Source organism: Apibacter mensalis (assembly GCF_001418685.1).
GTDB lineage: Bacteria > Bacteroidota > Bacteroidia > Flavobacteriales > Weeksellaceae > Apibacter > Apibacter mensalis.
Genome location: NZ_LIVM01000003.1, coordinates 1 through 57,671, shown reverse-complemented (window position 1 = coordinate 57,671; position 57,671 = coordinate 1). Strand labels below are relative to the sequence as shown.

The 57,671-nt window shown below is 31.0% G+C and carries 55 protein-coding genes and 1 pseudogene (1 of these 56 running past the window's edge); 15 read left to right on the top strand and 41 right to left on the bottom strand.

Going from position 1 to position 57,671, the window contains the following annotated elements:
* Nucleotides 1-117, top strand: partial view of a rhomboid family intramembrane serine protease gene (locus ASC36_RS02800; RefSeq protein ID WP_055424973.1) — the final stretch only. Its footprint begins 684 nt before the window's first position; the window shows 117 of its 801 coding nt (coding positions 685-801); its start codon lies beyond the left edge, outside the window; it ends in the stop codon at nucleotides 115-117.
* Here ASC36_RS02800 and ASC36_RS02795 read toward each other — a convergent pair.
* The 4 genes from ASC36_RS02795 to rsmG all read right to left on the bottom strand — a co-directional run bounded on the left by ASC36_RS02795 (nucleotide 112) and on the right by rsmG (nucleotide 5,770).
* Nucleotides 112-333: a hypothetical protein gene (locus tag ASC36_RS02795; RefSeq protein WP_055424972.1), complete on the bottom strand. Its 222-nt coding sequence runs from the start codon at nucleotides 331-333 to the stop codon at nucleotides 112-114. The two genes, ASC36_RS02800 and ASC36_RS02795, sit on opposite strands and share 6 nt — an antisense overlap.
* Before the next feature lie 66 nt (nucleotides 334-399).
* Nucleotides 400-2,148 (bottom strand): TonB-dependent receptor, encoded by a 1,749-nt coding sequence (locus tag ASC36_RS02790; RefSeq protein WP_055424971.1) that lies wholly within the window; start codon nucleotides 2,146-2,148, stop codon nucleotides 400-402.
* Between the two features lie 21 nt (nucleotides 2,149-2,169).
* On the bottom strand, nucleotides 2,170-5,139 hold the full coding sequence (locus ASC36_RS02785) for a tetratricopeptide repeat protein (RefSeq protein ID WP_055424970.1): 2,970 nt from the start codon (nucleotides 5,137-5,139) through the stop codon (nucleotides 2,170-2,172).
* 4 nt (nucleotides 5,140-5,143) lie between these two features.
* Nucleotides 5,144-5,770: a 16S rRNA (guanine(527)-N(7))-methyltransferase RsmG gene (gene rsmG / locus ASC36_RS02780; RefSeq protein ID WP_055424969.1), complete on the bottom strand. Its 627-nt coding sequence runs from the start codon at nucleotides 5,768-5,770 to the stop codon at nucleotides 5,144-5,146.
* 252 nt (nucleotides 5,771-6,022) lie between these two features.
* Between rsmG and ASC36_RS02775 the strand changes: the two genes are divergently transcribed.
* Nucleotides 6,023-8,152, top strand: a complete 2,130-nt coding sequence (locus tag ASC36_RS02775; protein ID WP_055424968.1) for a Tex family protein — start codon at nucleotides 6,023-6,025, stop codon at nucleotides 8,150-8,152.
* A gap of 219 nt (nucleotides 8,153-8,371) precedes the next feature.
* Here ASC36_RS02775 and ASC36_RS02770 read toward each other — a convergent pair whose 3' ends face one another.
* Genes ASC36_RS02770 through mraZ form a run of 14 tightly spaced genes read right to left on the bottom strand, consistent with a single transcriptional unit; the run spans nucleotide 8,372 to nucleotide 24,108 of the window.
* Nucleotides 8,372-8,818: a GatB/YqeY domain-containing protein gene (locus ASC36_RS02770; protein WP_055424967.1), complete on the bottom strand. Its 447-nt coding sequence runs from the start codon at nucleotides 8,816-8,818 to the stop codon at nucleotides 8,372-8,374.
* Between the two features lie 21 nt (nucleotides 8,819-8,839).
* Complete coding sequence (ftsZ, locus tag ASC36_RS02765) at nucleotides 8,840-10,666, bottom strand: cell division protein FtsZ (RefSeq protein WP_055424966.1); 1,827 nt, start codon at nucleotides 10,664-10,666, stop codon at nucleotides 8,840-8,842.
* A gap of 14 nt (nucleotides 10,667-10,680) precedes the next feature.
* Entirely contained in the window at nucleotides 10,681-12,057 is a 1,377-nt protein-coding gene (gene ftsA / locus ASC36_RS02760) for a cell division protein FtsA (protein ID WP_055424965.1), read from the bottom strand.
* Nucleotides 12,058-12,059: 2 nt separating this feature from the next.
* Nucleotides 12,060-12,788 carry a cell division protein FtsQ/DivIB gene (locus ASC36_RS02755; RefSeq protein ID WP_055424964.1) on the bottom strand — a complete coding sequence of 243 codons (729 nt, stop codon included), beginning with the start codon at nucleotides 12,786-12,788 and terminating at the stop codon, nucleotides 12,060-12,062.
* Nucleotides 12,772-14,133: a UDP-N-acetylmuramate--L-alanine ligase gene (gene murC / locus ASC36_RS02750; protein ID WP_055424963.1), complete on the bottom strand. Its 1,362-nt coding sequence runs from the start codon at nucleotides 14,131-14,133 to the stop codon at nucleotides 12,772-12,774. Before murC ends, ASC36_RS02755 begins: the two co-directional genes overlap by 17 nt.
* 5 nt (nucleotides 14,134-14,138) lie before the next feature.
* Complete coding sequence (gene murG / locus ASC36_RS02745; RefSeq protein ID WP_055424962.1) at nucleotides 14,139-15,239, bottom strand: undecaprenyldiphospho-muramoylpentapeptide beta-N-acetylglucosaminyltransferase; 1,101 nt, start codon at nucleotides 15,237-15,239, stop codon at nucleotides 14,139-14,141.
* On the bottom strand, nucleotides 15,226-16,416 hold the full coding sequence (locus ASC36_RS02740; RefSeq protein ID WP_055424961.1) for an FtsW/RodA/SpoVE family cell cycle protein: 1,191 nt from the start codon (nucleotides 16,414-16,416) through the stop codon (nucleotides 15,226-15,228). Before ASC36_RS02740 ends, murG begins: the two co-directional genes overlap by 14 nt.
* 3 nt (nucleotides 16,417-16,419) lie before the next feature.
* Nucleotides 16,420-17,754 carry a UDP-N-acetylmuramoyl-L-alanine--D-glutamate ligase gene (gene murD, locus ASC36_RS02735; RefSeq protein ID WP_055424960.1) on the bottom strand — a complete coding sequence of 445 codons (1,335 nt, stop codon included), beginning with the start codon at nucleotides 17,752-17,754 and terminating at the stop codon, nucleotides 16,420-16,422.
* A gap of 8 nt (nucleotides 17,755-17,762) precedes the next feature.
* Nucleotides 17,763-18,986: a phospho-N-acetylmuramoyl-pentapeptide-transferase gene (mraY, locus tag ASC36_RS02730; protein WP_055424959.1), complete on the bottom strand. Its 1,224-nt coding sequence runs from the start codon at nucleotides 18,984-18,986 to the stop codon at nucleotides 17,763-17,765.
* A 5-nt stretch (nucleotides 18,987-18,991) separates the two neighbouring features.
* Entirely contained in the window at nucleotides 18,992-20,449 is a 1,458-nt protein-coding gene (locus ASC36_RS02725; RefSeq protein WP_055424958.1) for a UDP-N-acetylmuramoyl-L-alanyl-D-glutamate--2,6-diaminopimelate ligase, read from the bottom strand.
* Nucleotides 20,446-22,410 carry a penicillin-binding protein gene (locus ASC36_RS02720; RefSeq protein WP_055424957.1) on the bottom strand — a complete coding sequence of 655 codons (1,965 nt, stop codon included), beginning with the start codon at nucleotides 22,408-22,410 and terminating at the stop codon, nucleotides 20,446-20,448. Before ASC36_RS02720 ends, ASC36_RS02725 begins: the two co-directional genes overlap by 4 nt.
* On the bottom strand, nucleotides 22,403-22,753 hold the full coding sequence (locus ASC36_RS02715; RefSeq protein WP_055424956.1) for an FtsL-like putative cell division protein: 351 nt from the start codon (nucleotides 22,751-22,753) through the stop codon (nucleotides 22,403-22,405). Before ASC36_RS02715 ends, ASC36_RS02720 begins: the two co-directional genes overlap by 8 nt.
* Nucleotides 22,746-23,654, bottom strand: a complete 909-nt coding sequence (gene rsmH, locus ASC36_RS02710; protein ID WP_055424955.1) for a 16S rRNA (cytosine(1402)-N(4))-methyltransferase RsmH — start codon at nucleotides 23,652-23,654, stop codon at nucleotides 22,746-22,748. Before rsmH ends, ASC36_RS02715 begins: the two co-directional genes overlap by 8 nt.
* Nucleotides 23,641-24,108, bottom strand: coding sequence for a division/cell wall cluster transcriptional repressor MraZ (gene mraZ / locus ASC36_RS02705; protein ID WP_055424954.1), 468 nt, complete (start codon nucleotides 24,106-24,108; stop codon nucleotides 23,641-23,643). Before mraZ ends, rsmH begins: the two co-directional genes overlap by 14 nt.
* Before the next feature lie 197 nt (nucleotides 24,109-24,305).
* On the opposite strand from mraZ, the gene ASC36_RS02700 reads away from it, so the two are divergent.
* The 4 genes from ASC36_RS02700 to ASC36_RS02685 all read left to right on the top strand — a co-directional run bounded on the left by ASC36_RS02700 (nucleotide 24,306) and on the right by ASC36_RS02685 (nucleotide 26,830).
* Entirely contained in the window at nucleotides 24,306-25,070 is a 765-nt protein-coding gene (locus ASC36_RS02700; protein WP_055424953.1) for an alpha/beta fold hydrolase, read from the top strand.
* A 10-nt stretch (nucleotides 25,071-25,080) separates the two neighbouring features.
* Nucleotides 25,081-25,704 carry a ribosome biogenesis GTP-binding protein YihA/YsxC gene (gene yihA / locus ASC36_RS02695; protein WP_055424952.1) on the top strand — a complete coding sequence of 208 codons (624 nt, stop codon included), beginning with the start codon at nucleotides 25,081-25,083 and terminating at the stop codon, nucleotides 25,702-25,704.
* Nucleotides 25,705-25,766: 62 nt separating this feature from the next.
* Nucleotides 25,767-26,510: a 23S rRNA (guanosine(2251)-2'-O)-methyltransferase RlmB gene (rlmB, locus tag ASC36_RS02690; protein ID WP_055424951.1), complete on the top strand. Its 744-nt coding sequence runs from the start codon at nucleotides 25,767-25,769 to the stop codon at nucleotides 26,508-26,510.
* A 38-nt stretch (nucleotides 26,511-26,548) separates the two neighbouring features.
* Nucleotides 26,549-26,830, top strand: coding sequence for a hypothetical protein (locus tag ASC36_RS02685; protein ID WP_055424950.1), 282 nt, complete (start codon nucleotides 26,549-26,551; stop codon nucleotides 26,828-26,830).
* Here ASC36_RS02685 and ASC36_RS11190 read toward each other — a convergent pair.
* The 7 genes from ASC36_RS11190 to ASC36_RS02655 all read right to left on the bottom strand — a co-directional run bounded on the left by ASC36_RS11190 (nucleotide 26,817) and on the right by ASC36_RS02655 (nucleotide 33,733).
* Nucleotides 26,817-27,260, bottom strand: a complete 444-nt coding sequence (locus ASC36_RS11190) for an exosortase F system-associated membrane protein (protein WP_073961195.1) — start codon at nucleotides 27,258-27,260, stop codon at nucleotides 26,817-26,819. The genes ASC36_RS02685 and ASC36_RS11190 overlap by 14 nt on opposite strands.
* 2 nt (nucleotides 27,261-27,262) lie before the next feature.
* Entirely contained in the window at nucleotides 27,263-27,796 is a 534-nt protein-coding gene (xrtF, locus tag ASC36_RS02680) for an exosortase family protein XrtF (RefSeq protein WP_055424949.1), read from the bottom strand.
* Between the two features lie 264 nt (nucleotides 27,797-28,060).
* A complete protein-coding gene (pnp, locus tag ASC36_RS02675; protein ID WP_055424948.1) occupies nucleotides 28,061-30,208 on the bottom strand; it encodes a polyribonucleotide nucleotidyltransferase in 2,148 nt (715 codons plus the stop codon).
* 261 nt (nucleotides 30,209-30,469) lie between these two features.
* Complete coding sequence (gene rpsO, locus ASC36_RS02670; RefSeq protein ID WP_055424947.1) at nucleotides 30,470-30,739, bottom strand: 30S ribosomal protein S15; 270 nt, start codon at nucleotides 30,737-30,739, stop codon at nucleotides 30,470-30,472.
* A gap of 136 nt (nucleotides 30,740-30,875) precedes the next feature.
* On the bottom strand, nucleotides 30,876-31,337 hold the full coding sequence (locus tag ASC36_RS02665; protein ID WP_055424946.1) for an META domain-containing protein: 462 nt from the start codon (nucleotides 31,335-31,337) through the stop codon (nucleotides 30,876-30,878).
* Between the two features lie 87 nt (nucleotides 31,338-31,424).
* Nucleotides 31,425-31,712 carry a rhodanese-like domain-containing protein gene (locus ASC36_RS02660; protein WP_055424945.1) on the bottom strand — a complete coding sequence of 96 codons (288 nt, stop codon included), beginning with the start codon at nucleotides 31,710-31,712 and terminating at the stop codon, nucleotides 31,425-31,427.
* A gap of 2 nt (nucleotides 31,713-31,714) precedes the next feature.
* Nucleotides 31,715-33,733, bottom strand: a complete 2,019-nt coding sequence (locus tag ASC36_RS02655; protein WP_055424944.1) for a M13 family metallopeptidase — start codon at nucleotides 33,731-33,733, stop codon at nucleotides 31,715-31,717.
* A 155-nt stretch (nucleotides 33,734-33,888) separates the two neighbouring features.
* Between ASC36_RS02655 and ASC36_RS02650 the strand changes: the two genes are divergently transcribed.
* Both ASC36_RS02650 and ASC36_RS02645 read left to right on the top strand, forming a co-directional pair.
* Entirely contained in the window at nucleotides 33,889-34,581 is a 693-nt protein-coding gene (locus ASC36_RS02650) for a cell division ATP-binding protein FtsE (RefSeq protein ID WP_055424943.1), read from the top strand.
* A 35-nt stretch (nucleotides 34,582-34,616) separates the two neighbouring features.
* Nucleotides 34,617-35,510 carry a glycosyltransferase family 2 protein gene (locus ASC36_RS02645; RefSeq protein ID WP_055424942.1) on the top strand — a complete coding sequence of 298 codons (894 nt, stop codon included), beginning with the start codon at nucleotides 34,617-34,619 and terminating at the stop codon, nucleotides 35,508-35,510.
* Here ASC36_RS02645 and ASC36_RS02640 read toward each other — a convergent pair.
* Nucleotides 35,495-36,622: a glycosyltransferase gene (locus ASC36_RS02640; RefSeq protein ID WP_055424941.1), complete on the bottom strand. Its 1,128-nt coding sequence runs from the start codon at nucleotides 36,620-36,622 to the stop codon at nucleotides 35,495-35,497. The two genes, ASC36_RS02645 and ASC36_RS02640, sit on opposite strands and share 16 nt — an antisense overlap.
* A gap of 52 nt (nucleotides 36,623-36,674) precedes the next feature.
* Between ASC36_RS02640 and ASC36_RS02635 the strand changes: the two genes are divergently transcribed.
* On the top strand, nucleotides 36,675-37,811 hold the full coding sequence (locus ASC36_RS02635; protein WP_055424940.1) for a glycosyltransferase: 1,137 nt from the start codon (nucleotides 36,675-36,677) through the stop codon (nucleotides 37,809-37,811).
* Between the two features lie 10 nt (nucleotides 37,812-37,821).
* A complete protein-coding gene (locus tag ASC36_RS02630; RefSeq protein WP_055424939.1) occupies nucleotides 37,822-39,066 on the top strand; it encodes an oligosaccharide flippase family protein in 1,245 nt (414 codons plus the stop codon).
* Here ASC36_RS02630 and ASC36_RS02625 read toward each other — a convergent pair.
* The 7 genes from ASC36_RS02625 to ASC36_RS02595 all read right to left on the bottom strand — a co-directional run bounded on the left by ASC36_RS02625 (nucleotide 39,063) and on the right by ASC36_RS02595 (nucleotide 44,273).
* Nucleotides 39,063-39,752: an RluA family pseudouridine synthase gene (locus tag ASC36_RS02625; protein WP_055424938.1), complete on the bottom strand. Its 690-nt coding sequence runs from the start codon at nucleotides 39,750-39,752 to the stop codon at nucleotides 39,063-39,065. The genes ASC36_RS02630 and ASC36_RS02625 overlap by 4 nt on opposite strands.
* Nucleotides 39,753-40,082: 330 nt before the next feature.
* On the bottom strand, nucleotides 40,083-40,898 hold the full coding sequence (gene panB / locus ASC36_RS02620) for a 3-methyl-2-oxobutanoate hydroxymethyltransferase (protein ID WP_055424937.1): 816 nt from the start codon (nucleotides 40,896-40,898) through the stop codon (nucleotides 40,083-40,085).
* Nucleotides 40,899-41,291: 393 nt separating this feature from the next.
* Nucleotides 41,292-41,534: a hypothetical protein gene (locus ASC36_RS02615; protein WP_055424936.1), complete on the bottom strand. Its 243-nt coding sequence runs from the start codon at nucleotides 41,532-41,534 to the stop codon at nucleotides 41,292-41,294.
* A gap of 66 nt (nucleotides 41,535-41,600) precedes the next feature.
* Nucleotides 41,601-42,017, bottom strand: a complete 417-nt coding sequence (locus ASC36_RS02610; protein ID WP_055424935.1) for a RapZ C-terminal domain-containing protein — start codon at nucleotides 42,015-42,017, stop codon at nucleotides 41,601-41,603.
* A gap of 215 nt (nucleotides 42,018-42,232) precedes the next feature.
* Entirely contained in the window at nucleotides 42,233-43,054 is an 822-nt protein-coding gene (locus ASC36_RS02605) for an undecaprenyl-diphosphate phosphatase (protein ID WP_055424934.1), read from the bottom strand.
* On the bottom strand, nucleotides 43,051-43,344 hold the full coding sequence (locus tag ASC36_RS02600) for a DUF3098 domain-containing protein (protein WP_055424933.1): 294 nt from the start codon (nucleotides 43,342-43,344) through the stop codon (nucleotides 43,051-43,053). Before ASC36_RS02600 ends, ASC36_RS02605 begins: the two co-directional genes overlap by 4 nt.
* Before the next feature lie 29 nt (nucleotides 43,345-43,373).
* Nucleotides 43,374-44,273 carry a cell division protein FtsX gene (locus ASC36_RS02595; protein WP_055424932.1) on the bottom strand — a complete coding sequence of 300 codons (900 nt, stop codon included), beginning with the start codon at nucleotides 44,271-44,273 and terminating at the stop codon, nucleotides 43,374-43,376.
* Nucleotides 44,274-44,361: 88 nt separating this feature from the next.
* On the opposite strand from ASC36_RS02595, the gene rsmA reads away from it, so the two are divergent.
* Both rsmA and ASC36_RS02585 read left to right on the top strand, forming a co-directional pair.
* Complete coding sequence (rsmA, locus tag ASC36_RS02590) at nucleotides 44,362-45,126, top strand: 16S rRNA (adenine(1518)-N(6)/adenine(1519)-N(6))-dimethyltransferase RsmA (RefSeq protein WP_055424931.1); 765 nt, start codon at nucleotides 44,362-44,364, stop codon at nucleotides 45,124-45,126.
* Nucleotides 45,127-45,153: 27 nt separating this feature from the next.
* Nucleotides 45,154-45,420: a YHS domain-containing protein gene (locus ASC36_RS02585; RefSeq protein WP_055424930.1), complete on the top strand. Its 267-nt coding sequence runs from the start codon at nucleotides 45,154-45,156 to the stop codon at nucleotides 45,418-45,420.
* On the opposite strand, the gene ASC36_RS10435 is transcribed toward ASC36_RS02585, so the two are convergent.
* A complete protein-coding gene (locus ASC36_RS10435) occupies nucleotides 45,339-45,572 on the bottom strand; it encodes a PDDEXK family nuclease (RefSeq protein WP_245630732.1) in 234 nt (77 codons plus the stop codon). The two genes, ASC36_RS02585 and ASC36_RS10435, sit on opposite strands and share 82 nt — an antisense overlap.
* Before the next feature lie 477 nt (nucleotides 45,573-46,049).
* On the opposite strand from ASC36_RS10435, the gene ASC36_RS02580 reads away from it, so the two are divergent.
* The 3 genes from ASC36_RS02580 (at nucleotide 46,050) to ASC36_RS02570 (ending at nucleotide 51,560) form a co-directional block, all read left to right on the top strand.
* Nucleotides 46,050-47,387, top strand: a complete 1,338-nt coding sequence (locus tag ASC36_RS02580; RefSeq protein ID WP_055424929.1) for a cytochrome ubiquinol oxidase subunit I — start codon at nucleotides 46,050-46,052, stop codon at nucleotides 47,385-47,387.
* 3 nt (nucleotides 47,388-47,390) lie between these two features.
* Nucleotides 47,391-48,395 (top strand): cytochrome d ubiquinol oxidase subunit II, encoded by a 1,005-nt coding sequence (locus ASC36_RS02575; RefSeq protein ID WP_055424928.1) that lies wholly within the window; start codon nucleotides 47,391-47,393, stop codon nucleotides 48,393-48,395.
* Between the two features lie 84 nt (nucleotides 48,396-48,479).
* The gene (locus ASC36_RS02570) at nucleotides 48,480-51,560 is read left to right on the top strand and encodes a UvrD-helicase domain-containing protein (protein ID WP_055424927.1); all 3,081 of its coding nucleotides are present in this window, start codon (nucleotides 48,480-48,482) and stop codon (nucleotides 51,558-51,560) included.
* A 340-nt stretch (nucleotides 51,561-51,900) separates the two neighbouring features.
* Here ASC36_RS02570 and ASC36_RS10430 read toward each other — a convergent pair.
* The 7 genes and pseudogenes from ASC36_RS10430 to ASC36_RS10785 form a co-directional block, all read right to left on the bottom strand.
* Nucleotides 51,901-52,122: pseudogene (locus tag ASC36_RS10430) on the bottom strand (PAAR-like protein); the annotation flags it as partial.
* A gap of 225 nt (nucleotides 52,123-52,347) precedes the next feature.
* Nucleotides 52,348-52,932 carry a hypothetical protein gene (locus ASC36_RS02565; protein ID WP_055424926.1) on the bottom strand — a complete coding sequence of 195 codons (585 nt, stop codon included), beginning with the start codon at nucleotides 52,930-52,932 and terminating at the stop codon, nucleotides 52,348-52,350.
* A 21-nt stretch (nucleotides 52,933-52,953) separates the two neighbouring features.
* The gene (locus ASC36_RS02560) at nucleotides 52,954-53,535 is read right to left on the bottom strand and encodes a hypothetical protein (protein WP_141656182.1); all 582 of its coding nucleotides are present in this window, start codon (nucleotides 53,533-53,535) and stop codon (nucleotides 52,954-52,956) included.
* Nucleotides 53,536-53,689: 154 nt separating this feature from the next.
* Nucleotides 53,690-54,298 (bottom strand): hypothetical protein, encoded by a 609-nt coding sequence (locus tag ASC36_RS02555; protein WP_141656181.1) that lies wholly within the window; start codon nucleotides 54,296-54,298, stop codon nucleotides 53,690-53,692.
* A gap of 99 nt (nucleotides 54,299-54,397) precedes the next feature.
* The gene (locus tag ASC36_RS02550) at nucleotides 54,398-54,979 is read right to left on the bottom strand and encodes a hypothetical protein (protein ID WP_141656180.1); all 582 of its coding nucleotides are present in this window, start codon (nucleotides 54,977-54,979) and stop codon (nucleotides 54,398-54,400) included.
* A gap of 22 nt (nucleotides 54,980-55,001) precedes the next feature.
* The gene (locus ASC36_RS02545) at nucleotides 55,002-56,597 is read right to left on the bottom strand and encodes a polymorphic toxin-type HINT domain-containing protein (RefSeq protein ID WP_082435382.1); all 1,596 of its coding nucleotides are present in this window, start codon (nucleotides 56,595-56,597) and stop codon (nucleotides 55,002-55,004) included.
* A 15-nt stretch (nucleotides 56,598-56,612) separates the two neighbouring features.
* Nucleotides 56,613-57,671 (bottom strand): phage baseplate assembly protein V (locus ASC36_RS10785; RefSeq protein WP_221400556.1); only part of this gene is annotated, 1,059 nt, incomplete at its 5' end.

Below are 57,671 nucleotides of genomic sequence, written 5' to 3'. Positions count from 1 at the left end.
GAATATTTTCATGACAAGGATTCATCAGAATCTAATCCAACTTCTGAAACAAAAAAAGGTAACGATCTCCATAAGGTTGATGAAAACGATTCTTTAAAAAATCAGGAGCAGTTATAGGTCAAATACGGAAGGTCGTTTAGTGACAATGCTGTCTTTGATCCACAGAAAAAATGCACCGGTAAGATATAAAGCAAAAATCCCCCCTAAAGTAATAAATGACAGGTAAATAAATAAAAGCCTTAGTTTGGACGCCCGTACGCCGAATTTTTCCGAAACACGGGAAATTACTTCAAATCCGTTTGCTTCAAATAGGGTACGTAATTTTTCTATCATAAATATCTGTTTAAATTAATAAAAGAATAAAATTTTTATGTTATTTATTTTCATGTCATAAATACATTAAAATTGAACCAAAATTCCCCCCAATACTTGGGCTCCTAAGACTTTATAGCCTTGAAATCTTTCATAGTTTTTGCTGAATAAATTGGTCCCGTTTATAAAAATTGAGAAATTGGTTAACAATTTATAAGAAGCCGAAAAATTAAGGTCAATATAACTGTCTAAAGTTGTTATTCCCTCCTTAATCGATAAAGAGGTTATGTCGTAGTAGAAATAATTGCTCTTTCTTTCACCGGTAAAAAACAATTTTGCTTCTAATTTTAATTTATCCTCTAGGGCTTTATAATTTGCGTCTATACCAACCCTATAATTGGGTAAATTATAAGCGTGTTTAAGTTCATCAAGATCATAGTTATGATATTCTCCCTCCAATCCAATGCCCAGGTCTGATTTCCAAAAATATTGTAAAGCACCTTTAACGGTAATAATATTACCATCATCATAAACTGCATTAAAAGTATTTAATCTGTTATAAGGCTTTAAAATGGAAGGGAAAGTAAGATCATAAGGATTTCTCATATAAAAATAAAGATTTTCGGCTTTACTAAAGGATCCTTCTGCTTCGTATTTAATACCTTCATCTATATCACCTTTTACCCCTCCATATACTTTATAAAGAATATTGGTAGGTCTGAGCAGTTGATTGGAATATAAATAAGGATTTTCTGAAAATAAGTCGGACATATTAGTAAGTTTTAATCCACCATCGATACCTGCATATACATTGATTTCTCTAGCAGCATTGAATAAAAATTCCGCTTTAGGATGGAAGAAAATTTTAGTATTATTACCTTCCCATTCACCATTATAAGCAATATTAGCACCAACCTTCAGATAAGAACCTTGGCTGGAAATTCGTAATACGGGAGAAAATCCGGCAGTTAAGAAAGAATATTTATTTTTTGTATCTAATCCGAAATGTGTGTAGGTATAGTTAAACAAAACATCAGCTTCTACTCCAAAATTTAATCCGGGAAGCATAAGATTTGCATTTTCTGAACTCTTGGCCAGTTTTGCTTTGAGATCTATAAAAGTTTCATTGGAATCAAATTTGTCCCACATATATCCGGCTTTTAAGAAGGCTTTATCCAGATAATTATTACTATACATATTATAATCGGATTTAAAGGTAAGTTGATTGGTAGTTTGTCTTAAATTCATTCCGGGATTGGCATGTATTTCAGGAGTATTGAGACCATAATAATTAGTTCCGTTGTAGGTATAATTTCCAGCAAAATGTAATTTTCCGGTTTTTAATTTAAAAATATAAAAAGCTTCTGCATCTATAGTAGAAGAAGAGGTCTTCCAATCATATTTGTTTTTGGGACCATCAGTAGAAAGTGCAGACACTTTTATACCGGTCAAATTATTATTTACCGGATAATTAAAATATAGATCACCCAGCACCGTATTTCTAGTTCCATATCCAATCTTTGCATGATTATCATAATAAGAATTAGTAAAATCAGTATTTAAAGATTGAGGGGAGAGTTGAGAAGTCTGAAATTCAGAAACTGCAGGAACATCAATAATAGAATAATTTAATGAATCCTTTTTTATTGAGTTGTTTTCATTGGAAGGCGGATATTTATCCGGTTCAGTCTTTTTTTTCTCTATATTTTTTACATTAACATCCGGATTTTTCTTTTTTCCAATAGTTAATATTTCTTCTTTAATCTGAGAATATCCTGTTGTGGTTAAGATGGTTGCTAATATGATGAGAGTCAGTATTTTATATTGAATATTCATAAACTTCTAAGCTAGATGTAATTATTTAATTTTATTAAGTTGAGTTTGGGCTTCTTGTACAACATCTTGAAACTCTTTGTAATTCTCTATAATTTGCTCTAATATATACGTAGCCTGATAATTATCTTTAAGGTTGAGATAATTGTCGCTCATTATGAGTAGAGCTTTAGCTCCCCAATACTGCTGATCAGAGTATTTTGATGTCAAATTAAAAATAACTGAATTGCTAGCATCGTATTTTTTATTCTTATTTTTAAATAATGCATTATAATATAGAGCTTCTGCTTTTACAGCATTATTTTTAGATTGTTCTAAAGTTGCAAATACTGATTTTGCTTCATTTGTTTTTCCGGAAATGTATAAGCTTCGAGCTTTAATAAGAGTGGCTTGTTCTTTTACAGTGGAAGGATTTTTTGAATTATTCAGTACTTTTATAGCCATTTCATTCGCCTTATTATACTCTTTATGGTCAGAATAGATATACATGAGCTCCAGCTCGGCAAAAGATTTAAAATTCTGATTTGAAGTAATTTTATACAAAGATTCCAAAGAATTTTGAGCGGCTTCATTTTTTTCTTGTTTTAAATAAATTTGGGATAGTCTAATCAAAGCATCTTCTTGAAATTCATTGGAAGATTCTGAAACTTCTTTTAGTGCACCAATAGCTTGATTATAATTATTCAGCTGAAAATAACTTTCCCCTAAATAATATAAAGAAATTATTTTACGATTGGTATCTGGAAATTTAGATAGGAAAGTAGCAAATTCTTGAGAAGCCCCTAAATAATCTTTAGTTGAAAATTTATTTTGTGCAGACATAAAAGTTAATTCTTCTGCTTCCGTACTATCCATATTATAACCTTTTCTTTTAGCCCATTCAATGTACTCATTTTGTTTACCACTTTCTATAAATGCAGTTTTTGCACCGGTTATGGCTTGTAAAGCATAATCAGTTTTTGGGTAATTGTCAGCAATAGTTCCATAATTTACAATGGCTTTCTGGTATTCTTTTAAGCTGGTTAAGTTATCAGCTATATTAAGATATGACATAACTACCCAATCATTATTTTTGGAAGAATTGATAACTTTTTGAAAAGAACTGTTAGAATTATGATAATTTTCAGTTTCAGCATATGCTCTACCTAGTTCAAAGTAAGCATCGGTAATTTTTTCAGATTTAGGATATTCTTTTATGAACTTTTCAAGCTCGGTTATTTTGCTTTTATAATTTTTTTGTAGGCCATAAACGATAGCTTTTTGGTATTGAGAATATTCCCTGTCATCAATATTAGATGAATAAGCCTTATCATACATCTGAATTGCTTGATTAAGCTGGTTGCTACCTAGTAAAGCATCAGCAAGTCGTACCTCAGCATCCGCTTTAAATTCTTGTTTTGGATTTATAAGATAATCCTGGAATGCAGTTGCTGAAAGATCAAAGTTCTTTAGTTTTAAATAAGAATATCCTTTTTGATACATTACTTGAGAACTTTCCGGTATGGTTATGCCGGAATTTTGCAAAATTTGTAACTTATCAATAGCATTTTGGTAATTTCCTAATTGATATTGACAATCGCTATACCAATAAAGAGATCGAGCATAAAATTGTGAATTATTTCTTAAAAGTATTGCTTTTTCAAATTCTGTAGAGGCTGATTCAATCTTACCCTGGTTATATAATTGTACTCCATATGCATAAGCAACTTCTTGCTCTTTAAGTTTTAACTCCAAAGATTTATTAGGTATGGATGAAAGAAGCTCTGATGCTTCCGAAAAATTTTCCGAATTAATATATGATTTTACTAACAATTCATTGATTTCAAATTGATGCTTGGAATTAGGATATTTTTTCAGGTACGTATTTAAAACTTTGGATACAGATTCATACGGATTACCCACTTCATAGCTCAATTTAGCATAATTTAAATATGCATTTTCCTGGATTTTTTTGTCAAAATCCATTTCAGAAGCCGCTTTGAAAGCAGTTAATGCTTCTTTCTTTTTATACGTTTTTAAATAGGAATTACCCAACTGGTAATATGCATTCTGTGAAATAGGTGAAATATCTCCTATGGTAATTTTATTAAAATAGGTAACCGCTTCCTCATATTTCTTGGCTTGATATAATACATATCCCATTTGATAATAGTCGCTTAAAGTTAGAGAGGTGCTGTTTTTTATATAAGAAGAAAGGTAAGGTTCTGCTTCAGCATATTTTTGTTTTTTAAAATAACTTTCTCCAATAATTTTTGTAATTTCATTTTTTAGTTCCGGATGTTGATTAGATGCTAATAAAGTCTTTCCTGTAGTAATTGCAGAATCATATTCTCCATCATTAAAATAAATTTGAACCATATAAGGTTTGATCTTTTCAGAAAATTCAGGCTGGTTTAATAGGGAAGTAAATTTTTCCTTGGCTACTATATGCTCTCCGTTTGCATAAGCTATGTGTCCTAATAAATAGGTTATTTGATTTTTGTATTGATTGGTGTAAGATCCTTTTTCAAGATTTTTTTCTGCATTTTCGAAATCCTGATTCATAAATTGCGCATATCCAAGCTTAATATATTGATTGGCTCTTCTATAAGGAGGTAGTTTCTCAATTGTTACTTTAGAAAGTTCTTCTGCAGCACGGTAATAATCCTGATGTAGTAAATAGTAATTTCCCAATTGAAGGTGAGCTCTCTCAGTTAAAACACTTTGCGGATATTTAGTGGTAAATGAATCAAATTTCTTTTCAGCTTCTTCATCTTGTAAAATAAGGCTTATAAGAGCATCATAAAAATTAGCAATTTCCAATTGGTAAGATCTCAGATTAGAAAAGTTAATTAAATCATTAATGATATATTGAGTTCCTCTATAAGCTTCATTATCATATAATTCCTTAGCATTGCTTATCTGGTAATTGTTGTAATAAATTTCAGATAATTGAGCATTTACCAATAAATTTGCTCCTAATAATGGGATAAGCCATTGGATTTTTTTTCGCATAATTTTAGTGCATATTTTTAATATAAACGACTTTCTTAGTTTTGAAAAACTCCTGATCAAAATAATCTTTTAATTCAAAGATAGTAGCCTCGGGAAAATTTTTCAGCTCTTCAGTTAAATCTCCGCCTTTCAAATACAAAACGCCATTCTGTAAACTATTGATATTTTTAGATATAAATTTGCCTTTAACCCAGGACATAAACACGGGCATTTGGGTTACTGCCCTGCTTACTACAAAATCGAATTTTTCTTTAATTTTTTCAGCACGTGAGTGTATTCCGGTTACATTATTTAAATTTAAAATTTGAGCAATATCATTAACAACCTTGATTTTTTTTCCAATAGAATCTGCTAAAGTAAATTGTGAATCTGGAAAAAGTATTGCTAAAGGAATTCCGGGAAACCCGCCACCAGTACCAATATCTAATACTTTGGTGGTAGGAGTAAACTTGATTACTTTTGCAATACCCAAAGAATGGAGTACATGTTTCTCAAGTAAAGAATCTATATCTTTTCTTGATACCACGTTTATCTTTTCATTCCATTTTGTATACAAATCAGGAAGTTTTTCGAAACTACGCATTTGTTTCTCAGTTATCTCCGGAAAATACTTTTGTATCAAGTTTGTCATGGGTATTAATAGATATACAAAAATATAAGTTTTAACAATATAAGACTCTATTTTATAATAGACATTTTAAAGATAATTAACAAAATTTATAAAGTACAAGTAGTAAAAATAAATTTTATTTTGGTTATCTTTTTAAATAAATTTTATAATATACAAAATGAAATCAATTTTTGATAAAACAATTAATTTATAATACCTATTTTTATAAAATAAAAAAGTATACAAACCATTCCTAGATACAAAATAATTGCTATGAATATGATTTCATTTATTCAGAAACAGATTGATATTTCACCAAAAAGTATAGAAAATACTGTAAGATTGTTAAATGAAGATCATACGATACCTTTTATTGCTCGTTATAGAAAGGAAATGACCGGAAACCTGGACGAGATTCAATTATTCAGCATATCCAAATTAAAAGCTAATTTTGAAGAAATTCAAAAACGTAAATACTTTATCATAAAAAGCATTGAAGAGCAAGGAGCATTAACCGAAGATTTTAGAAAAAAAATTGATAGTTGCTTTGAGCTTACTGTTTTAGAAGACTATTACTTACCCTATAAAAAGAAAAGGAAAACAAAATCGTCTGTAGCAATTGAAAACGGTTTAGAGCCTTTGGCAAAAATTTTAATGACGCAGAAAGCAATTTCGGATTTAAAAACTTTAGTTTCAAAGTTTATTTCTGATCATGTAACATCGGTAGAGGAAGCCTTACAAGGCGCCAGATATATTATTGCAGACTGGATCAACGAAAATAATTCCGTACGGTCAAGTTTAAGGCGTTTTTTTCAACAAACAGCAATACTGGAATCTAAGTTGATAAAGGGGAAAGAAGAGGAACAAGAAGCACAAAAATTTTCAAATTATTTTGAATTTTCTGAAAACTTTAAACGTTCGCCTTCCCATAGGATATTAGCGATCTTACGAGGTGAAAAAGAAGGGTTTTTACGCGTAAAAGTTAAAGTTGATTCAGATGAAGCTTTACATATTATAAGTAAGCATATAATCAAAACTAATGAAAAAACAATTAAAGATCAACTTCTTTTAGCAATAAAAGATTCCTTTTCACGCTTGTTAGAACCGGCTTTAAGTAATGAAACTTTCCGGAAAGCGAAAGAGTCTGCTGATCATGTAGCCATTAAGGTTTTTTCATCCAATTTAAAGCAGCTGTTACTGCAATCTCCTTTAGGTGAAAAAAGAATTTTAGCTATTGATCCGGGATACAAATCAGGATGTAAGTTGGTTTGCTTGGATGAAAATGGGAATTTATTACATAATGATACGATATATCCTCATCCACCCCAAAAAGAAGGTAAAGAATCGATTAAAAAAATAAAATCTTTGGTGAACGCCTATAAAATTGATGCAATTTCTATAGGTAATGGAACAGCATCCAGAGAAACGGAACGATTAATACAATCCATAGCTTTTGATCGCCCTTTAAAAGTTTTTGTGGTAAATGAAGCAGGTGCTTCTGTATATTCTGCATCTAAACTAGCTCGGGAAGAATTTCCTTCTTATGATGTTACCGTAAGAGGAGCAGTTTCAATAGGCAGAAGGTTGTCAGATCCCTTAGCTGAACTGGTAAAAATAGACCCCAAAGCCATAGGGGTTGGGCAATATCAACACGATGTAGATCAAACTTTATTAAAAAATGAATTAGATGCAGTAGTTATTTCATGTGTAAACACTGTGGGTGTAAACCTTAATACAGCTAGTAAATCCTTGTTGTCCTATGTATCCGGTATCGGGGAAAAGATGGCTGAAAATATAGTTCAATATCGTTCAGAAATGGGAGCATTTTCAACTAGGCAAGACTTAAAAAAAGTACCCAGACTCGGTGAAAAGGTTTTTCAACAAGCATCCGGTTTTTTGAGAATTCCAACTTCTGATAACCCTTTAGATAATTCTTCGGTACACCCGGAAAGCTATCCTATTGTTATGAAAATGGCTAAAGATTTAGGAATTCAATTGTCTGATTTAATCCGGAATAAAGAACAAATTCAAAAAATAAATTGTAAAAATTACATCACCGAAGAAGTAGGGGTTTTTACTTTGAATGATATTTTAAAAGAGTTGGAGAAACCGGGATTAGACCCGAGAAACCAAGTGAAAATGTTTTCCTTCGATCCTTCTTTAAAAACGATAGATGATTTAAAATTAGGAATGAGGGTTCCTGGGATAATTAATAATATCACTAATTTTGGTTGTTTTGTAGATATAGGGATAAAAGAAAATGGATTAGTGCATATATCCAAAGTATGTAAAGAATTTATTGATGATATCAGCACCGTTGTGCATCTTCATCAGTATGTTGAAGTAAAAATAATAGAAATAGATTATGAACGAAAGAGGATTCAATTATCTATGATCGATTGAATGATTTACCAGATAATCTTTATATTAAAATATAAGTTCAATTATAGAACATATTTTAATTTTAAATCTTTAAAATGTTCATACAGTATTTTAATTATATAAAATAATAGGTCGGGTTATGTTAAGAAATTATAATGAAGCAGATCGATAAATAGATAATAAGATTATGTATAAATTAAAAAGCCGACTGAATCAATCGGCTTTAATATAAAAGATAAATTAGGATAACAACTTCCTAACAGTTTCTGATATTGTTTTTCCCTCTGATTTTCCCTGTAATTTTTTGGAGGCTATTCCCATAACCTTACCAAGGTCTTTGATGTCTTGGGCACCGGTTTCTGCAATAATTTTTCTTAGCTCTTTTTCTAATTCTTCTAAAGTAAGTTGAGTAGGGAGGAATTGCTCAATGACTTTTGCTTGAGCTAATTCATTTTCAGCCAATTCATTTCTATTATTTGTTAAAAATTGTTCATAAGCTTCCTTTCTCTGCTTAACTAACCTTTGTAATAAAGCTATTTCCTGGTCAGGAGAAATAGCTTCTGTCTTGCCATCAGTTTTAAGTAATAATAATTGTGATTTAATAGCTCGTAAAGATTCTAATGCTACTTTATCTTTATCTTTCATAGCGATTTTCATCGCATTCATTATTTTAGTTTCTAAGCTCATGTTATTTCTTTAGGTTATGGATTAATCAACATTATCATGAAAAAAATTGTTTGGTCGAATTTGAACTTCATTGGTTTTTTTATTGAAGTACATGTCTGAGCTTTTACTGGAATTTATATTTTCGTCTAAATTAATACCTTGTCTTTTATAAGCAGGAACTCTTTCTACTTCATCAACATTTTGTTTAGATAATCCTTGAAATTTGCTATTAAGCTTTTTCAATCTTTCTCTCCTTTCCTGAATTTTCTTTTCCATAAGCTCATTTAAAGACTCTGAAGAATAATTTTTATCTTCCGAAACTGTTTGATTTTCTGTGAAACTGATCTTTTTATCTTCAGGGAGCTGAATTTTACTAGTATTAAAGCTTCCTTCTTCTGTTTCTGTTTGTAAATTTACTTTTTGAGTAAATTCATCAGCCTCATCTAATGTGAATATAGTAGATGAGTTTACAAGAGACTCTGGAAGTTTGTCTTCTTTAATTTCCTGGAATATATTTTCTATATTAGAAAATAAAGTTGTTTCATTATTTTTAGTAGAAATTGCATCCTTTTTAATAATATTTATTTCCTCATCGATATGAAATGAAGGTATAGTGGGATCTTGTCGGTTAGATATTCCAAAACTAGTTATTTCTTCTTCATCTTCTAAAGTTATTATTTTTTGAATATTTTTTTCTTCAGTTTTTTCCTGAACATAATTTTTTTTATTTATTGAAGGAATTATTGTAGACTCAACAGTGCTATTATCTTTCTGACTATAAAAATCTGTAGCTTTTCCATTTCCCAAATTCAAAGAGTTGGAAGTGGGTAAATCATCTGTTAAGGTATGTACGATTTTTTCTTTTTCTTTACCGCTGTTTCTTTCATCATCTACCGGGAATCCAGTTGCAATTACGGTAACGCTAATATTATCTCCTAAGCTTTCATCTTCACCTATACCCATAATAATATTTGTATTATTACCGGCTTCAGATTGAATATGATCGTTAATAATTCCTATTTCATCTACAGTTATCTCATCATCACCGGAAACAATAAGCAATAATACATTCTTAGCACCTGTAATTTTATTATCATTAAGCAAAGGAGAATCTAATGCAGTCATAATTGCATCTTGAGCTTTATTAGGGCCGGAAGAAATAGCAGATCCCATAATAGCTGTTCCGCTATCTGCCAGAACGGTTTTAGCATCACGTAAATCTATATTGATGGAGTAATTTTTGGTAATTACCTCAGCGATTCCTTTTGCTGCAGTGCTAAGAACCTCATTTGACTTTGAAAATCCTGATTTATAGCCCAAATTTCCGTATAGTTCCCTAAGCTTATCGTTTTTAACGACTATTAAAGAGTCAACATTTTTCCTGATTTTTTCAAGACCTTTTTCCGCTTGTTCCAATCGGGTTTTACCTTCAAAGGAAAACGGAATAGTGACTATTCCGACAGTTAGAATACCCATCTCTTTCGCAATTCCGGAAATAATTGGAGCAGCTCCTGTGCCGGTTCCTCCTCCCATTCCGGCAGTAATGAAGACCATTTTTGTGTGCTCACCCAGAGCACTTTTAATGTCATCAATACTTTCCAGTGCAGCTTGTTCACCAATCTCAGGATTGGCTCCCGCACCTAATCCTTCCGTAATTGTATTTCCTAGTTGAATTTTATTTGGGATAGGGTTATTTATTAATGCCTGCGCATCTGTATTACAAATTATAAAATCTACCCCTGTAATCCCTTGATCATACATATATCCAACAGCATTATTACCACCACCTCCAACACCAATAACTTTGATGGCAGAAGTTTTATTTTTGGGCAGCTCAAAAAATAACTTATTGTTCTCTGTATTATCCATTGTTTTCTATCGGTTTATTCTGTATCGTTAATATATTTAATAAATTTTTCTTGAAAAGAAGCAAATATTGATTTTTTCTTATCTTTATTTTTTTTCTTTTCTTCGTTCAAATTTTTTTGATCAATATTTAAAGTATTATTTGGACTATTTTTTTCGTTAGGAGATTCTGCAATTGCTTCAGGATTCTTTATATTTTTTGGCTCCTGTTGAATTTTGTTTTTCTTTAAATCAAGGTTTTTAAGTCCGGTCATTAAAAGTCCTATTGCTGTTGCATATTCTGGACTTGCCAATTCTTCAGGCTGTCCCCCGGCCAGATGTTCGTTGCAGTATCCGATACGTATATCCATTCCTGTAGTATATTCCGTTAATTGTCGTAAATGTTTTAATTTAGAACCACCTCCGGTCATTACAATTCCTGCAATTAATTTTTTCTTTTGCTCTTCACATCCGTAATTTTTTAATTCCATGTATGCTAATGAAATTATTTCTTCCACTCTTGCATGAATAATTTGAGATAATTTTTTGACCGTAATTTCCTTTGGATCTCTTCCGTGCAATCCGGGTATACTAATGACCTCTATTTCTTTATTTTCTGAAGGCCAGGCAGATCCGTATTTGACTTTTAAGATTTCTGCTTGCCTTTCAATTATTGAACAACCTGATTTGATATCGTCTGTAATTACATTACCTCCAAAAGGAATTACTGCAGTATGACGTATGATATTATCTTTAAAAACGGCAATATCCGTTGTACCTCCACCCACGTCAATCAAAGCTACACCGGCTTCTTTTTCTTCTTGGCTCAATACAGCATCAGATGATGCAAGAGGCTCTAAAGTTATTCCAACTAAATTTAATCCGGCTTCTTTAACACATCTGGCAATATTTCTTATTAAAGAAATTTGTCCTACTACCACATGAAAATTAGCTTCCAATCTGCTTCCATGAAAACCACGCGGCTCAATAATTTCAGATTGAGAATCTACTTTGTATTCTTGCGGAAGAACATGTACGATTTCTTCACCCGGCAACATAACCAGTTTATGTACTTGTTCTTTTAATTTTTCAATATCCGTGTCGTCAATAACATCTTCAAAGTTAGGTCTGGAAATATAATCGCTATGTTGAAGGCTTCTAATATGTTGTCCTGCAATTCCTACGGTAACATCGGTGATTTTGTAATTTGCGGCTTTTTCAGCCTCATTAATAGCCTTTTTAATTGAATCAATAGTCTGAGTAATATTATTTACTACACCCCGATGAACCCCTAAACTTTTAGCTCTTCCCATTCCCAGAATAACCAATTTACCATGGTCGTTCCTTTGACCAACTATAGCAACAATCTTTGTTGTGCCTATATCCAAACCTACTGCAATATTGTTGTCGTTCATATTTATCTCTTTGTTGCCACTATTTGATTGTCATACTTTAAACTTATTTTTTTGTAAACTCCAAACCCCACGTAATCTAGATATTGTTTATAAAATTCTTTCAAATTCGTAAGTTTCTGATGGTTGTTTTTTAGATCACCATATTCTATATATCCCCCTGTTACATTTAAAAGTAAATTATAATTATTTTTTTTATCTTTATCGATGCTTATAATGTGATTTTTTAAAATATCGTCTTCTGTTATTAATCGAGTCAGCTTTACTAATTTCTTATATTCTTCAGCTTTGATTTCTCCGCATACTATTAAACAGGGTAATGAAAAGTTTTTGGACAAAGGAAATTTAGTGCCGAATTGATCTAAATAAAATTCTTCATTTGGCGTTTTAATTCTTGCAACAGGAATTTTTTGACCGACATTTATATTTATGGATCCATTTAAGTCTATATAAACATTGCTATTCGATATAAAAGGTACAGTATCCAGATTTTTTTCGGTTTTTGAAATATCAATATCTTTTATTTTAATAATTTTTTTTCCATTTTTTGATGATTGATTGATAATGTCAGTAATCATAGCATTTGTAATGAAATGTACATAGTCAGAATTTTCAATGTGAATATTGACGTTATCTATATTTTTTTCGTTATGTCTTCGTACTGCAAATTTCATCATAAATCCTAATAGTATTACTAATAAAGAAATTTTTATAAATCTATATTTTAATTTCATTAAGCCAATTTATTATGGGATCATATAAAGTATCTATGTTACCGGCTCCTATGGTTAAGAGTACATCAAAATCTTTTGTCTTAATAGTTTCTAAAACATTATCTATCGAGCTTATTTCCTTATCATCAAGTGGTATTTTATCAGCAAGCCATTCGGAGGTTATTCCTTCTATTGGTATTTCTCTGGCAGGGTAGATGTCTAATAGAATAAGCTTATCCGTTTTACCGAGACTTTTAGCAAAATCTTCAGCAAAATCTGCTGTCCTGGAATAAAGGTGAGGCTGAAATACAGTAAGCAATTTTTTTGTAGGATACAAATTTCTAATTGTATCTAGTACTGCATTAATTTCAGTCGGATGATGTGCATAATCATCTATGTAAACTTTATTATTCTCAAATACATGTTTGTTGAATCTGCGTAAAACACCTTTGAAATCAGCTAATGCTCTGCGTAATACCTCAGCTTCAATATCTAACTGTAAAGCGATTGCTAAAGCGGCTATTGCATTTTCAACATTGTGTTTTCCAGGTATGGGTAATATGAAATCTTTTATAATTTGATGAGGCGTTACTAAATCAAATTTGAAATGATCATTAACTAGTTGAATATTTTCAGCATAATAATCAGCCTTTTCATAGGCTGAGTAAGTAAGATGCTTAGCTTTTATGGGTAAGCCCTTTTTCACTATTAAAAATCCGTTATCAGGAATCAAGTCAGCAAATTGATTATAAGAATCTATAATACTTTCATGATTTTTATAGATATCTAAATGGTCTGATTCAGTGGATGTTATGGTTGCTATATTGGGATAAAGAGTCAAAAAGGACCGATCAAATTCATCTGCTTCCACAATGGAAATCTTTGAGCCATTATAAATAAAATTAGATTTATAATTGGCAGAAATCCCTCCTAAAAAGGCTGTTGCAGGAAGATTTGCATATTTACATATATGGCCTAATAAAGTCGAAGTTGTTGTCTTTCCGTGTGTTCCTGCTATAGCTATACACCTGGTACTTTTGGTGATTTCGCCTAAAATTTGAGATCGTTTTACAAGTGTAAAACCATTATCAATAAAATAATTTTTAATTTTTAAATTTTCGGGTATAGCCGGTGTATATATAACAATCGTATTTTCAACGGAAATAGTATTCGGAAGCAATGAAATATTATCATCATAAATGATAGGTATGTTTTCATTTTCAAGGTTATGAGTAAGCTTAGTAGGTATCTTATCATATCCATACACTGTTGCGTTGGAAAATTTGAAATAACGAGCTATAGCACTCATTCCGATTCCTCCAATTCCTATAAAATAATAGTTTTTATATGTATGAATATTTTTCATTTATATTAAAATTTTAATTCATTTATTATATGAGTTACAATTTGTTCAGTTGCATTAGGCTTAGCTAAGCTAAGAATATTTTTAGCCAAAAATTCTCTTTCTTTTTTATCGTTACAAAGATGTTGTATCTCATTCAATAATTTTTGAGAAATTTCTGAATCTTTTATCATTTTTGCTGCTTTTGAGTTGACCAATTGCTGTGCATTTTTAGTCTGATGATCTTCAGCTGCATAAGGAAAAGGTATAAGTATGGTGGGCTTTCCCGCTAAGGTTAATTCCGAAATGGCTATAGCACCGGCTCTAGATATAATAATATCAGCAGCAGCATAGGCAATAGACATATTTTTAATAAATTCTGAAATAAATATATTGTTATGTTTTAAACTATTATGTGTAATAATATCAGAATAATCAGATTTACCGGTTTGCCATATTATTTGAACCTCGTTATTCGCAATTATTTTGGAGTTCTCTTTCCAAAAATTATTTATAGTTCTTGAACCCAGAGATCCTCCTATAGACAAAATCACTAATTTTAATGGATTAAGTCCTAACTCTATTTTTGCTTGTTCTTGTGATATTTTATTAGCAAATAAAGACTTTCTAACCGGATTTCCCGTAATATATAATTTATCTTTAGGAAAATATTTTTCCATACCTTCATAAGCAACAAAAATTCCTCTTGCTTTAGCAGCGAGCTTTCTATTAGTTATACCGGGAAACGAATTTTGTTCCTGTATAAATGTGGGAATGTTAGCATTGGCTGCAACATATAAGGCAGGGCCTGATGCATATCCTCCTGTACCTATTGCCGCATCCGGTTTGAAAGATTTAATAATTTTTCGTGATTTTAAAATACTGGAAATAACTTTTAAAGGAAATTTAAAGTTAGACAGTACTGACGATCTTGAAATCCCTGAGATCCACAATCCTTCAATATTATAACCGACTTGAGGAACTTTCTCCATTTCCATTTTATCTTCCGATCCTATAAACAGAAATTCTGCATTGGGGATACGGTGTTTTATTTCATCTGCAATGGCAATTGCAGGAAAAATATGTCCACCGGTTCCTCCACCGCTTATTATAAATCTAGGCGATTTCATAATTTACATCTTCTTTATTATTTTCTTTACTTGTGTTTTCATTAGAAACAATATCACGACTTACACTAATTATAATTCCTAAAGCTATATAAGTTACCCACATGGATGTTCCTCCATAACTTAAAATGGGTAGTGGCTGTCCCGTAACCGGAATTAAATTAACGGCTACAGCCATGTTAGAAAATGCCTGAAATATAACCGGTAGACCGATACCTACTACTAACAAGGTGCCGAATATATTTTCTACCTTAGTGGCAATAACAATTATTCTCCAAAGTATAAGTAAATAAAGGAAAAAACATAAAAACACACCTCCATAACCGTATTCCTCTACTATTATAGCAAATATAAAGTCCGAAGAAGATTGAGGTAATGATTGTTTAAATGCACTTTTTCCTGGACCTCTTGGTATTATGCCGCCTTGAATTATTGCGGCCTTAGCTTGTTGTACTTGATAACTCTCTTCTCCATCCTTTCCTGCGAAATTTTCAATTCTATTTTTCCAAGTATGAACCCTATGGCCGGAAAACATATCCGGATATTTCAACACCACAGTTATAAAAAGAATAGCTACAATTATACCAATTCCGATAATTGAGAGTAATATTTTAATAGGATATCCACCGATAAATAATAAAGCTAAAACCATTAAAAATATTAAAATACCGGTAGATCCGTTTGCAGGAAAAATAAGTCCAACTATCATAAATATAGGTAGTAATATAGGGACAAAACTATTATTGAATGTTATTTCTTTATCTTTATTTCTATCAAGATATCGGGCAACGTATATATTTAAAACTAAGGCTGCAAATACTGAGGTTTGAAAGGCGAATGGGACGCCCGGAAGCTTTAACCATCGGGAAGCATTTGCTCCGTCAATACTTTTTCCTTGCATTAAAGTAAGTACCAATAAAAAAATAACTACCGGTAACAGTAACTTGGAAAATCCGCCAAAATATTTATAATCAATTTTTTGAAAAATAAAAACAATACCCATACCAACTATGATGAACCCGGTATGTTTGGCAAAATGCCCCAATACAGATCCTTGTCCAACTACGTATTGTAAATTAGAGCTGGCTGAATATACGGGTAGAAATGATGCTAACGAAATTAGAAAAATTGCCGCCCATAGGGTTATATCCCCCTTAAAGTATTGTTTTAATTTTCTCATTTATTAAAGTTTTCTGACTTCCTCTTTAAATTGATTTCCTCGATCTTCATAATTTTTAAATAAATCAAAGCTTGCACAAGCAGGTGAAAGAAGAACAGAATCTCCTTTAGAACCTAGGCTGTATGCTGCATTTACTGCATCTTTCATGGATTTGGTTTCAACTACATCAGAAACTATATCTTGAAAAGTATTGATAATTTTTTCATTATCAATTCCTAAACAAACTATGGCTTTAACTTTTTTTTGTACAAATGTAATTAGCTCGCTATAATCATTTCCTTTATCAGTTCCTCCCACAATCCAAATAACTGGAGTATTCATACTTTCTAAAGCATAATAAACAGAATTTACATTGGTAGCCTTACTATCATTGATAAAATTAATTCCATTAATTTTTAAAACAAATTCTAGACGGTGTTCTACCGCTTCAAAGTCCATTAAACTTTGTTTAATAAAGTCATTTTTAATTTTGGAAAGCTTTCCTGCAATTCCTGCCGCCATTGAATTGGCAATATTGTGTTTTCCTGTAAGTGCTAATTCGTTAATTTTCATTTTAAAAGTATTCGAGTTAATGTGGAAGATTATGTTTTCATTATCGCTAAAAGCACCGTTTTCTATTCTTTTATTTAATGAAAATGGAAGCCTTTCAGCTTTAGTGTTATGATTTTGAAACCAATTTTTTGTCATTGGATCATCCTCGTTATATATAAAATAATCGTTTTTATCTTGATTTTTGGTTATAGTAAATTTTGAATCTATATAATTTTGATAGTTATATTCATACCGGTCAAGATGATCGGGACTTATATTCAAAACCATAGCAATATGCGGTTTGAAGTTTTGAATGTCATCTAATTGAAAGCTGCTGATTTCAAGTATATAATAATCAAAATTTTCTTCAGCCACCTGCCAAGCGAAGCTTTTACCAATGTTCCCTGCCAATCCTACATTATATCCTGCATTTTTATAAATATGATAAGTAAGAGAAGTTGTGGTTGTTTTTCCATTTGAGCCGGTAATTGCAATTAACTTAGCCGTTGTATATTGAGCGGCAAATTCTATTTCTGATGAAATAAGAATTTTTCTTTCAATGATTTTTTGAATTAAATTTGATTTTTTGGGTATTCCCGGACTTTTTATAATCCAATCAGCATTGAGAATTATTTGCTCGGTGTGTTGTTTTTCCTCGAATGGAATTTTATTTTCCGATAAAATTATTTTATATTCCTCTTTTATAGAACCTATATCGGAAAGAAAAACGTCAAATCCTACTTTTTTTCCTAAGATAGCAGCACCCACGCCACTTTCTCCGCCTCCTAATATGACTAGCTTTTTCATGTATTTTTTTATCTTACTTTTAGGGTTATGATACAAAATATTGCCAGCATAATTCCAATAATCCAAAAACGGGTTACTATTTTACTTTCGTGATATCCTAATTTTTGAAAATGATGGTGAAGAGGAGACATTAAAAATATTCTTTTTCCTTCTCCATATTTTTTCTTAGTATATTTAAAATAACTTACCTGTATTATTACTGAAAGGTTTTCAACTATAAATATTCCACACAATACCGGAATTAAAAGTTCTTTTCTCAAAACTATAGCCAACACGGCAATGAGTCCTCCAATTGTCAAACTTCCTGTATCACCCATAAAAATTTGTGCCGGATAGGTATTATACCATAAGAAACCTATCAGAGCACCGGCAAAAGCTGCCGAAAATATTACTATTTCGCCTGAATTAGGTATGTACATCAGATTTAAATAATCAGCCATCATTATATTTCCGGAAACATAAGCAAAGAGAGCTAGTGTGACAACAATAATTACTGAGCTTCCTGCTGCTAATCCATCAATTCCATCCGTGAGATTAGCTCCATTAGAAACAGCCGTTACTATAGTGATAACTACAGGAATTAAAATAATCCATACTAAATTTTCTGATTCATTTTCATTAATTCCAATCCATTTTAATACTTTTCCGTAATCAAATTGATTGTTTTTTAAAAATGGAATAGTAGTCTTAAATGATTTTTCTTTAGGATAAAAGTCTTTTGCAAATTCAATATTATGTGAGCCCTCAATTTTTTCTTTGATAACAATATCTTTATTAGTATATAATAATATTCCCACAAAAATACCGAGGCTTATCTGACCTAAAACTTTGAATTCTCCTTTTAATCCAACTTTATTCTTTTTATGAATTTTCAGGAAGTCGTCTAAAAAGCCAATAATACCCATCCAAATAGTGGATATTACAAGTATAATAATATAGATGTTATTTAACTTACAAAATAAAAGTACCGGAATTAACGTAGCCAAGATAATAATAATTCCCCCCATAGTTGGAGTACCTTCTTTTTCTTTTTGTCCAGTAAGGCCGAGTTCTCTTACCATTTCACCCAATTGTTTTTTTCGAAGGAATTTGATAATTTTTTTACCAATAATTAAAGAGATAAATAGAGATGTTAATACCGCTGCTAAGGCTCGGAATGTAATATACTTATATAATCCGCTTCCGGGTATATAATAATGCACATTTAAAAAGTCAAATAAATGGTAAAGCATCTTTTTTATGTATTTTTTATTAATTCTTTAGCTATTTTCATATCATCAAATGGAAAATATTTTCCATTAATTTCTTGAAAATTTTCGTGTCCTTTTCCTGCAATCAGGATTATATCTTTTGGTTCTGCCATCTTAATGGCGGTTTGTATGGCTTCTTTTCTATCTGTTATGGTAAGATATTTATTGGTATTTTGAGGCTCAATTCCTACTTTAATTTCATTTATAATTTCATCGGGATTTTCATCTCTAGGATTATCTGATGTGATAATAGTTAAATCAGATAACCTAGTAGCAATATTTCCCATTTTAGGTCTTTTTTCTTTATCTCTGTGTCCACCACAACCAAAAACAGTAATTAATTTTTCATTCCTAGTGCGCGATTGATTTATAGCTTCCAAAATGTTTTGTAAAGCATCGGGAGTATGGGCATAATCTACAATAATGTATTTTTTTTCATCACTTACATAGGTTTCGAAGCGTCCTTTTACTCGTTGCAATTTACTTATTGCAGTTACTACAACTATGGGATCAAAACCTAATTCAGAGGCAATCGTATAAGCCAAAAGCTCATTATATGCATTAAATTTTCCGGCTAAAACCGTCCAAAATTCTTGATTTCTAAATTGTAACAACATTCCGTCTAATCTGCTCTCAATAATTTTACCCTTGTAAATTGAATTCGATTTTAAAGAATAGGTGACTTTTTTAGCGTTTGTGTTTTGAAGCATTATAAGACCATTCTTATCATCTATATTAGTGACAGCAATAGCAGTCTTGGGTAATTCATCAAAAAATTTCTTCTTTGCAGCTATATAATTGGAAAATGTTTGATGATAATCCAAATGATCATGAGTAATATTAGTAAAAGCTCCGATTTTGAAAGTTAGCCCTGCTAATCTATTTTGATAGATACCGTGTGAACTGACTTCCATAAATGCATATTGACAACCATTCTCTACCGCTTGTGCCAATAATTGATTTATAGTTATGGGATCAGGAGTCGTATGATTAGATTTTAAAATTGTATCAGAGATCCTGTTTTCAATAGTTGACAGTAAAGCGCAACGAAATCCTAATTGTGTGAACAAATTATAGAGTAAAGTTGTAGTTGTGGTCTTACCGTTGGTTCCTGTAATTCCTATAAGTGTCAATTTATCGGATGGATTGTTATAAAAATTAGAAGCAACTATACCTAATGCTATACTTGAATTTTTAACTTGAATGTAGGTTATATGATCTAATAACTCTTCGGGAAGTTCTTCGCATATAATAACAGAAGCTCCTTTAGATATAGCTTGAGATAAATATTTATGACCGTCTAAATCATGTCCTTTTATAGCAAAGAAAATATAATCCTGTTCAACTTTTCTTGAATCGAATGATATATTTTTGATTGAAGAACCAACATTGCCAATGAGTTTTTCAATAGATACTTTATATAATAGGTCTGAAAGCTTTTTCATGCGCTTAATTTTAAATATACAGTCATACCTTTTTTTATAGGATAGCCAATAATAGATTGTTCAATAACTTTTCCGTTTCCTGAATAAACTACTTTCAATCCCAGGTTTTCTAAAGCAGGTATCGCATCTTTACCATAATACCCAATAACGTTTGGAACCAGAGTAGTAGATGGGTTAATAGTTAGCTTTCGGTTTTTTGTTATTAATAAATTTATTTTTTGTGATTCTTTTGATTTATCTTCTTTAGGTAGATTTAATGGTTTCTTAAGATATACTTTTCCTGCTATTTCTTTGAAAACAGGAGCAGCGACTTGTGATCCATAGAATCCTTTTTTGGGTTTGTTAATAACTACAATACAAGAATATTCTGGTTGATCTGCTGGAAAAAATCCGCAGAAGGAGGCTTGATATAGTCTGCCTTTACCTTTATTCCAGTATTCAACCTGAGCGGTACCTGTTTTACCGGCCATTGACAGGTTGGGAGTATAAATACTTTTAGAAGTACCGGTTTCTACTGCATAGGTTAACATTTTTTTTAAATCGTTAATTGCTTTTTGAGAAGCCATTTTTTGATTAATTACAATAGGTGTAAATTTTTCGATGAGAATACCTTTCGCTTCAATTTTATAAAGAAGTTGAGGTTTCATTAATTTACCGTTATTAGCCACTCCATTGTAAAAAGTAAGGATTTGCAGCGGAGTGAGTTTTACCCCATATCCGAATGACATCCAAGCAAGAGTTATAGGACTCCATTTTTTACCATATTTTGGTATATAGGGTACACTTTCTCCAGGTATATCTATATATGTTTTCTTATCTATTCCCCAAGAATTTATTTTATTTAGAAAATCTTGCGGGTTTTTAGAAAAGTATTTATCTATCATTTTAGATATTCCGACATTGCTCGACTGAGAAAGGACCTGTGAAAGTGTGATAATACCGCTTCCATGATCATCTCGTATGGTGTGTTTGTAATATTTCCAATAACCCGGACCGATGTCAACAGTAGTATTGGGTCCTACATATCCGTCATCAAGAAGAGCCAACATAGATATAGATTTAAATGTTGATCCCGGCTCTGCAGCTTCCCATACAGCAAAATTTCGCAAATCATCATATCCCCCTTCTTTAGTTCGTTGAAGATTGGTAAGTGCAACGATTTTTCCGGTAGAAACTTCCATTACTATGGCGCAACCGTGATCAGCTTCTGATTTTTCGAGCTGGTCTTGTAAAGCTGAGTAAGCAATATCTTGAATCCTCATGTCAATAGTTGTATACACATCATTTCCATCTTGAGGTTCCAATTCAATATTAATGGGTTTCCATTGTTTTTGATTAATTCGTTGTTGAATTTCTCTACCGTTTTTACCTTTCAAATAACAGGAAAAAGCACCTTCTAATCCGGATTTTCCCCTTTCATCATCAAATCCTAACGTTCTAATTCCAAATCCTGAAATGGTTTTTATTCTTTCTCTTCTTCTTTCAACTATAAAGCCACCTTTGTTTTTTCCCTTATTTAGGATCGGAAAGTTTTTAATTCTTGCAAATTGTTCGTAATCAAGACCTTTGGCTAATTTTAAATATTGATTCTCTTTTTTCTTTCCTTCGTTTAATTTCGAATAAAAATAATAGCTTGGTTTATTAAACATTTTTTGCAGAGAATCACACAATGCGCCAATATTATTTTGATATAATTCAGCACGAATAGTCTTCATATCGATATATATATCATATTTAGTGATCGTGGTAGCAAGTAAAATTCCATCGGAAGCATATAAATTTCCTCTTGCAGCAACTACCTCAACATTTCTGAAATTGGTTGTTTGAGCGAGATTTTTATATTTTTCAGTGTCATGAGTTTGAATGTAAATAAGCCGTGCAAACACGGACACCGAAAATAATAAAATAAGTGCTGCAACCAAGTAAGCACGTGCTAATATTTTTTTCCGCTCATTATTCATCTTTAACTTTGGGTACCAAAATTTTATAGGGTTGTTTGTCTAATGCATAGAGGGAATCAGAGATAACCATGTCTTCCAACTCTGATTCTACTTTTAATTTCATTAGTTTATTATGTATTAATGCATATCTAGCTTTATATTCTTCTGATTTTTCTTTTAATTCTGAAATTTCAACAACCTTTTCGTCAACTATATGAGAAGAAGAAATTGAAATTAAAGATAATATCACCATAAATAAAATAAATTTCCAAACGGAAAAAGCGTCTCCCTCTACTAAAAATTTTCCTTTTAGTATGTCTATAATAGTTCTTGCTTTTTTATTTTTAGTTCTTTTTTTAACCATTTTCCCGTTTAATTGCTATTCTCATCTTTGCACTTCGTGCTCTTGCATTTTCCAAAATTTCCTCATGGTTTGGAATTATAGCCTTTGAGGAAGGTATGTCAAAAGGTTTATTCCAATTTCCAAAAACATCTCTTTCCGGTTCTCCATTAAATAAACCTGTTTTTAAGAATTTTTTCACTAATCGGTCTTCCAGAGAATGGTAAGAGATAAACACCAATATTCCCCCCGGTTTAAGTATTTCATAGCTTTGAATTAATAATTCTTTCAAAGCATTTAATTCATCATTAACTTCAATTCTAAGCGCTTGAAAAAGTTGAGCAAAGAATTTATTTTGCTTATAAGCCGGAATACTTTTTTCCAATATCTCTTTAAGCGCAGAGGTTGTTTCTATGGGTTTTTCCTTTCTTGATTCTACAATCTCTCTTGAAATTTTTTTAGATTGTTTTAATTCTCCATATAAATAAAAAATTTCTGCTAGTTGATCTTCTGTGTAGTTGTTAATAATATCTTTTGCACTTAGGGATTGTTTCCTGTTCATCCTCATATCTAAAGGACCATCGAATCGAGTTGAAAAACCTCTTAACGGAATATCAAATTGGTGGGACGAAACTCCTAGATCGGCAAGTATACCATCCACTGCATCGACCTTATAGAATCGTAAAGAATTTTTTAAATAACGAAAATTCTGTTGAATAAAAGTAAAGCGGGTATCGTGGATGATATTGGCCGTAGCATCGTAATCCTGATCAAAAGCAAACAATTTCCCTTCAGGAGATAATTTTTCCAAAATTAAATGAGAATGCCCTCCACCACCAAAAGTACAATCTACATAAATACCTTTTGGATTAGATATTAATGCATCTATACTTTGATATAACAATACAGGCTTATGATAATTCATCTTCAGATATTTTACCCATTACTTCCTCTGCTAAATTGGCAAAGTCTAAATCGTTTACATTAACAGAATTTTCATAAAGGTTTTTGTCCCATATTTCAATAACATTAATAGCAGCTGCAACTACAATATTCTTTTCAAGCTTGGCAAATTGTATCAAATCCTTGCTAATCTGCAATCGTCCGCTGGTATCAATTTCCACATTTTTTAAACCGGCTGTAAATTGACGGATAAAATCATTGTTTTTTTTTACAAAACGGTTTAATTTATTTATTTTATTCATTACCTGATTCCATTCAGACATAGGATGAAGCTCTAAACATGGCTGAAATACGGATCTTTTAAGTACAAAACCTTCCTGCAAAAGGGTGTCCAATTGCTTCTTCAAAGCTGAAGGGAGCAAGATTCTTCCTTTTGAATCAAGGGTGCATTCATATGTTCCGATAAGATTTACCATATTAGTCTTCAAAAGTAGAAATTATTTTCCACTTTATTCCACTTTCACCCACTTTTGTTAATAACTTTTGTGAGGTAAATAATAAGATAAAAAAGCATTTTTTATACATAAAGAAGAAGGAAAGTTATTAGTAAATAATGTTTTTATTTAGTAATAAATGATGTATTTTTGCATTTGCACAGCAATAAGATGGACTAATGATTTTTAATCTTCGTAAAGAAAAAAAATTTGCATATACGGTAAGGGGAGAAGGTAAACCAATAGTTTTATTGCATGGTTTAATGGGAAGTTTAAGCAATTTTTCGGATCAAGTTGATTTTTTTTCTAAAAATGGCTACAAGGTGTATTCTATTGAACTTCCCTTATATTCTCTTCCAACTTTAAGGACTAATGTAATGGGATTAACTAATTATGTGATTAGCTTTCTACAAAAAATTGTTGATGAGCCGTCTATTATTTTAGGAAATTCTTTAGGAGGACATTTAGGACTAATGATATCTTTAAAAAAGCCTCATTTTGTTGATTCTTTGGTACTAACCGGTAGCTCAGGATTATATGAAAGAAGCTTTGGAGAGTCTTATCCTAAAAGAGGCAGCTACGATTATGTGAAAAAGAAATCAGAAGAAGTTTTTTATGATCCTAAGATAGCTACCCAAGAATTAGTAGAAGAAGTATACGAAACATTGTCTGATAGGAGTAAAGTTTTAAAAACAATACATATTGCAAGAAGTGCAATGAAGCATAATTTATCTAAAGAGTTGAAAAAGATTTATCAACCTACTTGTCTTATTTGGGGAAAACAGGACAATGTAACTCCACCGGAAGTCGCAGAAGAATTTCATGAAGGTATTCCTAATTCTCAATTATTTTGGGTCGATCAATGTGGTCATTCACCTATGATGGAAAAACCGAATGAATTTAACAATATTCTTTATAATTGGCTGAAAGAGATGAAATTGTAGAAAATCAACTATGAATATATATTCAGCAGAGTTTATAAAAAGCAGTAAATTAATAGAAGATTGTCCTGAAGGCGATAAGCCGGAATATGCTTTTATAGGTAGATCTAATGTGGGCAAATCATCTTTAATTAATATGCTTTCCAATAAGAAAGGATTAGCTAAAACTTCATCCACTCCTGGGAAGACCCAATTGATTAATCATTTTTTAATAAATGATAGTTGGTATTTAACGGATTTACCGGGATATGGTTATGCTAAAGCTTCTAAATCAAGCAGGATTGCATTTTCTAAAATGATTGAAAAATATGTGTTATTTAGGAAAAATTTGGTTAATCTTTTTGTATTGATAGACTCCCGTCATCTACCTATGCAAATTGATTTAGATTTTATAAATTGGCTGGGAGAAGAAGGAATTCCTTTTTCATTAATTTTCACTAAGTTGGATAAAGTTACACAAAAGGAGTTTTCTTTTAATTTTAAAAAGTATTCTCAAGAATTACGTAAAACTTGGGATGATCTTCCAGAAATGTTTAAATCTTCTTCTGAAAAGAAAATTGGAAAAGAAGAAATACTCTCTTTTATTGAAGATACCAATAAATATCTGGCTAGGAATAATATTTATTTTGGTGATTAATTAATAAACAAAATAATTATCATAAGATTGAATAGATATTTATAATTTATCCTTATTACTTTATGGAAAAAGATTTTATATTCGGAATACGACCGGTTATGGAGGCCTTAGAAGCAGGAAAGACTTTTGATAAGGTTTTCATTCAAAATGGCTTATTGGGAGATAATATTAAGGTCTTGAAAATGAAATTTTCACAGGCAAGTATTCGTGTAAAATATGTTCCTGTAGAAAAATTAAATAGATTAACACGTAAGAATCATCAAGGAGTGTGTGCTTTTCTTTCTCCAGTACAATTTTTTAATATTGAGGATGTGATACCCCAATTGTTTGATGATGGGAAAATGCCACTAGTGCTTATTTTAGATCATTTAACCGACGTTAGAAATTTTGGAGCCATATGTAGGACTGCAGAGATTGTCGGGGTTGATGTTATAGTTATTCCTGATGAAGGTTCAGCTCCAATTAATTCGGATTCTATTAAAACATCTGCAGGTGCTATCTATAATTTGAAAATTTGCAAAGAGAAGAATTTATTAAAAGTACTGGAGTTTCTAAAGCTTAGTGGTATAAAAGTTGTTGGTGCTACTGAGAAAACTGATACTATTTTATATGATGAAGTATTGGAACTTCCATTAGCTGTAATTGTAGGAAATGAAGAAAAAGGAATTTCGAGAGATTTGCTTAAGAATTCCGATGCTAAATTAAAGCTGCCTATTTATGGTAAAACGGATTCTTTAAATGTATCAGTGGCTTGTGGTGCCTTTTTATACGAGGTGGTCAGGCAAAATTTAAACTCAAAAAAATAAATTTCTATAAATTTATTAAATTAAAATATATTATAATAATGAAAAGTTCAATAATTATCGGTATTCTATTTTTAATCTTAGGAATAGCTTTAGGATATATACAGTGCAATGGATCTAAAGAACCTATTTTAACAATTACTTTGGTTATAGGTTTGTTGGCAGGGTCGGGTTTAGGGCTCATATTAGGTGCTATTAGCGGCTATAGTAGTAAAACACAAAGTATTAAGAGGAAAGCTAGAGAAGCCGAAAGAGAGGTTATGAGAAATAAAATACAAAATCAAGATACTCCAGTTAATAATAATTATTCTAACGTGAATTAGTGGGTAAATTCTTATAATAATAAATTGCAGGTATAAGTAATAGTAATAATATAGGCTGAATTAGCACCCTTCTTATATAAAATGTAGGCATGTAACCTAAGCTAAAATTGGTAAGTAGAGAAAATATATAAAGGATTGTAAAAAAAATAAAACAAAAAACTAAGATATGGAAACATACCTTCGTAATTTTTTTGTCATTGTACCATAATTGTATGATTACAAGTGTTAAAAGAGAATTTAAGCCGTATCTTAAGATCAGCGAAACGATAAGTTTTATAAGGCCGAATTTAGGAGGAATGTGATGATTAAAATCTTTCTGCTTAAAAAATGAAAGAAAGGGATCATAAAACATTGTGATTTCGAATTTTCGTACTAAAATTAGCAACAGTATGCTTAGTATAATTCCAATAATTTTACTAGTTTTTTTCATATTTATTTGTTCTTTTTAAATATGAAATATTTGATCCACACAATCCATAAAACCATTATTAATCCGTAAATCACAGTCGGAAATAGATAATCATGACTGAATTTACCATATTCCGGATAATAATAAAATATATAATTTATAAAACTTATTCTTATAATATTAGTAAAATATATAAGTAATACGGTTATAATCAAGTAAATACATGTTTTTCTCAAAGAATTTGCAAAAGCTATTATAAACGAAATGTAAAGAATGATTATCGATAAAGTGTTGCAGCCTTCGTTAACTATACTTATGAAATTATTATTGACGTAAAATCGCATGTAATTTTCCTGGTCTATATGTTTTGCTTGGCTGGGAATTCCTATGCAATTTAACAAACAGGAAGATTGTTTAGCTACCCTATAGGTAAACTCATCGCAAGTTTTAAGCTCATTTTGATAATAAGTAAGATACCAATAATATAATGCTGTTAATACTAAATAAACAGAAAAAAATTTAAATAAGCTAATAAATATGGGTCTATACTCTTTCATGAAAATGAAACTAAATTATAAAAATATAAATTATTAAGATTATAAGTATTGTAAGTTCAAAATAAATTATTTCCAATTAAAGGATTTAAGGTAAATAGAAGGAGATGAGAATTATCTAAATTTTTTTAATTTATTGTAATTTTTATTACAAAAAGATTTTGTGTAAATAAAATGTTATAAAAAGGTTGATGATGTATACTTTTTTTAATGAGCTTAATAAAAAAACAGGTTGAAATTTTATCAACCTGTTTTTTTTATAATGGTTTATTTTTTACCTTCAGTTTCTTTTTTTTCAGGTTTAGGTAATAAAACCTTTCTTGAAAGCTTAATCTTTTTCTTGTCATCGACCCCTAAATATTTTACCTTAATAATATCACCAAGCATAACTGATTCTTCTACTTTTTCCAATCGCCTCCATTCCAACTCAGAAATGTGCACCAGTCCTTCTACTCCTTTTGAAATTTCTACAAATGCACCGAAAGGTTTAATAGAAACTACCTTAGCATTATAAATAGCTCCGATCTCTGGAACAAAAGCTATTTGCTTTATTTTTTCAATAGCTTCATTAATTTTTGCTTGATCAATACCTGATATTTCTACTTTTCCTACGTCATTACTTTCTTCAATCGTAATTACCGTACCGGTATCTTTTTGAAGTTGTTGAATGATTTTTCCACCAGGTCCTATAACTGCACCAATAAAGTCTTTAGGAATTTCCAAAGATATTAATTTAGGTGCATTAGGTTTCAATTGAGCATTAGGAGTCGAGATGGTTTCCAATATTTTACTTAAAATATGTAGACGACCTTCCTTCGCCTGATTTAAAGCCTTTTCCATTATCTCAAAGGAAAGTCCTTGAATTTTAATATCCATTTGACAAGCGGTAATACCATCGGCTGTGCCTGTTACCTTAAAGTCCATATCCCCTAGATGATCTTCGTCTCCAAGAATGTCAGAGAGAACGCTCCATTTACCTGATTCTTTATCTGTTATTAACCCCATAGCTATGCCGGATACAGGTTTCTTTATTTTAATTCCTGCATCCATTAAAGCTAAAGTTCCTGCACAAACGGTAGCCATAGAGGAAGATCCATTAGATTCTAAAATATCGGAAACTACACGTATGGTGTAAGGAGAATCTGCAGGGATAACATATTTTAAGGCTCTCTGTGCTAAGTTACCATGACCTATTTCTCTTCTCGAAACGCCTCTTACCGGTCTAACTTCACCTGTTGAAAATGGAGGAAAGTTATAATGCAAATAGAATTTTTCTTCGTGTTGAGAAATTACATTGTCTACTCGGTTAGCATCCAATGAACAACCCAAAGTAACAGTGGTTAATGATTGAGTTTCACCACGAGTAAAAATGGCCGATCCGTGTGAACCTGGAAGATAATTAACTTCACACCAAATAGGTCGGATAGTTTTAGTATCTCTGCCATCTAAACGAATACCTTCATTTAATATAAGTTGTCTAACAGCGTTTTTTTGAACATCATGAAAATAGGTGGCGGCTAAGGATTTTTTCTCTTCCAATTCTTCTTCGGAATATCTTGACAAAAACTCCTCTAAAATGGCATCAAATTTTTCACTTCGCACTTGTTTCTCGGAAGGGGTTTTGGCCACCTCATAAATTTTTTGATATGAGAAATCTGTAATAGCGGTTCTCAATTCATCATCATGAGTTTCATGGCAATATTCTCTTTTTGGCTGTGATTTTCCAATCTTAGCAGCTAGTCTTTCTTCAGCTTCAATTTGTATTTTGATGGCTTCATGAGCTACTAAAATAGCATCAAGCATTTCTTTTTCGGAAATTTCACTCATTTCCCCCTCAATCATAACGATTGAATCTTTAGATGCTCCCACCATAATATCAAGATCAAATTCCTCATTCATTTGAGCTAGGCTTGGATTAATAATATACTTTCCGTTATGACGAATAATTCTAACTTCTGATATAGGTCCATTAAAAGGGATATCTGTAATACTTAAAGCAGCTGAAGCTGCTAATCCGGCTAATGAGTCCGGAAGTATGCAGTCATCATACGAAATGAGTTGAATCATTACCTGTATTTCGGCATGAAAATCACTGGGAAATAATGGGCGTAATACCCGATCTACTAAGCGCATGGTTAGTATTTCTTCATCCGTTGGTCTTCCTTCTCTTTTCATGAACCCACCGGGTATACGTCCTCCTGCAGAGAATTTATCTCTATAATCTACTGTAAGTGGCAGGAAATCTACTCCGGGATTAGCCTCTTTTGCAGCAACCACTGTAGCTAATAACATGGTTCCACCACATTTTACTACAACAGAGCCATCTGCTTGTTTTGCAAGTTTTCCAGTTTCTAAGATGATTTCTCTTCCATCATCCAAGACAATTTTTTCGGTAATTGCTTTTGGAATCTTCATAAAAAATTAAAAAATTTGTTAATAAAAAATATAATAAAGCAAAAAGAAAAGATGTTAATGGTATAATAATTAGTAATTTTAAATAGGAAAACACCAGAGAACACTCAAGTCCGTTAAAATAATAAAGATTAATGGAATTCAGTGCTCAGTGTGTTAAAATATATAAAATATATAACTTATAAAATTAAACCTTTTTTCATTTTGTACTTTTTCAAAAGATAGTAAAAGAGGCAATTTACTAATTGCCTCTTTAAAATTTTTTTACTTACGAATACCTAATTCTGCAATAATTGCTCTATACCTTTTAATATCTTTTTTCTTAAGATAATCAAGCAATTTTTTTCTTTTTCCCACTAATGCCACTAATGCTCTTTCTGTGTTGAAATCTTTATGATTTCTTTTAAGGTGCTGGGTTAAATGGTTAATTCTAAAGGTAAACAAAGCCACCTGCCCTTCGGCGCTACCGGTATTTTTTTCATCTTTACCGTGTTTAGCAAAAATTTCTTTTTTAACATCTGATGTTAGATACATGCCAATATTATTTTAATGATTATTATGTATTGAGCAGCAAATATATAACTTTTTTAGTTGTAAAGAAAATAAGAGTGATTTTGTGAAAGTATACTCTTATTTATTATATTTTGATGAATCTCTTAATATAATCCTCTTAATTTTTTGTTAATTGAGTAAATTCAAGTGCTACTTTACCATCTTGAACAAATTGTAAAGTATAATTTCTAAATACTAAAGAACTTCTTTTACCCATTAATTCTAAAAATCTAGGCTCTTGGTTATATTCTGGACAAGCCATAAGTGTTGATATCATAGGACTGGGATTGTACACATTTCCAGTTAGAACAAATGAACCATTATATTGATTGCACCCGGAATAACCATTGGTTCTGTTTTTATCAAAATCAAAATTTAAAGTAGGAATTTTTCCTTTAAATGATTCTGTTGCCAAAGTACCATCTATAGACGTTAGATACCATGTACCCCCTAGTTTATTTTGTAATTCTTTATCATCTATCTTTTGTACGACATGTTTTGTAGAATTACAACTTTGAAACGTAGTACCTAAAAATAATAAGAATAAACTGGTAATACTAATTTTAATTAAATTTTTCATATATTATATTAAATTATATTTTTTAGCTTTTTAAGCCTTCTTTGATTTTTTAAAGCGTTATCTCAAATATTTTGCCAAAGTATGATTTCAGGATAAATTTAATAATTTATTAATTTCTTTAAATCCTCCGCCATTATATATCTCTTTAAATCCTTTATTTTTTAGATAATTAACTATTTTTTCGGATCGTATACCGGATCTGCAAAAAACTATAATTGGAGTAGAAAATTTACGTATATCTTCTATTTTTGAGGGTACTTCATTCATGGGAATTAAAACTGCTCCTTCAACATGACCTTCATTAATAAGCTCATATTTTTCTCTAACGTCTAGAAGGGTTACGGTGCTTTTTTTTAAAAATTCTTTTAAATCCATAACTACCAAATAATAATTCTTTCTTTTTTGGGTTTAAACATTTTATCTCCTTTTTGGACATTAAATGCCTTATAAAATCCTTCAACATTTTCTAAAGGCGCCATAGCTCTATAGTAACCTGGGGCATGTGGGTCTGTTTTAATTTGATTGATTAAAGCTTCATCTTTGTTTTTTGTTCTCCAAATAGTTGCCCAAGATAAAAAATACCTTTGTTCCGGAGTATAATTATCAATTTTACCGGGATTACCTTTATCTTTTAAATATAATTGCAATGCATCATAAGCAATGGCAACTCCTCCTAAATCGGCTATATTTTCACCTAATGTTAATTTTCCGTTTATATGCAAACCTAAAACGGGCTCGTAAGCATTGAATTGTTTCTCAAGTGCTTGGGTGGCTGCCTCAAATTTTTCTTTATCCATAGGAGTCCACCAGTCTTTTAAATTTCCATCACCATCAAATTGAGAGCCACTATCATCAAATCCGTGAGATATTTCGTGACCGATTACGGCTCCAATTCCACCAAAATTTACAGCAGCATCTGCTGTATAATTATAAAATGGAGGTTGTAAAATAGCTGCAGGAAATACAATTTCATTATAAGAAGGATTATAATATGCATTTACAGTTTGAGGAGACATAAGCCATTCAGTTTTATCCACCGGCTTATCTATTTTATTTTTATTTCTTTGGTAATTAAAAACAACAGCATTTAATTGATTTTGGAAGTAAGATCCCCCTTCTTCAATAGATTTTATTTCTAAATTGGAGTAATCTTTCCATTTATCAGGATATCCAATCTTGACCATAAATTTACTTAGCTTATCTAATGCCTTTTGTTTTGTTGGTTGAGACATCCACTTTAAATTATTGATATGGATGGCAAAAGATTTTTTTAAATATTCAATTAGTTCTTTAGCATTTCTCTTAGCTTCTTCCGGGAATACTTCGGCTACATAGAGCTTTCCAAATGCTTCACCTACTAATGAATTGATGCTAGTAAGAGCACGTTTTTCCATTGATCTTTGTTCCAATTGCCCACTTAGTGTTTTGCCGTAAAAATCGAAATGTATATCATCAAGTTCTTTCGTTAGACTGTTGGCAGCATTTCTTACTATGCTTATTTTTATATAGTCTTTTAATAATGAAATATTTTGTGCAGTAAGATTTTTGTCTAAATTTTCAAAATATTTTTTTTCAGGAATGATAACTGTGTCTACTTGTACTCCCAGCTTTAAGAAATAATCCGTTAGATTTATATTTTTCGACAAGTTGGATAAACTTGTAAATGAATAGGGGTTATTTTGAAGTTGGGCATTTCTAATTTGCTCCACAGTTAAAAGATTGGACGCTAATTGTTTTTCAAATGCAACAATATCTGATGCGGTTTTATCCGGTTGTTTGTATCCAATTACTTTAAATAATTTTGATAAATAGTTGGTATAATCTTGTAATGTTTTTTTAGATTTTTCATCATTTTTTTGGTAATAGTCCCTACCTAAGCCTAAAGTTACATCATTTAAATATACCGCATTTTTATTGCTGTTATTTAAATCCGATTGAACACTGTATTCATAAAAAGGATTCATTCCTAACGGAGTAAACTCAATAAGCAGCTTTTGTAAATCCGAAATATTTTTTACTTGATCTACTTTTGTTAAATAAGGATAAATAGGAGTAATACCTTGTTTGTTTCGAGCATCCATATTCATGAATGAATTATATAAGTCTTTAATTTTCTGCTGTTCTGATCCTTTTAGGTATTTTTGATTAATTGATTTTTTTAAAATGGTAAGTGATATAGAATCTGTAAATTCACGTAATTGGTCAAAGCTTCCCCATCTTGATCGGTCGGAGGGAATTTGAGTATTTTTCATCCAATTTCCGTTAACGTAATTGTAAAAATCGTCTTGCGGTCTTACTTTTTTGTCCATGTATTGTTCATTAATTCCATGTTTTTGGGCATATGTTCCGGTAAAAGGGATAAGTGCTGTTGTGATAAACAATATAAATCTTTTCATTATTACCAAATTAAATCTCATTCAAAAATAGTCAAAAATTGTTATATAAGTGATTCTTAACAAAACTTTAAGATGAAGTAAAATAACCCATATATTTTAAATTGTTATTTTTGTGAAATTGATTCTCTTTATAAATACTTTTATAACTATTACCAATGAGTGAGCCTATTTTGTACTTAAGAAATGCTAATGTTTATCAAAAAAATTTTCTAGTTCTAAGCCATGTTAATATGAACTTAGAAAAGGGAGAATTTTATTATCTCATTGGTAAAACAGGAAGTGGGAAAAGCTCTTTGTTAAAAATTTTATATGGAGATATCCCTTTGCTTGAGGGGCAGGGGAAAGTAGTTGATATTGATTTGGTTAGTTTGAAGGATAGTGAAATTTCGACCTTAAGAAGAAAATTAGGTATTGTATTTCAAGATTTTCAACTATTGACAGATAGAAGTGTAGAAAAGAACTTATTATTTGTTTTAAAAGCGACCGGATGGAAAGATAAATATGCCATTAATGAAAGAATTGAGGAAGTTCTACAAAGTGTCGGAATGGCAACTAAAAAGCATAAAATGCCACATGAGCTTTCTGGTGGTGAACAGCAACGGGTAGCCATTGCAAGAGCCTTATTAAACCACCCGGCTTTAATTTTAGCTGATGAGCCAACAGGAAATCTTGATCCTGAAACTTCCAATGAGATTATGCTGTTGCTTAAAGGTATTGCTCAACAAAATCATTGCACAATATTAATGGCTACTCATGATTATTCGATGATAAAGAACTTTCCGGCAAAAACTATTAAATGTGAAAATGGAAAGATTTATCATGGTGATTCCAATGATCTTTTTATCTAGGTTTTAGGAAGTTGGAATAGTAAAATCTATTTTTTATGATTTCGATTCTTATTCCGGTTTATAATTATTCCATAATAAATTTAGGTAAAGAATTGTTAAAACAAGGGGCAAAATTAAAAGTTCCTTATGAAATAATTTTTTTTGATGACGCCTCTGTCAATTGTAAAATTACCCAAAGTAATCAGTTATTTTGTGAAAATAATAATATTTCATATATCATTTCCCATGAAAACAAGGGAAGAGCTAAAGCTCGAAATTTATTAGCTCAAAAAGCTAAATACGAATGGTTATTGTTTATGGATTCAGATGTTATTCCAGTAACTTCAATTTATCTGAAGACTTTTGTTTTATCTATCCATGATGATAGTCAAGTTTTTTACGGAGCTATAGTATATAGAAGAAATTTGGATAAAAATACTCAAAAGTGTTTACGTTGGAAATACGGGATTAATTATGAAGAAATTTCTGTAAAAAGAAATCATAAATCTAACTATTTGTATCTAAAAACGGCCAATTTAATGGTCAGAAAAAGCGTCTTCCAATCCATCCTTTTCCCTGTTTTAGAGCAAAATTATGGATATGAAGATACGATATTTGGATTAACCCTTGAAACAAACAATATTAAACTTGAATTTATTGAAAATCCTGTTTATCATGAGGGAATTGAAGTGAACTCAGTATTTTTAAACAAGACTGAAGAATCGATAAGAAATTTAGCTGCCTTAATATCAAAAGAAGAAATTTTGTGTAAAAGGATCAAAGTGGTTAATTTTTATTTTTTTTTAAAAAAGATAAATGGGGTCAAATTTGTTAAATACCTATTCAAAAAAAACCGCAATTTTATGAAAAAGAATTTATTATCTGAGAATGCAGATTTAAAAATTTTTCAATTATATAAAATAGGGTATTTATGCTATTTACTGGCCTGATGAAAAATATTTAATAAAATGATTTCCTGAGCTTCCCAATTGTATTTTACAGAAGTTTTTTCCAAATTGGTTAAATAATATTTTTTTCCTTTAGAAATTAGGAATTTTATTTTTTCTGAAATTTCAAACGCTGAGTGATCAGAAATAACTTCTCCAATTTGATTTTCATTAATTATATTCTTTATTTCAGGAAGATATGTTCCTAGAATAGGTATTTTTGCGTGGATATAATCAAATAATTTATTGGGGAGAGCATAACGATAGCTTAAGCCTCCGTCTTCTTCTAAACTTAACCCTAAGTCAGCCATTGGAGTAATTTGTCTCAATTGTTTCGGAGGAATTTCACCAAAAAAATAAACTTTATTTTCAACCTGCAATTTTATACATAATTTCTCATAATCTTTTTTTAAAGGGCCATTTCCTATAATCCAAAGTTGTGCATTTTCAATGAAATTAATTGCTTCGATCATTTTATCTATTCCTCTACATGAGTTAATAGCTCCCTGATATAATAATATTTTTTTGTTTTGAGTGTTTTCCGGTAGATCAATGGTTCTCTTTTTTTCTTTACATGAAGCAATATTAAGCAAAGGCACGTTTTTTATAACTAAAGGACGATTACCGTATTTTTTTTCAAAAAAATCTGCATATCCTTCACTTACGGTATAGAAATGTTTCACTCTTGGTATGAGATATTTTTCAAGTTTTCTCCAAACTTTTTGGGCGAATCTTCCTTGTATGGATGGAAGCTCAGAATATATTTCGTGACTGTCAAAGACTAAAGGAATTTTTTTAATTTTTGAAACTAAATAATTAGGCAAAAGTGTATCTAAATCGTTGGCTAATAATAGGGTATTTTTATCTGATTGAAAAAGCAGCTTCACAAATAATTTACAATTAAATTCAGCGAATAATAAAAATTTTTTTTGGAATATCAGTTTAAAACGTTGAGTAAAATAAGGTCTATTTAATGGAGGCATTCCATTATAATTAGTTCCGATAATTAATATTTCATAACCATTTTTAAATAAGGAATTACAAACTTTTTCTACTCTCTGATCCGTAGATATATTATTAATTACAGAAACTAATACCTTTTTATGTTGTGCCATTTCAATTGACAAAAATAAAAATAATATATTTGTAATTTGTTCTCTTTTAATGATGCGGCAAAAATTACATATTCTTTTTTTACCTTATTGGTTTCCTTCGAAAAAAAATCCTAAAAATGGTAATTTTATCTTACGACATGCTCAAGCCATTGCAACCTTACATAAGGTAAGTATTCTTTTCATTGAAAGAGATGAAAAATTAAAAAATGAATTTGAACTTATTGCCGATAGAGAAAATAACTTATTTATCTTAAGAATCTATTATAGAGGAAGTCCTTGTAAGCTATTTAACACCTGGAAAAAATGTAAAGCATATAGTAAAGGGTTCCAATTAATTGAAGAAAAGGTTGATTTAATTCACATTCATGTCTTACATTATTATGCAATTCTGGCCTGTTATTTTAAGTTAAAAAAAAATATAAATTTTGTCGTTACCGAGCATTGGTCACGTTGGATCACTAAAGATTTGAGTTTATCCCGTCGATTTTATAATATAATAATGAAATTAATTTGCTCTCAAGCAAGTTACATAATTCCGGTAAGTACAGATTTAGGAATAAATATGAGAAAAAAAGGGATTAAAGGAAATTTTATTAGTATTCCCAATGTCGTAAATACTGAAGTTTTTAAACCTTCAAGTAAAAAAAGCAAAAAAAATGTATTTCTTCATATTTCGAACCTCGTCAATGAAAATAAGAACATAATTGGGATCTTGAATGTTACTAAAAGGCTGGTCGATTCAGGTTATAGATTTACTCTTAAAATAGGAGGCGATGGGGATAATTCTATGATAAAAGAATTTATTAAAAATAATAGGTTAGAAAACTATATTTTTACTTTTGGAGCCTTATCTGAAGTTGAGGTTTCAAATAAAATGAAAAATGCAGATGCATTCGTAATGTTTAGTAATAAGGAAAGTCAACCTTGTGTAATTAATGAAGCATTTTCCTGCGGATTACCGGTTATATCGACTAATGTGGGAGGAATATCTGAGTTATTCCCTTCAAAATTTGGAATTCTTATTGAAAAAGGAAATGAAAATCAATTATATGAAGCAATGGAAAGATGTATTAAAGGTACAATCGAATTTGCTGAAGCCGACGTTATGCATCAATTTTCTAAAAAGAATTTCAGTATAAAAAATGTAGCTAAAAAATTTGATAGAGTTTATACTCATGTTATGCACTAAATAATGTTTAATGATTAAAAGTATAATATCTTTTTTAATTGAATTTAAAAAAAATAAGGGAGCATATATTGCAATATCTCAGGTGGTAAGTAAATTGGCTATGGTTGGCAACTCGTTTTTTATAGTCAGAATACTTACTAAAGAGGAATTTGGATCGGTTACGTTAGCCTTGTCTATTTTGTCTTTTCTTATGCCTTTTATAAATATGGGGAGTCAAAATGGTTTACTTCGATTTGGATCTCTAGCCTCTACCAATAAGGCAAAGGATGTATTAAGCTATTATAATTTTAATGTGGGTAATAAGCTCAATGGTATTACAATATTTTTATTTCTTATTATTTGTTTATTTTTTGCTACAAAATATAAATTGCTGACAACTATCTCATGGATTCTTAGCTTACGTTTGGTTAGTCTATCTTTTTTTTTTCAAATACGGATAGATTATCAGATACGAAATAATAATTTTGGATATGCAATCACGGATATGATGTTTAACGTTTGTACATTAGTACTTTCATTTTTACTTAGCTTAATCTTTGGGATATATGGATATGTTTGTTCATTATCATTATCTTGTATCTTTTTTTATTGTGTACTAAAAAAGTCTCTTAAATTTGTTGCCATCACCAATCTTCCTGTTTCCAAAAAAGAATTTTGGAAGTATTCTTTGGGTAGTTCGATTGCCAATTTTTTACATACATCCATTTCATCTATTGATACTTTTATGGTAGGGTACTTTCTATCGGCTATTAATATTGCAGAATATAGAATTTCATCAATTATTCCATTTAATTTATTTTTTATTGCTCAAATGTTTATTGTTACAGATTATCCGAATTTTATAAAGAATTTTAATAACAAAAAATACTTTCAAACATATATAAAAAATTATTTTACTATTTTTTTTAGTTTGGGAATTGTACTTATAGCGGTATTTTTTTTATATGGAGATTTTATAATTAAATTATTGTTTGGGAGTAATTATCATGCAACTTCAGCATTTTATATCCTGATCCTCATAACTGTATTTTCTTTACTTGTACTTATTCCTTTTGGAAATATTACAGCCGCATTAGGTTTACTAAAAAAAAATATCTATGCTTCCGTAGGAGCTATTAGCATACAGCTACTAACGGGTTTATTATTAATTCCTCACTATGGAATTTTAGGAGCGGCAATAGCAACCGGTTTAGCTTATATATATTCCGGATTTTACAATATGATTGCAGTATATTTCCATTTCAAAAAACATTAACGCTCAAAGCTTTTCCACAAATTATCATTTTCAGGAACAGGAGCTACCAACCTAATCTTTTCCTTTTTTATAGGGTGTATAAACTCTATTTTTCTGGCTAACAGATGTATGCTTCCATCACCGTTTGAACGATCAGCGCCATATTTTAAATCCCCCTTTATGGGGCATTTAATAGCACTGAGTTGAGCTCGTATCTGATGATGTCTTCCGGTTTCCAAATCAATTTCCAATAACAGGTAGTGGTCTGATTTCTTTATCATTTTGTATGTTAAAATAGCTTCTTTAGAACCGGTATTAGCATTAGGATCATGATAAATAATTGCCTTATTATTTTTTTCATTCTTTTTTAAATAGTGAACTAATCTTTGAGTTTCAGGAATCTCTTTTTTTTTTACAACTGCCCAGTACGTTTTTTTGATTTCTCTTTTTTTGAGCATTTCCGTTAATCGTGTCAGCGCTTTACTAGTTTTGGCGATTATAACAATGCCCGAAGTAGGGCGATCGATCCGATGAACCAGCCCTGCAAAAACATTCCCCGGTTTCAAATATTTTTGTTTGATATAAAATTTAACTTCATCCAGTAAGGATATATCTCCTGTTTTGTCCCCCTGAACAATCTGCCCGGCTTTTTTATTGATAATTATGATATGGTTATCTTCAAAAAGAATTTGTTTTTCATTGAGCATAGCTTAATAAATTATTCTTAGTGTAAATCGATTAAATTTTAGATCTTTCCAAATTAGTTAAATTTATTACCTAATTGTTATCAGTTATATATTGGAAATTTCGTAATTACGATTTATCTTTATGAAATTAGTTTACCCTTTTTATAACTGGCTATAAATCAAAATTATATTAAAAAATGATACTATTTACAATAAAAATTTCATTTCAAATTATTTATTAAAATTGTTTTAAGTAATAGGTGTGTTTACATTAGCTGATAAATAAAAGAATGAATGAAATTTATACATAATAAATTCTTTTATGATGTTTCTTTCAATAATTTAAATTATTTAAAAACTTTCTTCTTTGTTAGGAAATTCTTGATCTTTTACATCTTTTACATAAAGTGAAACAGCTTCTACTATTTGCTCGTGCAAGTGTAAATATTTTCTTGCAAATTTAGGTTTAAAGTCTTTATTTAACCCTAACAAATCGTGAATCACTAAAATTTGTCCATCGGTTTGGTTTCCTGCGCCGATTCCAATAGTGGGGATACTTAATTCTTGGGTTATTTTTTCTCCCAATTGAGCCGGTATTTTTTCTAATACAACAGAAAAACAACCAAGTTCTTCAAGTAATTTCGCATCAGAAATTAATTTTTCAGCTTCAACATTTTCTTTAGCTCTCAATTTAAAAGAACCTAATTTATTGATGGATTGAGGGGTTAATCCTAAATGTCCCATTATAGGAATACCGGCATTTAATATAGCCTTAATAGATTCTTTAATTTCCAAACCTCCTTCAATTTTTATTGCAGCAGCTCCGGTTTCTTTCATAACTTTAACTGCCGAATGATAGGCCTGAATAGGATCAGATTGATAAGTTCCGAAGGGTAAATCTACCACTAACATGGCTCTTTGCAACCCTCTGGATACTGATTGGGCATGATAAATCATCTGCTCTAAAGTAATTGGCAGAGTAGTTTCGTGTCCAGCCATGACATTTGCCGCAGAATCTCCAACTAATACAGCGTCTAAACCTCCTTCATCTGCCAATTTTGCCATAGTAAAATCATAGGCCGTAAGCATTGAGATTTTTTCTCCCGATGCTTTCATTTTTTTGAAAGTTTCAGTAGTTACTTTTTTGATATTCGAATGTATAGACATTTTATTCAGGTTTTGTTGTAATTATGTTATTTTCTATAATACTATTTATAACGGTATTAGTCTTCATTTTTATTTTTAGAAGTGTATCACTCATATTTCTTTCTCTTATTTATCATGAATAATCATATAATAGGTAGGTAAAGAGATTTTCATTGATATCAAAATTGTCTTTTTTCTATTACTTTTAGCCGTGAAATCAATTTCTTTTATATTTATATTGTTAGAAGAATATTATAAAACATAGTATAGATAGGTTTTATTTGCTTTTTATTTTTTATTTAAAATAGGAATTGGTTTTTATAGTTTTTTTAATGTTTTAAGAATAAGTTTATTTTTTTAGTATAAAGATTATTAATTAATAATAAAACTTAAGTTTGGGATATTTTCACTATTTTAAGTACCCTTATATTTTAAATCGTCGAATTTAAGATTCAATTCATCAAAAATTTTATAGGTAACCGGAAAACGATTATTTACACTGACTCTAGTTATAAGAATATATTGTGAGTTTTGTTTTATTAATTCTAATATATTGGAACTTTGTTTTTCTACCCATTGAAACTTAGTTACTGTTTGAATGTAAGTTTTGTTAGTATAGTATCCTAATTGTTGTGTAGAACTATTCTTTTGATCCATGAAAAAAGATAAAGTTAAAACGAATATTAAAAATAGTTTTTTTAAAAATTTCATAGAAATTAGTATTTAATTTTTAATTAGCCAATTATTTTGGTTAGTATGTAGAAGTGTAACTTTCGTTTGTGGGTATTTTTCCTTACAAAATTTAGTGATTTGTTCAGCAGAAAAAACCGAACGATGTTGCCCCCCCGTACATCCGAAATTGATTTGTAGATAGGGGTAACTTCTATTTAAATATTCATTAATTGAAATGGAAATTATATCTTTTATCAGATTTAAAAATTTAGGCATTTTTGTTTTTAACAAAAAAAAATTTTCTATTTCTTTATCTTTTCCGGTTAAAAAACGAAGGTTTCCAAAATGGTAAGGATTAAGAATCCCCCGACAATCAAAAACATATCCTCCTCCATTTTTTAAAACATCTTCTGGGTAACCATTTCTATATGAAAAACTTTGTATGCTTATATGTAATATATCGCTCATAAATCAATTAAGTTTTTTACATATTTATTTAGTTAAACAAATCAGAATCTCAATCTTCATCAATTTGTCCATATTTTTTTCGCGAAAGATTATTAGGACAACAATTTTTTAATAAACTATTAGTGAATTTGTATACACTTATAAGAGTTTAATCTTTTATGTATATTTATTAGCTTCAAGAAAATAGTTTGTAATGAAAAAATAAATAGATATTTTTAAACTTGCTGGTAAAAAATAAAATAAATTAATAATAATGTACCAATAATAATTCTATAATATCCCCAAATTTTAAACCCAAATTTTTTTATGACTTCTACAAAAAATTTGATGGCAAAGACAGCGACTATAAAAGCAACTAAATTTCCTAATAAGAAGATCCATAAATGATTTGTGTTTGAAGCTAATAGTTCGTAACCTTTCATTTCAATGCCATTTTCTTCCCATGTTTTTAAAGTTAGAGAATATATTGTTACGGCTAACATAGTAGGAACTGCTAGAAAAAAAGAAAATTCTGCGGCAACGTTTCTATTCAATTTTTGCTGCATTCCGCCAATGATCGATGCAGCAGATCGGCTGGTTCCGGGCATCATTGCCAAACATTGCCAAAAACCTATGATTACAGCTTGTTTAATAGAAATATCTTCTTCTTTGAGTATCGTAGGATTTTTAAAAAAACGATCAATAAATAGGAGTATAAATCCACCTATAACTAATACAATCGCGATGGGTATTGGTTTTTCTAAAATGGCATCAATTTTTTCGTTGCATAATTTACCTAAAATTAAAGCAGGAATAACAGCAAATATTAATTTTAAATAAAAATTCAATCTTTTAAAATCAAAAAATTTTTTCCAGTATAAAACGACAACTGCTAAAATGGCTCCCAATTGAATACAATATTCAAACATTTTTACAAAGTTATCTTCTTGTATTCCTAAGATAGAACTTGTAAAAATCATATGAGCAGTGGAAGAAACAGGTAAATATTCTGTCAAACCTTCAACGATAGCAATAATAATTGCTTCTAAAGTATTCATTTATGATTCTTTTTAGAATTTGAGTTTGTCATGATTGAATAAATTTCAACAATGAATCCAAAAACAATAAGAATAGGAGCCAATCGGATCCTTCTAAAGCTAAAAATATCTTCGTTCCAATTATTTTTATCATAAACACCATTTACCGTATTAGCATCCGGTCCGGTCATTAAAATAAGACCCAGCGCAATTAAACCTAATCCGATAAACATGAATTTAAAGTTTCTTTTTCCAAATAAAAAAGGTTTATCAGATTCAGAATATATATTTTTTGTATACTTATTTTTCATCAAAACTAAATTTTATGCCAATTAAATAATTATGAGTAATATAGATCATCTATCTTGAGCTTTAAATACCTCCAGGTTGCAAACCAAGTACTCGCAGTTGTAATTAAAACACCTGTAAGTAAAATAAATAAAGACAAGATAATATGATTGGTATAATCAACAATAGGTGGAAGTATATTATATCGAATGAGCATATAATTTACAGCAAATAACAATAGCAATGCTATTACAGATCCTATAGCACCTAAAATTATTGCTTGGATTAAAAAAGGTTTTGTAATGAAAAAACGTTTTGCACCTACTAATTGCATAGTTTTAATTAAAAATCTTTTAGCGTAAATTTTCAATCGTATGGAATTATTAATTAAAGAAATTGCAATTAATAAAATAATTCCGGCAAGTATGGAAATACTTAAAGTAATTTTTCGAACTCCTTTATTCATCTGGGTTAACAAATTACTGTCAGATTTTACCTCATCTACCAACGTATTCTTTTGAATCTGTTTCTTTATGGTTTCAATGTGAATTGAATCCGTATATTCAGGTTTTAAAGCAATAGTAATGGAAGCAGGAAATATATCTTCTTCAAAAAGGGATTGTGAATCTACCCCTAAATCTTTCTTTGCGGTGTAGGTTGCTTGTTCTTTAGATATATATTTAGCTTTTTTTACATAGGAATTAACTTTAATACTATCAAGATAATTTAGCTGAGCTTTTTCGTTTTTTATTACATTATTTTTATTTCTGTCATTTTTAAAAAATACTTCAATCACCATCTGTTCTTTCAAATAATCAATATAAGAATTGGCATTAATTATAATCATGCCAATGATTCCAATTAAAAATAAGACTAAAGAAATACTTATGACTACAGTAATGTTCGAAGAACGTAACCTCCCCTTATTTAGCTTGTCTGTTTTATTGGCCATATATATTCAAAATATTCGCTAAAATATAAAAACTTCATTTATTTTAGTGTAATTTTGAATATAAATTATTGTTAAAATAAATATACAGTTGAAAGTTAAACCTAAAAAGCATTTAGGGCAACATTTTCTCAATGATCGGAATATTGCTTCTAAAATAGTGGATTCATTGAGCTATCATCCTTATGATTTGGTATTGGAAGTAGGTCCGGGTATGGGAGTACTTACACAATTTTTACTGCAAAAACAGGTGAAAGTATATGTTGCTGAAATAGATAAGGAGTCTGTTGACTATTTAAAAATAAATTATCCTCAACTGGAAAAAAATATTGTTGGAGATTTTTTGAAATTAGAATTTGATGAATTATGTTCAGACAATTTTGCTGTAATTGGTAATTTTCCCTATAACATTTCATCTCAAATTGTTTTTAAAATTTTAGAAAATAAACATAAAATACCTGAAATGGTAGGTATGTTCCAAAAGGAAGTAGCTGAAAGAATTGCTGCTCAAAAGGGTAATAAAACTTATGGTATATTATCCGTTTTTACACAAGCATATTATAACGTAGAATATTTATTTACCGTTCATGAAAACGTATTTACACCTCCTCCTAAGGTAAAATCGGCTGTTATACGATTAATACGGTATAGGGATAATATTGAGGGAGTAGAAGATGAATTTTTTTTAAAATTAATTAAAGCAGGATTTAATCAAAGGAGGAAAACATTAAGAAATGCGTTAAAAGTCTTAAGCATTCCACCAAGTCTTGAATCACATGGATTTTTAAATCTTCGTGCTGAACAATTGTCGGTAGATGACTTTATAGATCTAGCTCGATTATGGAACTCAAAATAAAACCGGATATATTAAAATTTTTGTACAATGAAAAAAAAAGTAAATTTTATCGCGCTTAGTATTTTTGTAATGCTATTGACGAATTCTTGTGAGCTAAAGAATAAAAATCATTTTATGGAAGGGGAAACCATTTCAAATGTTAATATTGTAAATGAATTAGACCCTGTTTGTGAAATGCCCACTAGTAATAATTTAAATGATACCTTAAACTATCAAGGTAAGTTGTATGGCTTCTGCAGTTCACACTGCAAAGAAGAATTTAAACGAAATCCGTGGAAGTATATGTCTAAATGATTTAAACAGGTACTCCAATCTTTACCATTCCAAAATTCGCTATCAACAAAGATTGCAATTTTATATTTTTTAAAAGTTAGATCCGGTTTTCTAAATACAGATTTATCATTCTTTCGATAACGATAATCACGTACAAATAAACTTTTTGCCAGTTTAGCCTAAATTTTTGAGCCTGTAGCTTTTATGGCTTGCATATTTTTTTGTCTTTGCTCTTTAGTTAATCTATCCATAATTACAAAAATACTAATTATAATTGTCCAAGTTTAATAACATAATAGCATTCTTATGAATTATTTTGTATTACTATAATTTTAGTATCAATAAAAAGTAGGTATCCTTTATTTACTATTACTACGTTAAGATGATAAAATTTGTACTACTGATTTTTAACATAGATTTTTTACTTGCATTCAATTATTTATTTTATAGCAATGATTATTTAATGTTTTTTTTAATAAGAAAAAGCTAATGATTTGTTTATAATAATAAAGTATAATTATTTAATAATAGTAATTAATTTGGTATAATATAGTGGTAAAGTAAATGATAACTTTTAATAAAACTTTTTACGAAATGATTTAAAAAGTTAAGAATTATTATAAATTTGCAGCCTTTAATTTGTTTTTTCGATGAATGATTTTATTGCTGCTCGATCTCAGATGGCAGTTTCGTTAGGATTCCATATCATATTTTCATGCATAGGTATGGTCATGCCTTTCTTTATGGCAATTGCACATTACAAATATTTAAAAACCGGAGATGAAGTATATAAAGGTCTCACTAAGGCGTGGAGCAAAGGAATTGCAATATTATTTGCAACCGGAGCGGTTTCTGGTACTATGCTTTCTTTTGAATTAGGATTGCTGTGGCCTGAATTTATGAAACATGCAGGTCCTATTTTTGGAATGCCTTTTTCTCTAGAAGGCACTGCTTTTTTTGTTGAAGCTATAGCTATAGGTTTCTTTCTTTACGGTTGGAATAAATTTAATCCCTGGTTTCATTGGTTAACAGGATTATTAGTTGGAATTAGCGGATTGTCGTCAGGTATACTGGTTTTGGCTGCTAATGCATGGATGAATAGCCCTGCCGGATTCGATTATATAAATGGGAACTATGTAAATATAGATCCTGTAAAAGCAATGTTCAATGATGCATGGTTTTCCCAAGCTTTACATATGATTATAGCAGCATTTGTTGCTACCGGATTTGCTGTAGCAGGTTTACATGCTTTTATGATCTTAAAGAAAAAGAATATTGAATTTCATAAAAAAGCATTTAAAATTGCTGCTACTTGTGCATGTATTGCTGCTTTGATTCAACCTATAAGTGGAGATATCTCCGCAAAAGATGTGAGCAAAAGACAACCTGAAAAATTAGCAGCCATGGAAGCGCATTTCCATACGGAAGCTCCAGCCTCATTTATTCTAGGAGGCATTGTTAATGAAAAGGAGGAAAGAGTAGATTATGCCATAAAAATTCCGGGTTTACTAAGCTTTTTAGCTTATGGAAATGTAAAAGATCCGGTTAAAGGAATTACAGATTTTCCTAAAGAAGACAGACCTCCTGTAGCTATAACGCATTACTCCTTTCAAATTATGATTATGTTAGGAGTAGCTTTAATGATACTGGCTGTCATTTATATATTGGCAACATTCAAAACGAAAACCTGGCTTACTAAGCAATGGTTTTATAAACTATTTGTAGTTGCGACTCCACTGGGATATATAGCGTTAGAAGCCGGGTGGACAGTAACTGAAGTTGGGCGTCAACCTTGGATTATTTATAAAATAATGAGGACTGCCGATGCGGTAACACCCATGCCGGGTATTGCTTATTCTTTTTATTTATTCACAGCCATTTTTATTTCCTTATCAGCAATCGTGATTTTTCTTTTATATAGGCAAATGAAGATGGTTCCTGTACTATATGACTCAACTGATAAGAATTATAAACCTAATAAGAAATAGAGTATGTTTTATTTATATGTAGTAATTTTTTTCCTCTGGACAGCCATAGCTTTGTATTTATTATTAGGAGGTGCAGATTTTGGAGTGGGAATTTTAGAATTATTCAGTAAGCATAAGAATGAAAAAAGAATTGAAAAAATCATGTACGAAGAAATGGGTCCGGTGTGGGAAGCCAATCATATGTGGTTGATTATTGTAATCGTTATTCTTTTTGTAGGGTTTCCTGATATCTATGCGGTACTATCAACCTATTTGCATATACCGTTATTATTAATGCTTATAGGAATAATCGCCAGAGGCACAGCATTTTCTTTTCGAAATTACGATGCAGTTAAAGATCATTGGCAATATGTTTATAATAAAATATTTAGATATTCCAGTGTAATAACCCCTTTCTTCTTAGGAATGATAGCCGCTGCAACTGTTTCCGGAACTATTGATGTAAAAACTAACGACTTTATGGCGGCCTATATATGGAGTTGGCTTACTCCGTTTGGATGTGCACTGGGAGTTTTTACTTGTAGCATTTGTGGGTATTTGGCAGTGTCCTATTCATTATCTCAGGTTAAAAATTATGATGATCTTGAGTATTTGACTAAAAAGCTTAAAATATTTTTATTTGTAGTGATAGCAAGTGGAGGATTAGTATTTGTATGTGCTTATTTTTCATGCGTTCCACTAATTCAATGGATATTTGGGGAAACAGTCGGATGGATAGCCGTAAGTTTGGCAACTGTTTCTGTTTTCGGTACTTTATATTCCCTTAAAGAAAAAAAATATTCTTGGATACGGGTATTAGCCGGGTTTCAGGTGCTAACCATATTATTTGCGGTAACTTATCAACATTATCCCAACTTAGTTATATTAAAACAGGGTAGTTTATCTTTGATCGAAGATCAATACATTCATAAAACCATAGCCATGTTAGCCTGGGCACTTATGTTAGGAAGTATTTTTATTCTTCCGGGAGTATTTCATTTGATTTATTCGTTTCAAAAAAGAAGATAGAATAAAGCTTAAATAATTTATAAAATTATATGGTACCAAGGATTTAACTAATTTTGTTAAATCCTTTTTTTAATTTTCAGCAGAATGAGTTCAAACTATACCATATACAATGCATCAGCAGGTGCAGGAAAAACTTTCACTTTAGTTAAAAACTACCTTTATATATTATTGCAAAATGATTCTGTCGAGACTGTGCGATCTATATTAGCAATAACTTTTACCAATAAAGCAGCCAACGAAATGAAAACGCGCATACTTTCATGGTTAAAAGACTTTTCTGATGAAAAAAAATATAAATCCAATATAGTTTTACAGCAATTATCTCAAGAATTAGACTTAGATATTTACCAATTACATCAACGATCCTATAAGGCATTATCCTATATACTACACCACTATTCATTGTTTTCAATCAGCACCATTGATAAATTTAATTTAAGGTTGATGAAGGCTTTTACCAAAGAACTGGGATTATCGTATTCTTTTGCGGTGGAACTGGATTCTTCCGATTATCTTAAACAATCAATTGATGAATTAGTAGACGAATTAGGTACAGAAAACCCTTTTGCAGAAGTTATTTTAAATTATATATTTTGGAAATTCGAGAACGAATCTACTACAGACATCAGAAAGGAGTTGATTACTTCCTCACAAAACTTTATGAAGGAAAAAAACCTCGAACAGATAAATTCATTAACTACAAAAGAGTTGGATGATTTTAAAAGATTAAATCAACTGCTAATTAAGCGAGTTAAGGAAAATTATACCTTAATTCAAGAAACTGCAGCTGCTATTATAGCACTCATTGAATCTAACAGTTTGGAAGTGGGAGATTTTTATCAAGGAGCAAGAGGTATGGCCGGTTTTTTTTATAAAATGCATGATCCTAGTAAAATACTCAGTGTTAACATTTCTTCTTCCTACTATAAAGCTTTTTGTGATGAAGAAAAATATGCAAAATCTAAATCTACAAAAGAGGAAAATATTAAAGCCATTGCTCCGCAAATTATAGATGCCTTTTATAAAATAAAACAAGCGATTATTAGAATTAAAGTAGATGATTCAGTTCGTAAAAATTTGATTACCATTGAATTGCAATCAGAAATAAACCGATTTTTGCATAAGAGAAAAACAGAAAATGATGTAGTTTTTCTTTCAGATGTAAATCCTATTATAGGAACCCATTTAAAAGAAGAACCTGTTGCCTTTATTTATGAAAAATTAGGAAGCAGATATAATCATTATTTTATAGATGAATTTCAAGATACTTCACAACTCCAATGGAATAATATGGTGCCGCTTTTAGATAATGCAAAAGTTTCTGAAGGAAATTCCATAACTCTTGTCGGAGATCCTAAACAGGCAATTTATAGATTTCGTTCCGGGAATCCTGAAATATTAATTAACCTTATTGCCTTGGCAGAAGAAAAGGGGATACAGGTACAAACTTTACAGAATAATTTTAGAAGCTTACCCAATATTGTTGATTTTAATAATAAATATTATCAATATTTATCCACTTATTTAGTAAATAATTCTGAATATAGTTCTTTATTTGGTACTCACGCACAGCAGATTTCCCATTTACAAGAAGGGGGGAGGGTGCAGGTGTCATTTATCTCTCCTCAAAAAGAAAATCAATTAGAAGAGAGAATTGTTGAGATAATTGAAGAATCTTTGCAGAATGGTTTTGTTTTTAAAGATATAACTATCTTAGTCAGAAATAAAAAACATAGTATTTCCATTGTAGATAAGATAGCAGAAAAAGGGTATCCGATTTTGACGGAAGAAGCTTTATTAGTTATATCATCACCCGAAGTACAAGCCATAATTTATGCTTTAAAATGGATTTCCAACCCGGAAGATAAAGAAAACTTGGTAAGAATGTTACATCTTCTCCATACATTAGGTAGAGTAGAATTTGATGATTTTACTGAAGAAATTAGTAATATAAAAGATCTTGACTTTGACAATATAGTTAGTTGGTTTCACGAAACACTGAATATTCCCTTACCTTATCAACAAGTATATCATTTAAGCTTTTATGATTTTGCTGAAGAATTTATTAATTCGCTGGGTTTTGGAGCAAAAGAAGATTTGTATATCTCAGCCTTATTAGATTTGATTGTTCAGCTGGAAAAGAAGGGAGTAATAAGTCTGGAGGAATTTTTAGAAAATTGGGAATTAAAAAGCCCGGGACTGTCCATACGGTTTCCCGATAATAGAAACGCTATTCAGATCATGACTATACATAAGTCTAAAGGACTGGAATTTCCAGTAGTAATTTATCCTATGATCGAAAGCAATTCTAATAAAGAAGAATACTGGTTTCCTCTTGAAAAAGAATTGTACATTGGTTTCGATAAATTTTATACTTCTTCAAAATCGGGATTAGATGATACCGGTGAAAATATAAAGGAAGTAGTAACAATTCGAGAATTTGAAAATAAAATAGATGAGCTTTGTATACAATACGTTGCCACAACACGAGCTTCACAACAATTATTTTTACTGGAAGAAAAAAAAGATAAATTAAGTCCATTAGGTGAATATTTAAATAAACAGGGTATATGTGCTGAAGATATAATTGAGATGTATCCAACCTCCGATTTCAAGAAAAAGAAAGAAAAAAGCGAAAAAAGTATTATTCGGGAAGAAGAAATTCAATGGACCTCAGAAAGCTGGAATTCTAAAATAAAGGTAAGTTCCGAAGCCCATAAATTTTATAGTGAAGAAAATAAGGAAATCCATTATGGAAATAGTGTACATGCTATTTTAGCAGAAATCAACACGCTGGATGATTTGCCATTTGTGATTAAAAAATTAGCAATATCAGGAATGATTCAATTGGGTCAGGAAATGGAAATTGAAAAGATTGTTCATAGAATGGTTTCTAGCCCTCAATTAAAAAAATATTTTTCAAAAGGAATCGTTTCTTATAAAGAACGAGAAATTATATACGAAGGAAAAATTTATCGTCCGGATCGAATCATTGAAAAGCAAGATTCGTTAATACTCATTGATTTTAAAACCGGAGAAAAATTACCCGGACATAAAAAACAAATTGAATTATACGAACAAGTCTTAGTTGGCATGGGTAAAAAAGTTGAAAGTAAATTATTAGTATATATCTCTTCACTAGATTTGGAGGTGATTTATGTGTGATAAAAAAGCAATTTAAACTATCACCGTTACCTATAAGATTTCTTTAAAATGTAAGACAACAGAAAATAATTTAATATTTTTTTTCATCTATAGCGGTTCTTAAATTATATTTTTGGGCATATTGTTTCCATAGTTCCTCTTCCTTGATTTTTCACCGTTCTTCTATTTTTCTAGCCTCCCATAAACCATGTTCATGATAATAATCTAACACTTTGTCTGTTAATTCATTTGGGTAAGTGTTAGGATATTTCATAGGGACTAATGGATAGAATCCACGGGGTCATTCCGTTACTTTTCTATAAAAATTTAGCTTTACTTTACTTGATTCTCAAAATTAGTATCAATCAGATAAGTTATCTCCTGTATACCCTTTATTTTTAATCGTAATTGTCCCGCCCATTGAACAGGTGCAGATGGATGTATTAAGCAATAATAAAGATTCATTAATTTTATTTTTATTAGATGTTTGTTTCCAACACTCAGGACTAGGCATACATGGCAAATATCCACCTGCAGTTGGTTTTAATTTGCACTTTCCGAAGAGTTTTATATTTTGTATGGGTTGTTTATCTTTTTATGTGGCGACGAATTTATTATCTATTGAAAACAATTGCTGACTTGTTACTGATAATTGGGATGAGGTAGTATCCATATTACATTGCAATACGGAATCTTCTGTTATAGTATGTTCCATTAATGCATGTTTTTACTTTCGTTTCTATTATTTAGTTTAAGCAGAATTTAACCGCTTAACTACACTGTGTTTGATATTACTTATATCTATTAATTAATCCTTTACTTCTTTCTCGCCTAAGAAAAAGCCTCCTTCTTTTTTCCTCTTTTCTTTTTCTATATCTATAGCGGTTCTCAAATTATTTTTTTGGGCATAAGTTTCGAATAACTTTTGTTCTAATTTTACCCATTCTTCTTTAGTATAGTTTTTTCCTTTATAGGTTTTGTAAATTTGGGCATTAATTAAATTTTTTTTAGTTTGTGATATAACAGTAGTATTTATCTGGTCATTAAAAATTTCTGATCTAGTAACCTTTCTGTCTTTTTTGAAATACTCTAAAGGGTTTTCAGCTAAATCTTTAAATTTTTCATCATCTTCAAAAAATAAAGTTATGCATTTAAGCCCAAATTCTTTTTTCTCCAAAATAGATTTATCATGCTCTTCTACGTAAAAGGTGATTCTATAATAATCATCATAGGTTACTTGAAATTTTAATTTAATAGTGTTTTTTTTTAACTCAAGGGTGGTTCCTGAATAATCGGGTAATGATTCAAATTGAATAATTAGAGTTTCTAAATCATCTATTTCAAAATATTCTCTTTTTCTCTGCTTCGAATCGTATTTTATACAACTAATCATATTTTTATATTTATAAATAAATTAAAAGATAATATCATTCAACACCGGGCGTTCGAGTTGGATTATGCCTTCGTATTGTCCAAATTCGGGATATTTTTCGTATAAGCCTGAAAAGTCGAGTTTTTGATTGCCTTCGTAATCTTCGTATTTCCCCTTAGAATCGATATATTTTCGGGCAGCATAGTTTCCGTCCTGATCAAATGCAAAGTGCATACGGTACTCTTGCTCTTCGCTGCTGTTTCCAGGGATAAATTGATAAAACCAAACTTCTTCTAAAAATAGGGTGCGGTCTTCTTTTACTTCATCGAAAAGATATTTTAAATATGTTCTTCCTTCATTATCGATAAAATAAACGCCAACATGTTTATTTCTAGGCACTATCGTAACGTAACAATAGGGGTAAAGTGATTTCTCGGAGTGTAGTACGCAAAACTCATATCCCAATAAATGCTCGTAGTTATATTTAGCGACTTCTTCAGAGGTGAGTTTGCCTTTTTCTACTTTATTTCTAAATTTGGTATTATTCCATGTGTCCCATCTGCTTACTGAACTTGTTTGATCTTTTATTTTTTGCATAAAAAATCCTAAATACTTTACTATCATAGTTTATTTCCTTTATTTTGATTTATTTATATATTTTACCTGATACATCTCTTATTGTTACACCCTTTTCAGCCGCATACTCTAAAACTTCTTTGGAAATTTTTCCGCATTACGTTCGGGGTTTTTAATAACTACAAGAATGCACAATAAAATATTATGGTAAATCTAAATATTCAGGTTTTAAAATGTTTTGATAATCAAATAAGTATTCGTAATCTGTGTAATTTTGGGGTTTTCTTAGCCAATTATGTGATAAGTTTACTTGGGTTTCTTTTTCTTCATAATCCATTCTAAACTCCGGTCTTTTTGTTTCTGTAATGGTCTCAACATTCATAATGCCGTTATCCTTAAAAAAAATTTCATTAGTTATTCTTTTATCTGCATCTTCATCATATAAATTAATCTGACGTAAAAATATTTTTCCATCCACATCCTTATTATGCGATCCTTTTTCTTTATCATAAACCATAAAAAGATAAATAAACAATTCACCATTATGATAAGTTAGAAAATCAATACTTATCGTTTCAAAATAATTATTTACGCATGCTATAGGCTCACCACCTTTAAAAAAGGTGACATAGTATTCTTTATCATTATCAAAAGCATACTTGGCCCAATCTTCTGCATTCTTGAGATGTTTTTTGTCTTCTGCTGTTGGTTTCCTATCAAGGCTAAGATCTACTATATTCTCTAAAGTATCTTCTTCAGACATTACTTCTTTCATAGTGTTATTGTATTGTGCGAATTTTAATGTGTACATATGTTTAATATTATTAATTAATTTTATAATCCGGGTAATTTAGAAATATCATCTAGTATACGTACAGCTTTATCAGATGCCTATTTTTGATTTGTTATATCAAGAAATAATATCATTCAACACCGGGCGTTCGAGTTGGATTATGCCTTCGTATTGTCCAAATTCGGGATATTTTTCGTATAAGCCTGAAAAGTCGAGTTTTTGATTGCCTTCGTAATCTTCGTATTTCCCCTTAGAATCGATATATTTTCGGGCAGCATAGTTTCCGTCCTGATCAAATGCAAAGTGCATACGGTACTCTTGGTCTTCGCTGCTGTTTCCTGGGATAAATTGATAAAACCAAACTTCTTCTAAAAATAAGGTGCGGTCTTCTTTTACTTCATTAAAAAGATAAGATAAATAGTTGCGACCTTCATTATCGATAAAATCAACGCCAACATGTTTATTTCTAGGCACTATCGTAACGTAACAATAGGGGTAAAGTGATTTTTCGGAGTGTAATACGCAAAACTCATATCCCAATAAATGCTCGTGGTTATATTTAGCGACTTCTTCAGAGGTGAGTTTGCCTTTTTCTACTTTTTTCTCAAATTTAGTATTATTCCATGTGTCCCATAGTGCAACGGAGCTACCTTGATCTTTTATTTTTTGCATAAAAAACCCTAAATACTTTACTATCATAGTTTATTTCCTTTATTTTGATTTATTTATATATTTTACCTGATACATCTCTTATTGTTACGTTACGTTTAGCCGCGTACTCTAAAACTTCTTTGGAAATTTTTTCTGTTTGTCTAGGTACTTCTAAAATCATCTTTCCTTTCAATTTGTCTCCTCCTCTTGCAATGGCTTCCGCATTACGTTTGGTGTTTTTGATAACCGTACCGGGGGCGTATTTGCTAGTGATTTCATCAATATATTTTTTTGCTGTTCTTTCTGTTACTTTCCCTAACTGTGTAAATTTTCGGCTTACTATTTCTACACCGGGTATGTAGCTGTCAAGCCTTTTGCCTGTTTGTAAAACAACCTCATTAAAACCGCCGATCCTTTTATAAAAACTTTGCCTAATATAATTAAAGTAATTTCCTTTTACTATTTTTTTTAACCATTCTGGTAAATGTTTTATACTGCTCAAGCAAGGCTTAGCGTTATGCACCCACCAAGCGAGTTTGCCCACAAAGTAGGTGTGCCAGTCTTCTACTTCAAAATTATAGACTTTTTTCTTAGTATAAAGAAAGTTTTGTCCTTTTACGCGGTACCATTTTTTATTTTTGGTTTGTATGTGGTCTTGTTCGGTGAGGTCGGCGGCATCTTTCCAGCCTTGTTTGGTATAGAAGGGGTGTTCGGCGGTGGTTTCTATGGTTTCGCCTTCCAGTTCTATTTGTACGGTGGTGTCTATCTCTTTGCGGATAATGGCGGTTACTTTTTTCAGGCTTATTTCGCCGCTGGTTTGGTGCTGCGACCATACCCGATCGCCCTCGCGTATTTGTTCTATTTTTTTTATGCCTTGCTGTGTGTGAACAGGCGTTCCGGCAGGAAAACAGGCAAATACGCATACTTTGCCGTACCGTATGATTATGTCGTCGGTTTTTTTGGCAAGGGCTTTGGCTGCTGCTTTAGCGCTTGCTTTGGTTAGCAGTTTTCCGCCTGCGGTCAGGGCGGCTTTACTTATTTTGGATGCTGCCTTGCCTACTTTACTGGCCGCTTTTGCTAGTTTTCCTGTTTTTACTGTTGCTGAAGCGGCATTTCCTGCGCCTAAGGAAAATACTCCTCCTATATCTAGTGCTAAAGAGGCTGCGCTCAATCCAATGCCTACCCAGTCTCCTTTACTTCCTGAACGTACTATACCGACCGCACCGCCTATAAAGGGTACCATTTCTACTACATCCCACCAACTTAAGCCGTCCTCTTCTTCTTGCGGCGGGTCTTCGGCGTTTTCTTCGGTCAGTTTATCTAAGTCTTCTCGGCTTACGGGGATTTGTCCGCTGGTTATAAATTCTATTTTGCCGCCTAAGCTGCACGGTAAGGTGCTTTTATAGAGTAGGGTTTGGTTGCCTTTGACTTTTACTTTGTAGGTGTCTTTCCATTCTAACGGAGCCGGTACGCAGGGTTGTTGCGTTTTTTGGCATATCCCAAATGCGGGTATATTGGTTATTGGGATTTTATCGGCGGTGGTGCAGACTTTACATCCGTTTATTTTTACATTGGCATTATGCGTGCTGTTAAAGTAATCGGGTTTTATTCCTTCGTCGCATAACATGACTGCCTGATCGACTATGTATTCTAATTCATGTGGCATATTCCTGTGTTTGGGTTAGGTTATGTCGGTGTCGGGGGAATCTACTATTATACTTCCATTACCAAAAATCTGTATATCCGCACCTTCTATAGTATTAGCGGTTGAGGCGCTAATGGTAATTTGATCGGATTCACTTTTAATGGTAACCGAACCTGCTTTTGCAATGGTTTTAACTTCCCCTGTTTCTGCCTTGGTGAATATTCCGTCTTTTGTCAGGGTAATGGTGTTATTCCCAACTTTAAGAGTAATTTTAGTTTTTCCTTCCAGATTGATATTGCCGTCCTTGTCCATTTTTAGTAAAGATTTACCATCCGGAGCTTCCTTACAGCCTCCAACCGTAATAACTTGAGAAGACGAAGTACCTATAGAAGAATTGCCCGCACCGTCAAATTTCATGCTTGTTTTCCCATGATCTTCCAATAAAACAGAACCCTTTTGGTCGTTCATTAGTAATTTATTTCCGCTGACCGTTTGCAAGCCTTTCATATAATTTCCGGCACCCCCATGTCCGGATTTAGCTTCCCCGTTGAACATGGCACCCAAGCTCACCGGCTTTTCGGCATTTCCGTTTTCAAAAGTAACGATTACCTCTTCGCCTATCTCCGGTACAATGTGCATTCCCTTTCCTTTCCCTGCATAGGGAGTAATGGAGCGGATCCACGGGGTCATTCCGTTAAAGGGCTTCTGCCAGGGAAATTGTACTCGTATTCTGCTCATTCCTTGCGGATCGTTGTTATCGGTTACTATGGCCGATTGCTCTTCGCATAGCGGCAGAGCATCTTCGTCCATATATTCCGGAACGATGTTATGGACAGGTATTCCTACCAATTCATTGTAATAACCTTCGGTAATGTCTTGATAATGGGTGATTTCTATGATCTTGTACTGCTCCAAAGGAACTTCTCCGTCCTTAAACAGCCCACTTTTAGGCATCCAGGCTTTGAGCTTCACGATGTCTCCCAAACGTAAGTTAGGATTATTGGTCTTAGCTTCTAAAAACAACACGTGCCGGCGTTTAAGCTTTTGTCTTTCCACAGCTTGGCTCACTTCAACCGTACCTTTTTCCAATAAGGA

What these genes read in the sequence shown, in the direction of transcription:
- ASC36_RS02795 (WP_055424972.1), bottom strand. Translation starts at nt 333, where the DNA reads ATGATAGAAAAATTACGTACCCTATTTGAAGCAAACGGATTTGAAGTA.
- ASC36_RS02685 (WP_055424950.1), top strand. Translation starts at nt 26,549, where the DNA reads ATGAAAAGTTCAATAATTATCGGTATTCTATTTTTAATCTTAGGAATA.
- ASC36_RS11190 (WP_073961195.1), bottom strand. Translation starts at nt 27,260, where the DNA reads ATGAAAAAAACTAGTAAAATTATTGGAATTATACTAAGCATACTGTTG.
- murG (WP_055424962.1), bottom strand. Translation starts at nt 15,239, where the DNA reads ATGAAATCGCCTAGATTTATAATAAGCGGTGGAGGAACCGGTGGACAT.
- ASC36_RS02715 (WP_055424956.1), bottom strand. Translation starts at nt 22,753, where the DNA reads ATGGTTAAAAAAAGAACTAAAAATAAAAAAGCAAGAACTATTATAGAC.
- ASC36_RS02725 (WP_055424958.1), bottom strand. Translation starts at nt 20,449, where the DNA reads ATGAAAAAGCTTTCAGACCTATTATATAAAGTATCTATTGAAAAACTC.
- ASC36_RS02610 (WP_055424935.1), bottom strand. Translation starts at nt 42,017, where the DNA reads ATGAGCGATATATTACATATAAGCATACAAAGTTTTTCATATAGAAAT.
- murD (WP_055424960.1), bottom strand. Translation starts at nt 17,754, where the DNA reads ATGAAAAAGCTAGTCATATTAGGAGGCGGAGAAAGTGGCGTGGGTGCT.
- ftsZ (WP_055424966.1), bottom strand. Translation starts at nt 10,666, where the DNA reads ATGGATAATACAGAGAACAATAAGTTATTTTTTGAGCTGCCCAAAAAT.
- ASC36_RS02615 (WP_055424936.1), bottom strand. Translation starts at nt 41,534, where the DNA reads ATGGATCAAAAGAATAGTTCTACACAACAATTAGGATACTATACTAAC.
- ASC36_RS02785 (WP_055424970.1), bottom strand. Translation starts at nt 5,139, where the DNA reads ATGCGAAAAAAAATCCAATGGCTTATCCCATTATTAGGAGCAAATTTA.
- mraZ (WP_055424954.1), bottom strand. Translation starts at nt 24,108, where the DNA reads ATGGTAAATCTTATCGGAACATATGAATGCACCCTTGATTCAAAAGGA.
- ASC36_RS02570 (WP_055424927.1), top strand. Translation starts at nt 48,480, where the DNA reads ATGAGTTCAAACTATACCATATACAATGCATCAGCAGGTGCAGGAAAA.
- ASC36_RS02770 (WP_055424967.1), bottom strand. Translation starts at nt 8,818, where the DNA reads ATGAGCTTAGAAACTAAAATAATGAATGCGATGAAAATCGCTATGAAA.
- ASC36_RS02640 (WP_055424941.1), bottom strand. Translation starts at nt 36,622, where the DNA reads ATGGCACAACATAAAAAGGTATTAGTTTCTGTAATTAATAATATATCT.
- ASC36_RS02565 (WP_055424926.1), bottom strand. Translation starts at nt 52,932, where the DNA reads ATGATTAGTTGTATAAAATACGATTCGAAGCAGAGAAAAAGAGAATAT.
- ASC36_RS02665 (WP_055424946.1), bottom strand. Translation starts at nt 31,337, where the DNA reads ATGAAAAATTTAATTAAAATTAGTATTACCAGTTTATTCTTATTATTT.
- ASC36_RS02625 (WP_055424938.1), bottom strand. Translation starts at nt 39,752, where the DNA reads ATGCTCAATGAAAAACAAATTCTTTTTGAAGATAACCATATCATAATT.
- murC (WP_055424963.1), bottom strand. Translation starts at nt 14,133, where the DNA reads ATGAAAAATATTCATACATATAAAAACTATTATTTTATAGGAATTGGA.
- ASC36_RS02575 (WP_055424928.1), top strand. Translation starts at nt 47,391, where the DNA reads ATGTTTTATTTATATGTAGTAATTTTTTTCCTCTGGACAGCCATAGCT.
- ASC36_RS02700 (WP_055424953.1), top strand. Translation starts at nt 24,306, where the DNA reads ATGATTTTTAATCTTCGTAAAGAAAAAAAATTTGCATATACGGTAAGG.
- ASC36_RS02655 (WP_055424944.1), bottom strand. Translation starts at nt 33,733, where the DNA reads ATGAAAAGATTTATATTGTTTATCACAACAGCACTTATCCCTTTTACC.
- ASC36_RS02605 (WP_055424934.1), bottom strand. Translation starts at nt 43,054, where the DNA reads ATGAATACTTTAGAAGCAATTATTATTGCTATCGTTGAAGGTTTGACA.
- pnp (WP_055424948.1), bottom strand. Translation starts at nt 30,208, where the DNA reads ATGAAGATTCCAAAAGCAATTACCGAAAAAATTGTCTTGGATGATGGA.
- ASC36_RS02585 (WP_055424930.1), top strand. Translation starts at nt 45,154, where the DNA reads ATGAAAAAAAAAGTAAATTTTATCGCGCTTAGTATTTTTGTAATGCTA.
- rlmB (WP_055424951.1), top strand. Translation starts at nt 25,767, where the DNA reads ATGGAAAAAGATTTTATATTCGGAATACGACCGGTTATGGAGGCCTTA.
- mraY (WP_055424959.1), bottom strand. Translation starts at nt 18,986, where the DNA reads ATGCTTTACCATTTATTTGACTTTTTAAATGTGCATTATTATATACCC.
- ASC36_RS02600 (WP_055424933.1), bottom strand. Translation starts at nt 43,344, where the DNA reads ATGAAAAATAAGTATACAAAAAATATATATTCTGAATCTGATAAACCT.
- rsmH (WP_055424955.1), bottom strand. Translation starts at nt 23,654, where the DNA reads ATGAATTATCATAAGCCTGTATTGTTATATCAAAGTATAGATGCATTA.
- ASC36_RS02790 (WP_055424971.1), bottom strand. Translation starts at nt 2,148, where the DNA reads ATGAATATTCAATATAAAATACTGACTCTCATCATATTAGCAACCATC.
- yihA (WP_055424952.1), top strand. Translation starts at nt 25,081, where the DNA reads ATGAATATATATTCAGCAGAGTTTATAAAAAGCAGTAAATTAATAGAA.
- ASC36_RS02545 (WP_082435382.1), bottom strand. Translation starts at nt 56,597, where the DNA reads ATGCCACATGAATTAGAATACATAGTCGATCAGGCAGTCATGTTATGC.
- ASC36_RS02635 (WP_055424940.1), top strand. Translation starts at nt 36,675, where the DNA reads ATGCGGCAAAAATTACATATTCTTTTTTTACCTTATTGGTTTCCTTCG.
- ASC36_RS02645 (WP_055424942.1), top strand. Translation starts at nt 34,617, where the DNA reads ATGATTTCGATTCTTATTCCGGTTTATAATTATTCCATAATAAATTTA.
- ASC36_RS02630 (WP_055424939.1), top strand. Translation starts at nt 37,822, where the DNA reads ATGATTAAAAGTATAATATCTTTTTTAATTGAATTTAAAAAAAATAAG.
- panB (WP_055424937.1), bottom strand. Translation starts at nt 40,898, where the DNA reads ATGTCTATACATTCGAATATCAAAAAAGTAACTACTGAAACTTTCAAA.
- xrtF (WP_055424949.1), bottom strand. Translation starts at nt 27,796, where the DNA reads ATGAAAGAGTATAGACCCATATTTATTAGCTTATTTAAATTTTTTTCT.
- ftsA (WP_055424965.1), bottom strand. Translation starts at nt 12,057, where the DNA reads ATGAACGACAACAATATTGCAGTAGGTTTGGATATAGGCACAACAAAG.
- ASC36_RS02595 (WP_055424932.1), bottom strand. Translation starts at nt 44,273, where the DNA reads ATGGCCAATAAAACAGACAAGCTAAATAAGGGGAGGTTACGTTCTTCG.
- ASC36_RS02580 (WP_055424929.1), top strand. Translation starts at nt 46,050, where the DNA reads ATGAATGATTTTATTGCTGCTCGATCTCAGATGGCAGTTTCGTTAGGA.
- ASC36_RS02550 (WP_141656180.1), bottom strand. Translation starts at nt 54,979, where the DNA reads ATGATAGTAAAGTATTTAGGGTTTTTTATGCAAAAAATAAAAGATCAA.
- ASC36_RS02755 (WP_055424964.1), bottom strand. Translation starts at nt 12,788, where the DNA reads ATGAAATTAAAATATAGATTTATAAAAATTTCTTTATTAGTAATACTA.
- rpsO (WP_055424947.1), bottom strand. Translation starts at nt 30,739, where the DNA reads ATGTATCTAACATCAGATGTTAAAAAAGAAATTTTTGCTAAACACGGT.
- ASC36_RS02560 (WP_141656182.1), bottom strand. Translation starts at nt 53,535, where the DNA reads ATGATAGTAAAGTATTTAGGATTTTTTATGCAAAAAATAAAAGATCAA.
- ASC36_RS02555 (WP_141656181.1), bottom strand. Translation starts at nt 54,298, where the DNA reads ATGTACACATTAAAATTCGCACAATACAATAACACTATGAAAGAAGTA.
- ASC36_RS02740 (WP_055424961.1), bottom strand. Translation starts at nt 16,416, where the DNA reads ATGAGAAAATTAAAACAATACTTTAAGGGGGATATAACCCTATGGGCG.
- ASC36_RS02775 (WP_055424968.1), top strand. Translation starts at nt 6,023, where the DNA reads ATGAATATGATTTCATTTATTCAGAAACAGATTGATATTTCACCAAAA.
- ASC36_RS02650 (WP_055424943.1), top strand. Translation starts at nt 33,889, where the DNA reads ATGAGTGAGCCTATTTTGTACTTAAGAAATGCTAATGTTTATCAAAAA.
- rsmG (WP_055424969.1), bottom strand. Translation starts at nt 5,770, where the DNA reads ATGACAAACTTGATACAAAAGTATTTTCCGGAGATAACTGAGAAACAA.
- ASC36_RS02720 (WP_055424957.1), bottom strand. Translation starts at nt 22,410, where the DNA reads ATGAATAATGAGCGGAAAAAAATATTAGCACGTGCTTACTTGGTTGCA.
- ASC36_RS02660 (WP_055424945.1), bottom strand. Translation starts at nt 31,712, where the DNA reads ATGGATTTAAAAGAATTTTTAAAAAAAAGCACCGTAACCCTTCTAGAC.